Here is a 54,794-nt window from a genome sequence, read left to right as displayed (position 1 = left end):
CGTCGCGCTCGCCCCGCAGGGCGTAGTGCGCCCGGAAGGTGACGGTGCCCTCGGCGTGGAAGGCGCTGCCGTCGGTCGTGCCGAGGATCTCCAGGCGCTCCCAGCGCAGGTGCGGGTCGAGGTCGAGGTCGGCCGGGCGGGTGTCGGGGTGCCAGGTGCGCAGGACGTAGGCGGCGTCGCGGACCGCGTACGCGGTGAAGCGCGAGCGCATCAGGGCCTCGGCGGTGGGCGCGGCGGCGTGGCCCGCGTGGTAGCGGCCGCAGCAGTCCGCGTAGCCCGCGGGAAGGCCGCAGGGGCACGGGGCGCCGGGGGAGTGGAGGACCGGCCGGGTGTGCGGACGGGCCGCGGAACGGCGGCCGGGGCGCGACGTGGACATACCGCAATTGTGCCGTGCGGGAGGCCCCCGGCCGGCGCCGACCCGGCCCGGATAGCCTGCCGGGGTCACGGCAGCCGACCAGGAGGAGACCCCGTGCCGCGCAGCACAAGCCGTACGAGCCGTACGAGCGGCACGAGGATCGCGCTGGTGACGTCCGCACCGCGCCCGGACACCAGCACCGACCGCGACCTGCCGTTCCTGCGCGACGCCGTCGCGGCCACCGGCGCCGAGGCCGTCGTCGTCCACTGGGACGACCCCGCCGTGGACTGGGCCTCCCACGACCTGGCGGTCATACGCTCCACCTGGGACTACACCTGGCGGACCGAGGAGTTCCTGCCGTGGGTCGACCGCTGCGCCGCGGCGACCACGCTCGCCAACCCGCCGGCCGTCGTCCGCTGGAACTCCGACAAGCGCTACCTCGGCGAGCTGTCCGCGCGCGGTGTCCCCGCCGTGGCCACCCGCTATCTGCCGCCGGGCACCGAGCCGGACGGGCTTCCGGACGGCCACGAGTACGTGGTGAAGCCGGCCGCCGGAGCCGGCGCCCGCTACGCCGGCCGCTACCGCGCGGGCAGCCACGGGGCCGCGCGGGCGCACATCGCGCGCATGCACGCCGAGGGCCTGACCGCGATGGTCCAGCCGTACATGCCGGCCATCGACACCAGCGGGGAACGGGCCCTGGTCTTCGTCGGCGGCCGCTTCCTGCACGCCGTCGCCAAGAACGCCGTCCTGTCCCACGCGACGGCCTGGGACGAGCGCAAGGTCGCCCACCCGGGTGTGCGCCCGTGGACCCCGACCGCGGCCGAACTCGCCACCGCAGAAGCCGCGCTGGCCGCGGTTCCCGTCCGCTCCGAGCTGCTGTACGCGCGGGTCGACCTGGTCGACGACGAGGACGGCACGCCGTGCGTCATGGAGCTGGAGCTGATCGAGCCCAACCTCTTCCTCGCTCTGCACCCGGCCTCGCTGCCCGTCGTCGCCGACGTGATCGCCTCCGCGGCCCGGCGCTGACCCCCCGGGGGCCGGGGTTCACCGCCTCACGCCCGGCCCCGCAGCCCGGCGTACGCGGCGCCGCGCGCCAGGACTTCGCGGAGCATCGCCGGGGTGAGCCGTCCGGTGAAGGTGTTCTGCTGGCTGACGTGGTAGCAGCCCAGCAGGTGCAGCGGCGGCTCCGAGGTGTCGGCGCCCGGAAGTTCGACGTGTGCGCCGTGCCCGAAGCGGGGCAGCGGGCGCGGCAGGCGACGGCCGGAGTCGGCGAGCACCGGCAGCAGGGCCTGCCAGCCGAAGGCGCCGAGCACGACGACCGCGCGCAGGGTGGGCCGCAGCAGTTCCAGTTCGCGCACGAGCCAGGGGCGGCAGGTCAGCCGCTCCTCCGTGCTGGGCTTGTTCGCGGGCGGCGCGCAGTGCACGGGCGCGGTCACCCGTACCCCGTACAGCTCCAGGCCGTCGCCGCGGGCGGTGGAGGTCGGCTGCGAGGCGAGCCCCTCCGCGTGCATCGCGGCGAACAGCACGTCGCCGGAGCGGTCGCCGGTGAACATCCGGCCCGTCCGGTTGCCGCCGTGGGCCGCGGGGGCCAGCCCGACGACGGCCAGTCCGGCGTCGGAGGGGCCGAGGCCCGGCACCGGCCGGGCCCAGTACTCCTCGTCCGCGTACGCCCGGCGCCGCACCCGGGCGGTCTCCTCGCGCCAGGCCACCAGCCGCGGGCAGGCACGGCAGCCGGTGAGGGCCTCGTCCAGGGCCGCGAGATCGGTTGCCCGCGCGGCCGCGCGGTCAGGGAACCGCGGCGACTCCTCCCGTACTGCCATGGGTGGTCCCCTTCGTGGTCGTCCGGCTTCCGGCACCACCACGCTACTGACGCCCCCGCGCGGTCGCAGCGGGGGCGTCGGTCGGCCGGCGGCGACGGCGTCAGACGCGGACGGGCCGGAGCCGGTCGTCGTCGGGGTCCCGGTCGCGCTCCTCGTGGCGGGCGGCGTCCGCGGCCGGCACGCGCAGCCCCTGGCCCTCGACGTCCACGTCCGGCAGGACGCGGTCCAGCCACTTCGGCAGCCACCAGGCCCGCCGGCCGAGCAGGGCGAGCACCGCCGGGACGATGGCCATGCGCACGACGAAGGCGTCGAAGAAGACCGCGATCGCGAGCCCGAAGCCGATCGACTTGATCATCGACTCGCTCGACCCGATGAAGCCGGCGAACACGGCGATCATGATGACCGCGGCGGCGGTGACCACCCGGGCGCCGTGCCGGAAACCCGTCACGATCGCCTGGCCGGGCCGCTCCCCGTGCACGTACGCCTCACGGACCCGGGTCACCAGGAAGACCTCGTAGTCCATCGCGAGGCCGAAGACCACGCCCACCAGGAAGATCGGCATCATCGACATGATCGGGCCGGTCTGTTCCACTCCCAGCAGCGAGGCGAACCAGCCCCACTGGAAGACCGCGACCACGGCGCCGAGGGCGGCCATCACCGACAGCAGGAAGCCCAGGGCCGCCTTCAGGGGCACGAGCACCGAGCGGAAGACGACGATCAGCAGGAGGAAGGCCAGCCCCACGACGAGGCCGAGGTAGGGCAGCAGGGCGTCGGTGAGCTTCTGCGAGGTGTCGATGTTCAGCGCGGTGGTGCCGGTGACGGAGATCCGCGCCCCGGTGTCGGCGGTGATCTCGCCGCCGGTGGCACGGATCGCCGTGACCAGCCGCTCGGTCTCGGTGCTGCTCGGCTTGGAGTCCGGCACCACGTTCATGACCGCGGTGTCCCCGGCCTTGTTGAAGGTGGCCGGGGTGACGGCCGCGACGTCGTCGAGGCCCCTCAGGCTCTTCCCGACCTCCTTGACCGCGTCCTTCGGGTCGCCGGCGCCCCGGGCGTCGGTGACGACGACCAGCGGGCCGTTGAAACCGGGGCCGAAGCCGTCGGACAGGAGATCGTAGGCGCGGCGCTGCGTCGTCGAGACGGGCTGGGAGCCGTCGTCGCCGAGGCCGAGCTCGATCGACGCGGCGGGCACGGCGATCGCGCCGAGCGCCGCGGCGCCGAGCAGGAGGACGGCGACGGGCCGCCGGATGACGAAGCGCGCCCAGCGGGTGCCCATGTTCGGCCGGTCGGTGCCCCGCGCGGCCAGGGCCCGCGCCTTGCGGTGGGCGTGGTGCTCGGGTGTCCTCCGGCGGCGGAGCAGACCGCCGCGCGCGTCGGCGGGCCGGATGCGGCGCCGGGCGAAGCCGATGAGGGCCGGGATCAGGGTGAGCGCGATGAGCACGGCGATGACGACGGTGCCCGCGGCCGCGACGCCCATCTTGGTCAGCATGGGGATGTCGACCACGGACAGGCCGACGAGCGCGATCACCACGGTCAGTCCGGCGAAGACCACGGCGGAGCCCGCCGTTCCGACGGCCCGGCCCACGGCCTCCTCGCCCTCGCGGCCCTCGGCGAGTTCGGCGCGGTAGCGGGAGACGATGAACAGCGCGTAGTCGATCCCGACCGCGAGGCCGATCATCATCGCGAGCGTGGACGTGGTGGAGCCCAGGTCGAGCGCGTCGGCCAGGGCCGTGATCGAGCTGACGCCGATGCCGACCCCGACCAGGGCGGTGAGCAGCGGCAGCCCGGCGGAGACGAGGGAGCCGAAGGTGATCACGAGCACGACCGCGGCGATGGCGATGCCGATCACCTCGGTGGCCCCCGTCTCGGGCGCTGCCTGGAGCGCGTCACCGCCGATCTCGACGGTCAGCCCGTCCGCGCGGGCGTGCTCGGCCGCCTTCTCCAGCGCGTCGCGCGAGGAGTCCTTCAGCTGCATGCCGGGCACGTCGTAGGCGACCCGGGCGTAGGCGGTGGTGTGGTCCTTGCTGACCGCCTTGGCCGTGAACGGGTTGTCCACGGAGGCCACTTCGGAGCCGCGGCGCAGTTCCGCCACCGCCGCTCCGACGGCCTTCCTGTTGTCCGGGTCGGTCATCTTCCCGCCCGCGGGGGCCTTGAAGACCACGCGGGCGGTCGCCCCGTCGGAGCTGGAGCCGGGGAAGCGCTGGTCCAGCAGGTCGAACGCCTTCTGGGACTCCGTCCCGGGGACGGAGAACGACGAACTCCCCGCCGTGGGCGCGTTGGCGGCGCTGACACCCGCGAGCGCGAGCAGCGCCACCCAGATCAGGACGGCGAAGTGCCGTCGCCGGTAGGCGAGTCTGCCGATGCGGTAGAGGAATGTGGCCACGAGGACGTACTCCCGGTCGGGTCGTGGAAGGGCGGGGCGGGGCGGGACGGGGGGATGGGGGAGGAGCGGGGGCCGCGGCGGCACCGGGCTACGGGGCGGGTGGATCGTCCCCGACGGGGGCGATGCCGAGTACGGGAAGGATCACCGCGTCCAGGTAGGCGGTCAGATAGGCCACCGTGGGGGGCCGGTCCTCGATCACGGCGCGGGTGACGAAGGCGCCCACGAGCATGTGCATGAGGTAGTCGAGGGCGGGGTTGTCGGCGCGTACTTCCCCGCGGTCGACGGCCCGCCGCAGTACGAGGTCCAGGCCCCTGCGCTCGGGCTCGACCATCAGCTCGCGGAAGGCGCGCAGCAGGTCGGGGTTGGCGTGCATCGCCATCGCCAGCCCGCGCATGAGCGCGAAGTCGCGTGCCAGCCGGCTGTCGTCCTCCACGGTCAGCATGGCGTGGAAGTCGCCGCGCAGGCTCCCGGTGTCGATGTCGGCGGCGTGCACCGGCTTCTGGTGCCGCAGCGCCCGGGCCACCAGTTCGGCCTTGCCGCCCCACTGGCGGTAGAGGGTCGCCTTGCTGCAGTGCGAGCGCGCGGCGAGCGAGTCCATGGTGAGCGCCTCGTAGCCGACCTCGCGGAGCAGGTCGAGGGCGGTCGTGTACAGCTCCGCCTCCCGCTCGGGCGTGAGGCGGGAGCGGCGCTCCACGGCGGCTTCGGACATGGGGTTCCCACCGATCTAAACGAAACGGTTTCGTACTCGTCTGAGCCTAGGGGAGCGCTCAGCGAAACGAAACCGTTTCGTACGTGTCCTGTGTCACGCTCTCGACGGGAACCCGCGCCGGCTCACGGGCGGCGGAGCGGCCGGGTGACCGCGCCGAGGATCAGTCCGGCGAGGAGGCCGCACAGGTTGTCGGCGATGTCCTGGGCGTCGGCGGCGCGCAGCAGCCACACGACTTCGTACTGCACGGCCTCGATGGCGAACGGCAGGACGGCGGCCGCGGCCGCCAGGCCCAGGGCCCGCCGTGCCGGGCGGGTCCGGGCGACGGCCAGGCCCAAGGGCACGAAGAGCAGCACGTTGAGACCGCGCTGGCCGAACCCGGCGAGGTCGGCCGGGCCCGGCAGGGTCCAGTCGGTCGCGAAGGTGCCCGCTCCGAAGCGCCGCATGGCGTTCGGTTCCAGGGTGATGTCCGCCAGCAGTGTGGTCACGGCGATGCCGCCCAGTGCCAGCACCAGGCAGAAGGCGGTGACCGGTCCCGTCCCGAGTCGCCGGGCCGTCCGGCGGGCGCACACGCCCGCGGCCACCGACGACAGCAGCGCTCCCGGCCAGAACAGCGGCATCGCGCCCAGCACCCGGAACAGTTGCCCGGTCACGGAGCCGCGGGACCGTTGATCGGCTGCCCGTGGGCGTCGTACGGCCACGGGTTGGGCACGCAGCCGTGCAGCCCCTTGATCTGCTGCATCATCGCCGGCGCGGGCCGGCCGGGGCCCGGGCAGTCCTGGTGGCCGTGGCCGAGGCGGTGGCCGACCTCGTGGTTGATGATCAGGGCGCGGTAGTCGGCCGTCCGGTTCTTGTAGAAGGGGCTGAGCAGCACCCAGCGCTTGAGGTTCACCACGACGTCCTTGCCGCCGCTGCAGTTCACCTCCCCGCCGGTGTCCAGGCCGTACGAGCCGCACAGGCGGTCGGTGGTGTCGGGCGTGGCCAGCCGGACCACGAAGTCGTACGGCGGCCCGGCCACGCGGCGGAAGACGATGCCCTCCGCGGTCCAGCCGCGCCGGTCGCCGAGGATCCGGTCGACCTCGCGGGCCACGGACGCGGCGGTGTACCCCGTGCCGTCCTCGACCTCCACGGCGTAGCGCAGGGTCCAGGTTCCGTGCCCGATCGCCCCCGAGCCGGCGGGGGCGGCGGTGAACCTGCCGTCGCCGTGCTGCGGGACGTGTGGTGCCGCGGACCCGCCCAGGGACGAGGAGCCGCCGCGGCCCGAGGCCACGGCCACGACCCGCTCGCGGACGTCCGGCTGCGCCACCACCAGGCCCAGCACGGCGACGAAGAGCGCCGGCACGGCCAGCCGCCGCGCCATGACGCCCCGTGCGGGCCCCGGCGTCGGTCGATCATCTGTCGGACTGTGCTTCATGCACCGCACTCCACACTCCGGCGGGTGAATCGGCGGTGAGCGCCGGAGCTCACGCCCCCCTCACACCGCCGTGGCCATGCTGGGAGGGCAGCGCGACGGTCACGGTCAGGCCGCCGCCGGCCCGCGGCTCGGCGGTCACGTCACCGCCGTGCGCCTGTGCCACGGCCCGCACGATCGACAGGCCGAGGCCGCTGCCGCGCGCCGAGCCGACCCGGTCGGTGAGCCGGCGGAACGGCTCGAACAGCACCGGGATCTCGTGCGGGGAGATCACGGCCCCGGTGTTGCCGACGACGATGCGCGGGCCGGCCGGCAGGTCGGTGGAGGTGATCCGTACGAGGCCGCCGCGCGCGTTGTGACGGACGGCGTTGTCGACGAGATTGCGCACCAGCTGTTCCAGCAGGATGGGGTCGCCGACCACGGGCGCCGGGTCCAGGTCGGACTCCAGCCGCACACCGGCCCGTTCGGCCTCGGGCGCGGCCGCGGTCAGCACGGTGCGGCCGACGTCCGCGAGGTCCAGCGCCACCCGGTCGGTGAGTTCGTCCTCGGCGCGGGCCAGCGTGAGCAGGGCGTCGATCAGCCGCTCGTGGCGGGCGTTGACGGCCAGCAGATTCTCGCCGAGCCGCACCAGGTCCTCGGTGGCGCCGGGTCGGTTCATCGCCACCTCGACCAGGGTGCGGTTGATCACCAGCGGGGTCTTCAGCTCGTGCGCGGCATTGGCGATGAATCGTTCCTGCCCCGCGAAGGCACCGTCCAGGCGGTCCAGCATCCGGTCGAAGGAGTCGGCGAGCCGCTTCACCTCGCCCGAGGGCAGGTCCAGAGCGATCCTGCGGTGCAGGGTCCGCCCGGCGATGCGTTCGGCGGTGGACGTGATCCGGTTCAGCGGCCGCAGCAGCCGGCCCGCGGCCAGCCAGCCCGCGGTCGTCGCCAGCAGGCCCACCGCCAGCACCGTCAGCCCGCCCTTGGCCAGCAGATTCGACTGCATCGACTCCACGATCAGCGTCTTCGTCACCTCCGACCCCGGGAAGACCTTCGGGCTGAAGGCGAGGTCCAGACTGAAACGCATGCTGTTGCGGACCAGGATCAAGGACCCCGCCAGCACGGCACCGCCGGCGACGAAGAACAGCACACCGAAGACCAGGGTGAGCTGGACGCGCAGGCTGCCGCGCCAGGCGCGGCCGGACGGGCGGCGGGAGGTCGGGCGGGATGCGGCACTCATCGGATCCGGTACCCCACTCCCGTGACGGTCTCCACGACGCCCGGATCGCCGAGCTTGCGGCGCAGCCCGCGGATCGTGACCCGCACGATGGTCGTGAAGGGGTCGATGTTCTCGTCCCAGACCCGCTCCAGCAGCTCCTCGGCCGACACCGGGCCGCCCCGCGCCCGCAGCAGCTCCTCCAGCACCGCGAACTCCTTCCGCGACAGCGCCACGTACCGGCCGTCCCGGTAGGTCTCGCGCAGATGCGGGTCCAGCCGGATGCCCGCCCGCTCCAGGACGGGCGGCGTCGCCGTCCGCACCCGCCGGCCGAGCGCCCGGATCCGCGCGACGAGTTCGGCGAAGGCGAACGGCTTGGCCAGGTAGTCGTCCGCCCCGAGGCTCAGCCCCGCCACGCGTTCGGCCACCGTGGTCGACACCGTCAGCATCAGCATCCGTACGTCCGCACCGGAGGCGGCCGTGCGCCGGCAGACCTCGTCCCCGTGCACCCGCGGCAGGTCCCGGTCGAGCACCATCACGTCGTACTCGTTGACCCCCAGCCGTTCCAGCGCCGCCTCCCCGTCGTGGACGACGTCCACCGCGAACGCCTCCTGCCGCAGCCCCTCGGCTATCGCGTCGGCGAGCAGTTCCTCGTCCTCGACCACCAGCACGCGCACGCCACGACCCTCTTCCGTCGGCTTCCCGGACCCTCCAGTATGCGGAGACCAGGTGAACCGGCCGTGAGTACGCCGGCGGACCGGCTTTCGGGTGCGCCGGGCACACCGTGGTCCGACCGACGGATCTCGCGACCCGGCGCGTCGTCCGCTGCCGGCCTCCGGGCGCGGTTTCCCCGACCCGAGTCCCGCTCACGTCGCCGCGGCGGCTCGGGCCCGGGTCAGGCGGCCCTCGGCGCTGTCGAGGAGCATCTCCAGCGCGGTGGGGTAGGCGCTGCGGTTCATGCGGGCGACCAGCAGGCCGGCGGTGGCGGCGATGTTCGGGTGGGTGCGGGCGGGGAGCCGGGCGTAGGTCGCGCCCCACACGGCGTGGTCGGCCTCGCGGGCGGCCGCGGGGAGGGCGAGGGTGGCCGCGTCGAGCGCGGCGAAGGCGAGGGCCTGGTCGATGAAGGCCTGGTAGACGGCGACCGCGTCGGGGTCGGGGAACCCGGCCGTGCGGAGGATGCCGAGGATGGTCTCGTCCGCGGCGGTCTCATGGGGGCGGCCCGAGACGCGGCCGGCGGTCAGGACCGCCGCCTGGGGGTGGGCCTGGTAGGCGGAGTGGACGCGCAGGCCCAGGTCGCGCAGGTCGGCGCGCCAGGCGCCGGTGCCCTGCCAGCCGTCGACGGCGCGGCCCATGAGGTCGTCGGCGATGGCCAGGATCAGGTCGTCCATGCCCCGGAAGTAGCGGTAGAGGGCGCTGGGGTCCGCGCCGAGCGCGGCGCCGAGCCGCCGCGCGGACAGCCCCGCGCTGCCGTGCTCGCGCAGCATGCGCAGCGCGGTGTCCACGATGAGGCGGTGCGACAGGACGGCTCCGCCGCGGGTCGGGCGGCGGCGCCTGCGGGCCGCCTCGGGTACCACCTTCTTCGGCACGGCCGCCTCCTCGCACCCTCACGCACGCAGGCACGCGCGCTCCTCGAAGCTTATGCCAACACCATTGACCGTAGGTGCGGGCGGGGCGTTCGATCGGGCCATCGGGTCACCCCTGCCGGAGGGGGCACCGCCTCGGAAACGGAGACTGGTCAGCCATGCGAGTACTGCTAGTGGGAGCCGGCGGCGTGGGCACCGCGATCACCCGGATCGCGGCGCGGCGGGAGTTCTTCGAGGCGATGGTGGTCGCCGACCACGACCCGGCGCGCGCGGAGGCAGCGGTCGCCGCCGTGTCCGCCGCCGGCGACGCCCGGTTCACCGCCGCCCGGGTCGACGCGTCCGACGAGGCCGCCGTCACCGCGCTGCTCGCCGCCCACCGCTGCGACGTGCTGCTCAACGCCACCGACCCGCGGTTCGTGATGCCGCTGTTCGGCGCGGCGCTGGCGGCCGGCGCCGACTACCTCGACATGGCGATGTCGCTGTCCCGCCCGCATCCGGAGCGCCCGTACGAGGAGTGCGGTGTCAAGCTCGGCGACGCCCAGTTCGCGCGCGCCGCCGAGTGGCAGAAGGCCGGGCGGCTGGCGCTGGTCGGCATGGGTGTCGAGCCGGGGCTGTCGGACGTCTTCGCCCGCCACGCGGCCGACGAGCTCTTCGACACGATCGACGAACTCGGGGTGCGCGACGGCGCGAACCTCACCGTCGACGGCTACGACTTCGCGCCCTCGTTCAGCATCTGGACCACGATCGAGGAGTGCCTGAACCCTCCCGTTGTCTATGAGCAGGACCGCGGCTGGTTCACCACGGCCCCGTTCAGCGAGCCGGAGGTCTTCGACTTCCCCGAGGGCATCGGCCCCGTCAGTTGCGTGAACGTCGAGCACGAGGAGGTGCTGCTGATGCCACGCTGGGTCGACGCCCGGCGGGTGACGTTCAAGTACGGGCTGGGGGAGGAGTTCATCGGCACTCTCAGGACGCTGCACCAACTGGGTCTGGACCGCACCGGGCCGGTCACGGTCGCGGGCCAGGACGGCCCGGTCCGGGTCAGCCCCCGCGACGTGGTGGCCGCCTGTCTGCCCGATCCGGCCGCGCTGGGGGAGCGCATGCACGGCAAGACCTGCGCGGGGACGTGGGTGAAGGGGACGCGGGACGGCCGGCCGCGCGAGGTGTACCTCTACCACGTGGTCGACAACCAGTGGTCGATGCGCGAGTACGGCTCCCAGGCGGTCGTCTGGCAGACCGCCGTCAACCCTGTGGTGGCACTGGAGTTGATGGCTTCCGGTGCCTGGACCGGTGCCGGGGTGCTCGGGCCCGAGGCCTTCGCGGCGCGCCCCTTCCTGGACCTGCTGACCGCCTACGGCTCGCCCTGGGGCATCCGCGAGTCCTGACGACTGATGCCTGACGGCCTGTCGGGCGGGCGCCGCCGTCAGTCCGCCTCGGACGCCAGCCAGCCCGCTATCGCGTCCGTTATCGGCTGCCCGGTCGCCAGCTCGACGAAGCCGAACTGGCCGCCCTGGTTGCACTCCAGGAACCACCAGGTGCCGTCGTCGCCCTCGGCGAAGTCGAAGGCGCCGTACGCCAGTGCGGCGGCCTCCATGTACGCGCGTACCGCGCGGGCGATCCGGGCGGGTGCCTCGACGGGTTCCCACTGCGCGTCGTCCGGGCTGCCGAAGCGCCCGTCGACCTGGTCGGGGCCGGACTTCTTGCGGGCGGTGAACAGCCGGGTCCCCACGCAGGTCAGCCGGATGTCGGCGGTCTTGCGGACGTACTCCTGCAACAGCGTGGGGCCCGCCGCGACCGCGGAGAAGTCGGCGTCGGGGGCGACCAGGGTGGTCGGCAGGGCCATCGGCGGATTGCCCGGGTGGGTGCCGGACACGGACTTGACCACCAGTTGCGGATGCTGCTCGGCGAACTCCCGTGCCGCCTGCGGGAAAGTGGTGATCAGCGTGGCCGGCACCGCGAACCCCGCGTGGTGGGCGGTGAACAACTGCCAGGGCTTGTAACGGGCCTGCTCCGCGGCGGAGGGATGGTTCATCCATCGCGCCCGCACGCAGCGCAGGGCCCCGTACAGCGCCCGTCCGGCCTCCACGGACAGCCACTCGGACTGCTCGACGGCCCCGGAGCCGGGTGTGCCGGGTCGGCGGATCCAGATGGAGCGCACGCTGCCCATGCTGACCATGCGCTCCTGGACCGACAGATAGCCGTGCACGTCGCCGCGTACGTACTCGGCCGACATGGACACCTCGCCGGGCAGATCGGCGGGGTCCAGGCGCACGACAGGAGCCCCGCGGTCGTGCAGCGCGGCGACCACGAGGTCGGCTGTCACGTCCTCGGGGGAGGTGAGGATCAGGACGGTCATGGGCGGCGGGTGGCAGGCGCGGTCAGTCGTCGAAGTGCGTCTTGGACCCCGCGGTGGAGACGGTGGCGCCGGTCGCGAGCAGCAGCCCGTGGTCGCTGATGACGGGGCGTCCGTCGGGCAGGACGTTCAACTGGCGTGCGGAGTCGTAGGTGTAGTTGGGGGTGAACGTTTCCGGTGTAGCCGGCCGGGCATGAATCAGCGCGAACGGTCGCATGGCTTCTCCTCACTGTCACTCCGGGCCGGGCGGGTTCCGGGCCCTGCGCCCAACTGCGGCTCTACGTATGAGACTCGCTCGGGAGTCCGAACCGTTCCCTGTTACCGGTGTGACGCAGGTAACTATACGTGCCTGGAGTGCATTGAGTTCGCTACTCTCCGTGATATTTCAACTCTGGTGGGTAGGTGGCGCCATGGCGCAACACCCTTCGGATACCCGCTGCGCGGCGAAGATTGCGCACCGCCACACACCGGCCCGGCGTGGGATGCGTCACGGAGGCCCGTCGCCTCGCCCGGCCTCGTGCGCCAGCACGTCGGGGAGGTCGCCGAGCCGGTCCAGACCCTGAACTGCCCTGGTCATGCGGTGATTTGAGGCCAGCCGGGCGCGATGCCTGTGCAGGAAGGACCAGTAGCCGGTGGTGTACGGGCAGGCGCGCTCCCCGGTCCGCTCGGCGGGGCGGTAGACGCAGCCGTCGCACAGGTCGCTCATGCGGTGGATGTAGGCGCCGCCGGAGGTGTACGGCTTGGTCGTCATCAGGCCGCCGTCCGCGAACTGTGACATGCCGGTCACATTCGGAGCCATGACCCAGTCGTAGCCGTCGACGAAGCAGCGGTGGAACCAGTCGGTCAGCGCCTCCGGGTCCCAGCCGCGCTGCAACGCGTGGCTGCCCAGCACCATCAGCCGAGGGATGTGGTGCGTCCAGCCGGTGTCCCGGACCTGGGCCAGTACCGTCGCCAGGCAGCGGGCCCGCACGGCGTCCGCGTCGAGGTCGAGGAACCAGTCCGGCAGCGGGGTGCGGTGGTGCAGCGCGTTGCGGTGCCGGTAGTCCGGGCCGAAGTGCCAGTACAGGTGCCAGACGTACTCCCGCCAGCCCGCGATCTGCCGGACGAAGCCCTCCACGCTGTTCAGCGGCGCCTGCCCGGACCGCAGAGCCCGCTCGGCCCGCTCCAGGCACTCGGCGGGGTGGATCAGTCCCAGGTTGAGCGGCACCGAGAGCAGACTGTGGCTCATGACCGGATCACCGGCCAGCATCGCGTCCTCGTGGCGGCCGAACTCCGGCAGGCGGCGGGTGGTGAAGCGGCGCAGCGCGGCCAGGGCCTCCCGGCGGGTGGCGGCGAAACGCCGCGGCCCGTCGCGGCCGACGAAGCGGACCGCGCCGTCGCGCTCCCAGCGGTCCAGGTCGTGCCGCACCTCGTCATCGACGGCGTCCTCGCTGGGCTGCCACGGCTCCGGGACGCCGAGCGTGCCGCCGCGGCGGTCGCGCGGCGGGGGTTCCCGGTTGTCGTGGTCCAGGTTCCAGCGGCCGCCCACCGGCTGGTCGCCGTCCATGAGCAGGTCGTGGGAGCGGCGTACCCAGCGGTAGAAGTCCTCGAGCCGCAGCCGCCCGCCCTCCCGGCCATCCACCCAGGCGGTGAAGTCGGCGGCCGGCACCAGGAAGCCGCGGTCGGGCAGCACCTCGACCCCGTCCAGTGCCGTCACCAGGCCGAGCGCGGCGCGTGAGGTCGGACGGCAGACGGTCACCGGTCCCCTTCCGACCGCCTTGCGCAGTCCTTCGGCATAGGTCTCGGCCCGTACGTAGTGGACCCGGTCGCCGAGCTCCGCCGCGCGGTGGCGCATCGCCGAGAGCACCAGATGCGCCTTCGCCCGGTGGAAGCGGCGGCGCGCGAGAACCGAGCGGGCCTCGATCATCACCACGGGCGCGCCGGGATCGGGTCCGCCGTCGGCGGGGTCGAGGAAGTGCGGGCCCAACTGGTCGCCGAACAGCCAGTGCGGGCGGGGCGGGCGGGGCGTCATCGGCGGTGCGCTCCCGGAGGGTGGCCTGAATACCGGAACAAACCATGGTGTACCGGACGGCCCGCCGGCCGCGCGCCGCACCGCCCGAACGTGTGCCCGGGAGTACAACGGAGGGGAGGGACCGGGGGACCGACCCGAACGAGGAGGGTGCCGTGTCCGCGCCGAAGGAGTCCGTCTGGGAGTACCCGCGACCGCCGGCCGTCGAGCCCGTCGCGGAGCATGTGCGCGTCGAGTACGCGGGCCGCGTGGTGGCCGACACCCGGTCCGCGTTCCGCGTACTGGAGACCAGCCACCCTCCGGTCTACTACCTCCCGCCGGACGTGGTGCCCGCGGGGCTGCTGCGGCCCTCCGCCCGGCGCACGCTGTGCGAATGGAAGGGGCAGGCCGCCTACTGGGACCTCGTGGCGGGCGGCCGGATCTCCCGTGAAGCCGCCTGGAGCTATCCGCGCCCGCTCCCCGGCTACGAGGCGATCGCGGGTTTCGTCGCCTTCCACCCCTCCCGCGTGGACCGCTGCCTGGTGGACGGCGAGACGGTCGTGGCGCAGCCCGGCGGCTTCTACGGCGGCTGGATCACCTCGCGCGTCACCGGCCCCTTCAAGGGCGCCGCGGGAACGGCCGGCTGGTGACCCGGCACGGCGGTGCGCGGCATGCCGCGAGCGCGCGCCGCTCAGCGCTCCAGCCCGAACAGCCCGGCCGCGTTGTCGTGCAGCACGCCGCGTACCCAGGCGTCGCCGAGCCCCAGCCGGGTCACCGCCTCGACGGCCTCCAGGTAGGAGTACGGGATGTTGGGGAAGTCGCTGCCGAACAGCACACGGTCGCCGAGGTCCGCCAGCCGCCCGCGCAGGCCGGCCGGGAACGGGGCGTCGGCCTCGGCGAAGTCGGTGAAGGCCATCGTCGTGTCGAGGTGCACCCCGGGGTGACGGGCCGCCAGGCCGAGGAAGTCCCCGTACTCGGGCATACCCATGTGGGCGACGACCAGGCGCAGCCGGGGGTGCCGGGCCAGCAGCCGGCGGACCGGCTCCGGTCCGGTGTGCGGGCCGGGCACCGGGCCCGACCCGCAGTGCGTGACGACGGGGACGCCGGCCTCGGCGAGCAGCCCCCACACCTCGTCCAGCAGCGGGTCGTTGGGGTCGAACCCGCCCACCTGGACATGGCACTTGAAGACCCTGGCGCCGGACTCCACCGCCTGCCGCACATAGTCCGCGGCCTCCGGCTCCGGGAAGAAGGTGGCGGTGCGCAGGCAGTCCGGCGTGCGCGCGGCGAAGTCCGCGGCCCAGGCGTTGAGCCAGCCGGCCATGGCCGGCTTGTGCGGGTAGAGCATCGAGGTGAAGGCCCGGACGCCGAACGAGCGCAGCGCGGCGACGCGCTCCTGCTCGTCCTCCCGGTACGCGATGGGCCAGGGGCGGCCGGTCAGCGGGCCCACGCCGTCGAAGTACGCCCACACCTTGGCCAGCACGCGTTCGGGCATGAAGTGCGTGTGGACGTCCACGATCCCCGGCAGCCCCAGCTCCCGCCAGAGGTCCTTCACCCGTACGTCGTCATCCGGCCGTGCCACGTCGGTCACCCCTTGTCACCCGCTCCGGGTCTCCATAGCATCATCAGTGTTACACCATTACTGTCATGTCCCGCCGAAGAGGCCGGAGGAACGATGGCCGACGGCCCGCTCACAGGGGTGCGCGTCGTGGAGCTCGCCGGGATCGGACCGGCGCCCTTCGCCGCCATGCTCCTCGCGGACCTCGGCGCCGACGTCGTCCGCGTGGACCGGCCCGGCGGCCCTGCGCTGGGCGTGGACCCGGACCACGACGTCACCAACCGCAACAAGCGCTCGGTCGTCGTCGACCTCAAGGACGCGGGCGGTGCCGCGCTCGTCCTCGACCTCGCCGAGCGGGCCGACATCCTGCTGGAGGCCTACCGCCCCGGCGTCGCCGAACGCCTCGGCGTCGGCCCGGCCGACTGCCGTGCCCGCAACCCGCGCCTCGTCTACGGCCGGATGACCGGCTGGGGCCAGGACGGCCCGCTGGCCCCGAGCGCCGGCCACGACATCGGCTACATCGCCATCGCCGGCGCCCTTGGCATGATCGGGCCCGCCGACGGCCCGCCCGCGGTCCCCGCCAACCTGCTCGGCGACTACGCCGGCGGCTCCCTCTACCTGGTGACCGGCGTGCTGGCGGCGCTCCACCACGCCCGCGCCACCGGCGCGGGACAGGTCGTGGACGCCGCCATCGTGGACGGCGTCGCCCACCTCGGGGCGATGATCCGGGGCATGCTCGCCGCCGGCGCCTGGCAGGACCGCCGCGCCGCCAATCTGCTGGACGGCGGCTGCCCGTACTACGCGGTCTACGCGACCGCCGACGGCGGCTGGATGGCGGTCGGCGCCCTGGAACCCGCCTTCTACGAGGAGTTCGCCCGGCGACTGGGGCTGCCGGACGACGCGCCCGACCGCGGCGACCTCACCCGCTGGGACGAACTGCGGTCGCTGATCGCCGAACGCTTCGCCGCGCGGACCCGCAAGGAGTGGACCGAGGTGTTCGAGGGCAGCGACGCCTGCGTCGCGCCGGTACTGTCGTTGTACGAGGCGGCCGACCACGCCCACCTGGCCGCCCGCGCCACCTTCGTCACGACCGGCGGCATCACGCAGCCCGCGCCGGCCCCCCGTTTCTCCGCCACCCCCGCGAGCCTGCGCCGGCCCCCTGCCCGGCCCGGCGCCCACACCGCCGAGGTCGCCCGCGACTGGGACGTCCCGGCGCTCGCCCCCGAGGCGGGCCGGCGCACCCGGCCCTGACCGCGACGTCCCTCCCGGAAGGCGGGCCCCGACCCCGCCCGGCTCCCCACCTCCCTCACCGAAAGGCATCCGACGTTGAGCACCGACGCCTACGTCTACGAGGCCATCCGCACCCCGCGCGGGCGCGGGAAGGCCAACGGCTCCCTGCACGGCACCAAGCCCGTCGACCTGGTCACCGGGCTCATCGACGAGCTGCGGCGCCGCCTGCCCGGTCTCGACCCGGCCGCGATCGACGACGTCGTCCTCGGCGTCGTGACGCCGCTCGGCGACCAGGGCTCCGACATCGCCAAGACCGCGGCGATCCTCGCCGGTCTGCCCGAGACCGTGGCGGGCGTCCAGGAGAACCGCTTCTGCGCCTCCGGTCTGGAGGCCGTCAACATGGCCGCCGCCAAGATCCGCTCCGGCTGGGAGGACCTGGTGCTCGCCGGCGGCGTGGAGTCCATGTCCCGCGTCCCCATGGGCTCCGACGGCGGCGCCTGGGCGATGGACCCGATGACCAGCTACACCACCGGCTTCGTCCCCCAGGGCGTCGGCGCCGACCTGATCGCCACCATCGAGGGCCTCAGCCGCCACGACGTGGACAGCTACGCCGCCGAGTCCCAGGCGCGGGCCACCGAGGCGTGGAAGGAGGGCCGCTTCGACCGCTCGGTGGTCCCCGTCCTGGACCGCAACGGGCTGGTCGTCCTCGACCGCGACGAGCACATCCGCCCCGGAACCACCGCCGAGAGCCTGGCCGGCCTCAAGCCGTCCTTCGCCACGATCGGCGAGGCCGGCGGCTTTGACGCCGTCGCCCTGCAGAAGTACCACTGGGTCGAGAGGATCGACCACGTGCACCACGCGGGCAACTCCTCCGGCATCGTCGACGGCGCTGCCCTGGTCGCCATCGGCAACCGGGAGACCGGCGAGCGCTTCGGACTGACGCCACGTGCCCGTATCGTCTCCGCCGCCGTCTCCGGCGCCGACCCGACCATCATGCTCACCGGCCCGGCCCCCGCCAGCCGCAAGGCGCTCGCCAAGGCCGGGCTCACCATCGACGACATCGACCTCGTCGAGATCAACGAGGCCTTCGCCGCCGTCGTCCTGCGCTACATGCGGGAGATGGGGCTGAGCCACGACAAGGTCAACGTCAACGGCGGCGCCATCGCGCTCGGCCACCCGCTCGGCGCCACCGGCGCCATGATCCTGGGCACCCTGATCGACGAACTGGAGCGCCGCGACCAGCGGTACGGACTCGCCACGCTGTGCGTCGGTGGCGGTATGGGCATCGCCACCGTCGTCGAACGCCTCTGACCTCCTGTCCCGCACCCCGCAACGGAGCCGACCGAACATGACCGCTCTTCCGACGAACACCACCATCCGCTGGGAGCAGGACGAGACCGGCGTCGTCACCCTGGTCCTCGACGATCCGAACCAGTCCGCGAACACCATGAACCAGGCCTTCAGGGAGTCCCTGCGGGCCGTCGCCGACCGGCTGGAGGCCGAACGTGACAGCGTCCGCGGCGTCGTCGTCACCTCCGCCAAGAAGACCTTCTTCGCGGGCGGCGACCTCAAGGACATGATCAAGGCCGGCCCCGAGGACGCCCCCCGGATCTTCGCGGCCGGATTGGCGATCAAGCGCGACCTGCGCCGCATCGAGACCCTCGGCAAGCCCGTCGTCGCCGCCGTCAACGGCGCCGCGCTCGGCGGCGGTTACGAGATCGCGCTGGCCTGCCACCACCGGGTCGCGCTCGACGCGCCCGGCTCGAAGATCGGCCTGCCCGAGGCGACGCTCGGCCTGCTCCCCGGCGCCGGCGGCGTCGTCCGCACCGTCCGGCTGCTCGGCATCACCGACGCGCTGCTGAAGGTGCTTCTCCAGGGCACGCAGTACGACCCGAAGCGCGCCCTGGAGAGCGGACTGATCCACGAAGTGGCCGCCGACCGCGACGACATGCTCGCCAGGGCGCGGGCCTTCATCGACGCCCACCCCGAATCGGCGCAGCCCTGGGACACCAAGGGCTACCGCATCCCCGGCGGCACCCCCAGCACCCCCGCCTTCGCCGCCAACCTGCCCGCCTTCCCGGCCAACCTGCGCAAGCAGCTCGCCGGCGCGCCCTACCCGGCCCAGCGCAACATCCTCGCCGCCGCCGTGGAGAGCGCCCAGGTCGACATCGACACCGCCTTCACCATCGAGTCGCGCTACTTCACCGAGCTGGTCACCGGTCCCATCGCGAAGAACATGATCCAGGCGTTCTTCTTCGACATGCAGGCCGTCAACTCCGGTGCCAGCCGCCCCAAGGACGTCCCGGCCCGTACCGTCACCAAGGTGGCCGTCCTCGGCGCCGGCATGATGGGCGCGGGCATCGCCCACTCCTGCGCCAAGGCCGGCATCGAGGTCGTCCTCAAGGACGTCACCGCCGAGGCCGCCGAGCGCGGCAAGGCGTACTCCGCCGGACTCCTCGACAGGGCCCTGGCCAAGGGCCGTACGACCCCGGAGAAGCGCGACGCACTGCTCGCCCGGATCCACCCCACCGCCGACCCGCAGGACCTGGCGGGCTGCGACGCCGTCATCGAGGCGGTCTTCGAGGACCCGGCGCTGAAGCACAAGGTCTTCCAGGAGATCGAGGGCGTCGTCGCCCCCGACGCCCTGCTGTGCTCCAACACCTCCACGCTGCCCATCAGCCTGCTCGCCGAAGGGGTGCAGCGCCGCGAGGACTTCATCGGCCTGCACTTCTTCTCGCCGGTCGACAAGATGCCGCTGGTGGAGATCATCAAGGGCGCCCGCACCGGCGACGAGGCACTGGCCCGCGCCTTCGACCTGGTCCGTCAGATCCGCAAGACCCCCATCGTCGTCAACGACTCGCGCGGCTTCTTCACCTCGCGCGTCATCGGGCACTTCATCAACGAGGGCGTCGCCATGGTCGGCGAGGGCGTCGACCCCGCCACCGTCGAGCAGGCCGCCGCCCAGGCCGGCTACCCGGCCAAGGTCCTGTCGCTGATGGACGAGCTGACGCTGACCCTGCCCCGCAGGATCCGCAACGAGTCGCGGCGCGCGGTGGAGGAGGCCGGCGGCACCTGGCAGCCGCACCCCGCCGACGCCGTCATCGACCGCATGGTCGAGGAGTTCGACCGCCCCGGACGCAGCGGCGGCGCCGGCTTCTACGAGTACGCCGACGGCAAGCGGACCGGCCTGTGGCCCGGGCTGCGCGAGCACTTCACCCGGCCCGGGGCGGCGGACGTGCCCTTCGGGGACCTGAAGGAGCGCATGCTCTTCGTCGAGGCCCTGGACTCGGTGCGCTGTCTGGAGGAGGACGTCCTCGTCTCCGTCGCCGACGCCAACATCGGCTCCATCCTCGGCATCGGCTTCCCCGCCTGGACCGGCGGCGTCCTGCAGTACATCAACGGCTACCCCGGCGGTCCGGCCGGGTTCCTCGCCCGTGCCGAGGAGCTGCGGGCCGCCTACGGCGAGCGCTTCGCGGCCCCGGAGCTGCTGGTGCGCAAGGCCGAACGCGGCGAGACCTTCACCGACGGCTGACCGGCACGCCCCGGGGACCGCGTCCGCGGCCCCGGGGCTCACCCCTCGGCGGTGCCCAGCCCGGCCGCCGTGACCCGCAGTTCCTCCGCCAGTGACCGCTGGAAGGCGGTGACCAGGGCCTGCACCACCATCGGCTGCAGGTCCCCGGTGAGGCCGCGCATCCGCGCCCGCTCCTCCCGGTCGGGTTCCCCGGCCACATACGGTTGCCACACCTCGCGCTGGAAGAGCCGGTGCAGCTCGTGCGCGACCGCGCGGGCGTGCTTGAGCACGATCTCCCGGGTGGCGAGCACCGTCTCCAGCGGGATCGGCACGTCCAGCAGCCGCACCCCCAGGTGCAGCATCGCCGGGTTGACCAGCAGGACGTCCGGGTCGGCGGTCGGGTGCAGCACCCCCATCGCGGCCAGCCGGTCCAGGTCGTGGCCGCTCAGCTCGCGTCCGGCCCGCTGTTCCAGCCGGGCGCGCGGGACCTCCTCCGCGGTGTCCGGCATCCAGGTGGCCACCAGCGCCCGGTGCAGGGCGAGGTCCTGCGGGGTGATGTCGCCGGGCAGCTGGTCGAGATAGCGGCCGATGGCGGCGAGGGTGAGGCCCTGGTGCTGCAGTTCCTCGATCAGCGCCAGCCGCGCGAGATGGTCCGGGCCGTAGAGGCCGACACGGCGCGAGCCCAGTTCGGGCGGCGGCAGCAGACCCTTGGCGCTGTAGAAGCGGACCGTGCGGACGGTGGTCCCCGCGCGCGCCGCGAACTCGTCGACCGTCAGGCGCGGTTCGTCCACCGCGGGCGCCTCCTGGCGCGCGGCGCGGGACTGCGTCATGCGCGGGATCTCGCTCTCTCGCTCGCCGCCCTGGTCATGACACCAGTATGACCGGTCGGCCGGGTGGCCGTCGGCCGTTGCCGCAGCGTAGGGCCCGCCTCGCGGGAGGCGGCGCGGGCGCGGGCGCGTGTGCGGGGCCGGAAGGGCCGTCAGATCGCGGCCGCCGGGCCGCCGGGCCGCCGGGCCGCCGGGGCGCCGGGCCGCCGGGGCGCCGGGCCGCCGGGGCGCAGGGGCCGGCGACCCGGTGCCCGACGACCCGCACCGGCCGCGGCGGCGGCGCGGTGAGCGGGCGGCGGCCTGGTACGCGGTCACCTGCGGTGCCCCGGGGCGACCGGCGGGCGTGCGCCACGACGGCGGTCCCGGCCACGGAAAGGATCGGGCGCGCGCCCCGGGCCCCGTGGAGCGGCCGGGCCGGCTCACCCGTTCGGAGGCCGCCGCGCGAACTCCCGGCGCGGTCACTCCCAGTCCAGGCACAGGACGAGCGCGTCGTCCTCGGCGTCCGGCACCGCGCGGTAGCCGGGCAGCTCGCGCAGGACGGCCCGCGGCACATCACTCGGCGGTACCAGCCGGGTGGCCAGCATCGCCCGCGCCAGGGCCTGTTCGCCGTACGCCTCACCGGACGGGGAAGCGGTGGCGTACACCCCGTCGCTGACGATGACGAGCCGGTCGCCGGAGCGCACCTCGAACCGTTGGACGACGTACGGGGTGTCCTCGAACATGCCCAGGGGCGACTGCGGCTCGAAGGGGACGGTCTCCACCGCTCCCGCGCGCAGCCGGTACACACGCGGCGACCCGGCGTCGACCACGTCGACCGTGCCCGTGGCCCGCTCGAACCGCATCAGCAGCACCGACACGTAACTGTCGCCCCGGTAGCGGGCGTAGACCGCCTGGTCGGCCAGGGCCGCCTGGTCGGCGAGGGGCACACCGGCGCGCCGGGCGTTGCGCAGCGCGTTGATCGTGAGGCTGGTCAGCAGGGCGGCGTCGATGCCCTCGCCCATGCCGTTGGTGACGGTCAGCGTCAGGTCGTCCGCGGACGCCGACCAGTCGAAGTTGTCGCCGTGGATGTCGTACGCGGGCTCCAGCTGGGCGCCGAGCGCGTACCCGGGCCGGGCGAGTGAGTGCCCGGGCAGCAGCTGCCACTGGATCTCGGCGGCGAGGGTGAGGCGGTCGCGGCGGCGGGCCCGCAGGTACAGGTCGGTGTCGCGGTCGGCGACCAGGATGTGGTGGCCCAGCATCTCCGCGATCTCGCCGAGCTCCCCGACCGTCTCGGCGTCACCGGCGTCACCGGCGTCACCGGCGTCACCGGCGTCACCGGCGTCACCGGGGCCGGTCCCCGCCGCGAATCCGACGCCCAGCACACCGATGCGGTCGCCGCGCACGCTGATCGGCAGGTGCAGCAGCACACCGTCGGCGACGGCCTCGGTGACCGGCTCCTGCGCCCCGAACGCCCGGCCCGCCGGACTGCCGGCGATCCCAACGAGGTCGGCGGCGCCGGGACGGGCGCCCACCGGCTGGAGCACGGTCTGGCCGTAGTCGGCCAGCAGGACGTCCACCGATCGCGCCCCGTAGTGCTGCCGCAGCACCCCGCGGACGGCGTCGGGGAGGGCGTGGGGGGCGGAGGCGCGCAGCGCGCGCTCGGCGGAGAGGAGAGCGGAGGTGTTCACCGGTTCGCTGGGGTCCTTCTGGGAGGAGGGGAGGGTCGGTTACGGTGGCAGGGCCGAGGGGAGCCGTGATGTGTACCCCTATATCCGTTTCCTGCCCGCTCCGGGCCCGAGACATGACGCCCAGGAGATGACCTTGTCCGCGAGTCGCCCGACCCACCGGGACGTCGCTGCCGAGGCGTCGTCGATGGTCGAGGCGCTGGAGGTGCTCTGGGGCCGGGGCCGGGACGCGGGGGATCCGCCCGTCCCGCCCTCGCAGCTGCGCCTGCTGTTCGCGCTGGAGGGGAACGAGGGCGCCAATCTGCGCACCCTGTGCGAACTGCTCGGCGCCGCGCCGCCCGCGATGAGCCGGCTCTGCGACCGGCTGCAGGCTGTGGGATACCTCACCCGGGACATCAGCCCGACCTCGCGCCGTGAGGTGCGGCTGTGGCTTACCCCCCGCGGGGCCGCGCTCCTCACCGAGCTGCGCGAACGCCGCGAGCGGGAGCTCGCCACTGTCGTCGCCGCGATGCCCGAGCGGGCCCGGCGGGCCCTGCTGGAGGGGCTCGCGGCCTTCCGGACGGCAGCGGCGGCCACCGGGCCGGCCGGCGCCTCCGCCGCGACCGAGGGGCGGAGCCGGAGCGCATAGGTGCGCACGGGATTCTCACTTCTTGAACGGGTTGTTCCCGACCCGGGTGTGCTCCGTGTATCTGTTGCAGGGTATTACTGTTGCCGAACGGCAATGATCGAAGATGATCCGCAGTGTCGCAAAGGCCACCCGGCCAGGGTGTCCTTCGCGTACGATCCCATCGCCCCGCACGGGGCACCGCTGGGGTGGGGAGACGATGTGGAAGGCAACACCCTGACTCCGCCTGGGGGGTTGATCCCCAGACCGGGTGACAGCACGAGCCGGCGGCTCGCCGTGCTCCTGGTCGAGGACGACGCCGGCGACGCACTCCTGGTCGAGGAACTGGTCGCCGACAGCGGCGTGCCGGTCGACCTGCGCTGGGTACGCTCGCTCGCCGAGGCCGGCGACGCCCTCCGTGCCCTCCCCGCAGACTGCGTCCTGCTGGACCTGCACCTCCCGGACGGCCAGGGGCTGGCCGCCCTCGGCAGGGCCCTGGCCCTGACCCAGCGGGCGGCGGTCGTGGTGCTCACCGGCCTGGCCGAGGAGCGCACGGGGCTCGCGGCGGTGTCCGCCGGCGCCCAGGACTACCTGGTCAAGGGGCGTGTGGAGCCGGAGCTGCTCGGCCGCGCGCTGCGGTACGCCGTGGAGCGCAAGCAGTCCGAACGCGCCGCCGTCGCGCTGCGCGCCAGCCAGATGCGGGCCGAGGAGAACGCCCGGCTCGAACGTGGTCTGCTGCCGCTGCCGATGTTGCGCACCAAGGACGTCACCGTCACCGCGCGCTACCGTCCGGGCCGCGCCGACGCCCTGCTGGGCGGGGACTTCTTCGATGTGGTGGAGACCGCCGAGGGCGTCGTCCACGCGGTCATCGGAGACGTCTCCGGTCACGGCCCCGACGAGGCCGCGCTGGGCGTGGGCCTGCGCATCGCCTGGCGCACCCTGGTCCTCAGCGGCGTCCAGGGCGGTCGCCAGCTGTCCCTGCTGGAAGAGGTGCTGGTCGCCGAACGTGCGGCGCCCGAGATCTTCGCCACCGCCACGGTGGTCACCCTCAGCCAGGACCGCAGCAGCGCGTCGGTGTGGCGGGCCGGCCACCACGGCCTGCTCAGCAGCACGGCGGAGGGCGAGGTCGAGTACGCCGAGCCGGCCGGTGGCCCTGCCCTCGGCCTGATCCCCGGTGCCGGGAACTGGCCCGAGGGCCGACTCGCCCTGCGCCCCGGACAGGCCCTCACCCTCTTCACCGACGGCCTGTTCGAGGGCCGCACCGGCGACGGGCGGCTGGGCGAGGCCGGACTGCTCGCGCTGGCCAGGGAGCACGCCGCGCTGGCGGCTCCGGAGTTCGTCGACACCCTCATCGACCGGGCCGAGTCGCTGGCCGCCGGACACGGCGGCTTCGACGACGACGTCGCGGTCGTCCGCCTCGACTGGGACCTCACGTCATGACCACCACGCGGCTCACCCCGGCGGGCCGGATCGCCCTCGCCCCCGCCGCCCTCGTCGTGGTGGTGGGCGCGGTCGCCGGCTTCGCCCCCCACCAGCCCCCGCGCACCGCGGCCGCGGACCACCCGGCCGGGTACACGGTCGCCACCGGCGCCCCCGTCCCGGCGCCCGCCTTGATCCGCCGGGCCGTGGGCCATGAGGCCGCGCCCGGCCGCGCCGGCGGGTCCGCCCTCCCGCCGCGCACCACGGCCGCCGCCCAGGACGATCCCGCCGGGATCACCGTGCCGTACTGGGCCGTCGCGGCCGTGCTGGCCGTCCTCCTGCTCGCCGCGGCGGGCCTCGCCGTACTCGTGCACCGCAGGGCCCTGCGGCAGCTCACCCCGCTGCGCGAGGCCCTGCGCGCGCTGGAGGGGTCCCGCCGCAACGCCGACGCCGAACTGGCGCAGTCCCGGCAGCGCGAGGAGCGACTGCGCGGCGCCGGCAGCGAGTTGCAGCAGTTCGCCTACGTCGCCTCGCACGACCTGCGGGAGCCGCTGCGCAAGGTCATCTCCTTCTGCCAGTTGCTGGAGAAGCGCTACGGCGACCGCCTCGACGAGCGGGGTCTGCAGTACATCGCGTACGCGGTCGACGGTGCCAAGCGGATGCAGGTGCTCCTGGGCGACCTGCTCGACTTCGCGCGCTCCGGTCGGCCCGACGACGGCGATGTCGAGGTCGCGCTGGACGAGTCGCTGGACCAGGCACTGGCCAACCTCGCCGGGCCGATCGAGGAGTGCGGCGCCGCGGTGGAGCGGCCGCCCGCCCTGCCCCGCACGATCGGCGATCCGACGCTGCTGACGATGCTCTGGCAGAACCTCCTCGGCAACGCCGTCGCCTTCCGTTCGCCGGAGCGCGCACCGCGCATCGGCATCACCTCGGACGGCCCGGACGAGGACGGCCTGCTCGGCTTCGCCGTCACCGACAACGGCGTCGGCGTCCCGGCGGCCTACGCGGAGAAGGTCTTCGGCGTCGTGCCGCGCCCGCGCGAGGGGGAGCCCCGGGGCGACGGCAACGGCATCGGTCTGGCACTCTGCAAGAAGATCGTGGAGCACCACGGAGGCCGGATCTGGCTCGACCCCGCGCCGCGCGAGGGGACCCGCATCCGCTTCACCCTGCCCGCCGCCGCGCGGACCGCCCCATTGGAGGAGTGACGCCTTGACCGTGCCGCCCCAGCCAGAACCGATCGTCGTCCTCCTGGTCGAGGACGACGCGGGCGACGAGCTGATGACCCGTGAGGCCTTCGAGGAGCACAAGATCCGCAACGTGCTGCACGTCGTCCGCGACGGCGAGGAGGCGCTGGACTTCCTCCACCGCCGCGGACAGCACGCGGACGCGCCCAGGCCGGGCCTGATCCTGCTCGACCTCAATCTGCCGCGCTACGACGGCCGCGAGGTACTGGCCGACGTCAAGGCCGACGCCTCGCTGTGCGACATCCCGGTCGTCGTCCTGACCACCTCCGAGGCGGAGGAGGACATCGTGCGCAGTTACAAGCTGCACGCCAATGCCTATGTCACCAAGCCCGTCGACTTCGAGCGGTTCATCGAGGTCGTCCGGCAGATCGACGACTTCTTCGTCACCGTGGTGAAGCTCCCGGGGCGCTGACCCGCCGCCGGCGGGTGCCGGCCCGGACACCGCTCAGACGTCGCGCCAGCGCGCCATCGCGCCGGAGAAGAGGCCGAACAGGACCAGGCCCACCGCGACCGCCGCCAGCAGCCAGGGCCCGGCGGGGGTCTCGCGGAACGTCCGCAGGGTGTCGTCCAGTCCCTTGGCCCGGCCGGGGTCGAAGCGCACGGCGGCGATGACGGCGAAGCAGCCCGCTGCGGCGAACACCACCCCGCGGCTCGTGCCCCCGCCCACGCCCAGGGTCTCGACCACCTTCCGGGTGCGCGCCGACATGGCGCCGGTACGCAGGTGCTTGCGGAAGCGGCGCATGATCGCCCGCACGGCGATCCAGCCGCCCGCCCCGACCAGGACCAGACCCGCCGCGCCGACCAGCCAGCGGCCCATCGGCCAGCCCAGCACCTCGGCGGTGACGTCCTTGGAGGCCTGGTCGCTCGACCCGCCGGACCCGCCGCCGGATCCGCCGGATCCGCCGGATCCGCCGTTCACCGCGAAGGTCGCCACCGAGTAGGTGACGAAGCCGTAGAAGACCGCGCGGACCCCCGACTGCACCCGTTTGGACGCCTTGCCGCCGTCCGGCCCGGCCGCCCCGAAGGCGGCCTCCGACAGCCGCCACAGTGTCATCCCGGCCAGTCCCACGGTCAGGGCCCAGACCAGGAAGCCGCCGAGGGGCTGAGCCGCCAGCTCGGCCACCGCGCCACCGCGGTCGGCCTGCTGCGAGGAACCGCCGAAGGCGATCCGCAGAGCGAGGATGCCGGTCAGTACGTAGATGACCCCACGGGCCGTCAGTCCGGCACGTGCGCCCGCCCGGATGGCGCGCCGCCCCCCGCTGCCGGGCCGCACCGCGGTGGCTGTTCCCGTCGTGTCCATGGCCGGACCTCCCTGCGCTGGGCCTGTGTGGTCCCCGGCTGCCCCGTACCGGGCCGGTGAAACAGCGGGGCCCGGCGCCGGCGGCGGCCGGCCTGCGTGGAGTCGCCGGGCCGGGGTAGCCGGGTGGATGCAGACAGACATGCGAACAGGGCGCGAGGGTTGGGGTAGGGATGGAGATTTCGAGCATCATCAGCGCGATCGTGATCGGTCTGATCATCGGTCTGCTGGGACGCCTGCTGGCGCCCGGCCGGCAGCCGATCGGGCTGCTGTGGACGATCGTCGTGGGCATCGTCGCCGCGTTCATCGGCAGCGCCATCGCCGCGGGACTCGGGGTCGCGGACACCGAGGGCGTCGACTGGATCGAGTGGCTGATCCAGATAGCCCTGGCGGCCGTCGGTGTCACGGCACTGGCCAGGACCCGGCTGGGGCGCTGACGCACTGACGCGCCGACGGAACGACACGACGGTCCGGCCGCCCCACGAGGGGCGGCCGGACCGTCGTGTGCGGACCGAGCTCAGATCACGTCGAGCTGGTCCGGGTCGAACAGTGAACGGTTGCTGAGCCCCTGGCCGGCGGGCAGCTGACCGGCCGGACCCTGGCCGACCGCGGCCTGGGAGTCCTTGTCGGGGAACCCGCCGACGCCACCGACACCGCCGATGCCACCGATGCCGCCGCCGAAGTTGCCGCCTCCGCCGCCGTAGTTGCCTCCGCCGCCGAAGTGGCCGCCTCCGCCGTGGCCACCGCGACCGTGGTGGTGCCGGCCGCACTTGCAGTGGTGCCGGCCGTGGCCGTCCCGGCCGCCGCGGTCGTCGCGGCAACCGCGACCGTCACGCCCGTCCCCGCGCCCGCCGCGTCGGTCGTCCCCGCGCCCGCCGCGTCCGTCGCCGCGGTCGTCCCGGTCGCAGCGGTCGTCCCCGCGCCCGTCGCGCCCGTCCCGTCCGTCGCCACGGTCGTCGTCGCGACCGCCACGGTCGTCGTCGCGACCGCCGCGGTTGTCCCCGCGTCCGTCCCGTCCGTCGCCACGTCCGTCGCCCCGGTCGTCCCCGCGGTCGTCGCGGCCACCGTCGTCGTCGCGGCCGAAGTCGTCGCCGCGGCCGTCCTCGTCCCGTTCGTCACCTCGGCGTTCGTCGCCGAAGCGGTTGTCGTCGTCACCCCGATCCCGGTCGTCCTGTGCGACGGACGGGACCGCCGCCGGGCGGGCCGGGGTGGTGGCGGCCTGGGCCGAGGCCGGCCACGCGAGTGCCGCGGCCGCCAGGCAGGCGGCGGCGGTGCCGCGGAGAAGGTACTTCTTCGCCATCGGTCGTCCCAATCTGATGAGATGTTACATAGCTTAGCGAAACGCATATTAAGCACATATCGTCCGATGCCGCGCGCAGAGGAACCGGGAGGCAGCGATGTCCGACACCGCGGACGAGTACGGGGCGCGGGGCCGGGACGAGACGGAGGACGAACGCGCGGACCGGATGTGGGGTGAGCTGATCCAGGAGGTGCGGGTCGCCCAGACCGGCGTGCAGATCCTGTTCGGCTTCCTGCTCACCGTGGTCTTCACCCCGCTCTACCAGCGGCTGGGCCCGGTGGAGCACACCGTCTACATCGTCACCGTCGTGCTCGGCTCGGCGGCGACCGGGGCGCTGATCGGCCCCGTGTCCTTCCACCGGATCGTCGCCGGCCGGCGGATCAAGCCGCAGAGCGTGCGTTGGGCCTCGCGGCTGACACTCGCCGGACTCGTGCTCCTGCTGGCCACGATGACCTCGGCGCTGCTGCTCGTCCTGCGGGTGGCGAGCCACGACGACTCCGTCCCCTACCTCGTGGCGGGGGTGCTCGTCTGGTACCTGGCCTGCTGGTACGGGCTGCCGCTGTGGGCCCGGATCCGTCACGGCAAGGGCGACTGATGGCGCGCGAGGACGCGGGCACGAGGAAAGCCGCCGCGAATCGCGGCGGCTTTCCTCCGTACGGGTGACGCGGGGTCAGACGTGCAGGACCCGGTCCACCAGCTCGCGGTAGCCCTGCAGGGCCACCCGCAGCTTCTCGGTGTCGGCCTCGTCCCGGCCGCCGTCCCAGCCCGAGCGCAGTGCGTGGCGCCGGCCCTTGAGCTCCTGGACGAGTCGCTCGGTGGCCTCCTCCAGGACCTGGTCGGCCTCCTCCACCGCGTGCCGCGGCTCGTCGACGAAGCCGCCGACCGCCTGCTGGAGCCGGCGCTGCAGCTTGTCGGTGTCCTCCGCCGTCGCCTTGGGGGCACCCGGCTCCCGGGGGGTGTGCGGGGCCCGCGACGGACGCTCCGGCTCGGAGCCGGGAACGCGCCGCGCCTGCTCCGCGGGTTCCCGCGGGTCGGCGGACTCGTGCGGGTCGGCGGTCCGAGCGGGCGTCACGGAACCGCGCTCGGCGCCGGATTCGCTCACGCGTCCGGGCTGTGCGGTGCGTGCGGGCTGCGCGTGCTGTGCGGGGCGCTCGGCGGTGCGCTCGGTGCCCGGCGTGACGTCATTGCTCTTGACGTCGATCTTCTCGTCGGTCGTCTCGTCGGTCCTGGCCTTGTCGTCGTGGCCGGTCTGGTTCGTGGGGTTCATCGATTACTCCCGGACGGCAGATGCGGACGGCGGGTGCCTCGGTGGCCGGTGGCGGCGTCGCCATCGGTACCGGTCCCGCTCTCGGTCTCGGACGGGGCGTCACCGGACGGGACGTCGGCCCGCTCGGCGTTGTCGTGCCGGCCCCGCGCGGTGTGCCGGGGCTCCTTGCCCCCCGCGACGAGGTCGTCGAACAGGGCGCGGGCCTCCAGCAGCCGGGCGCGCAGGTCCTCGGTGTCCGTCGTGGGACGGTCACCGTTGTGCTGCCCGGTCAGGGCCGCACCGCGCAGGTCGCGGTACGCCTGGAGGTGGCGCGGGCGGTGCACGGACAGCGCGTCGATCTGCTCCCCGGAGTCGGCCGCCGGGAAGCCGCGCTCGCGCGCCAGCCGGTCCAGCAGGCCGGACGCCTCGCGCACCGACTCCGCGGGGGAGTCCACGAACCGCTCCTGCAGGGCGGCCCACTCGGCCCGGAACTCCTCGGTGCGGCGGGCCTCCAGCGGGCGCTGCTTCAGGTGCCCGTGGCGGTCCACGCGTTCCTGCAGCTCCTTGTCGGCGGCGGCCCTGTCGCCGTCGTGCCGGGCGAGCGTACGTTCGTACTCGGGGCCGAAACGCCGCCTCAGATGTCCGGACCCCGGCCCACGGCGCGTCATGTACAGCGCCGCGGCGGCGATCAGGACTACGAGGACGACCGCCCCGATGATGATGCCCGTGGTCATGGTGTGCCTCCTGGGGACCCCGGGGGTCCCGGAATGGGATCTGACATTGTTTCGGGTCCCTTGTCGTGTCTACGGTGCGTGTATCCGCGATCCGTCTCTCCACGCACATGTGCCGGGGGGAGGCGCCCCGGAAGGGAGCGGCGCGCGCGTTCAGCGCGGCAGTACGACCAGGATGACCTTGCCGCCCTGGGCGAGCAGGGACACCCGGATGTCCTGTGCCAGCCGGCGCACCAGGCGCCAGCCGTAGCCGCCGGGCATGAAGCCGCCCTCCGCGCGCGGGGTGACGGGCAGCCGGGAACTGTGGTCGCCGACCGAGACGCGGATGCCGTCCGGCCCCGGCAGCACCTCGAAGCGGGCGACCCCGTCGCCGTAGCGGAACGCGTTGGTGACGAGTTCGGAGACCACCAGCAGGCAGTCCTCGACCCGTTCCGGATCGATACCGGTCAGGCGGGCCCGGGCCATGTCACGGGCCTCGCCGATGGACGCGGGAAGGGCCGCACCGCCGCGTGCGGTGGTGGGCACCTGTCCTTCGTCATCCGTTTGAAGGCTGTACACGTACGATCACCCCGTAGGCCTCACTGGTCCCTGTGTGTCTGCCCGGCCGTGCCGGTCCTACGCGACCCGGTGGACAGATTTACGTCACCCCGAAATCGGGGGGCATGCCCGGTGCGGGACCGGGTACCCGAACGGCAGCACATACGGGAACACGTCGTACGACGGGTCGAGGAGGAGCTGTGATCGCGGACGTCAGCAGGACGAGCGCCGGGGCCGGGGTGGAAGAGGCCGTCATGGACGGACTGCCGCGGATCAGCGACCCGCGCAGCGTCGCGCCCTCGGACGCACGGGCCCTGTCGAAGCTCTTCCTCGAGCGGCTGACGGTTCTCGAGGAGGGCACGCCGGACTACCAGTACGCGCGGAACACCCTCATCGAGATGAACATGTCGCTGGTCCGGTTCGCGGCGCGGCGCTTCCGCGACCGCGGCGACGACATGGACGACATCGTGCAGGTCGGCACGATCGGCCTGATCAAGGCGATCGACCGCTTCGACATCTCGCGCGAGGTGGAGTTCACCACCTTCGCCGTCCCCTACATCGTCGGGGAGATCAAGCGCTTCTTCCGTGACACCACGTGGGCCGTGCACGTGCCGCGCCGGCTGCAGGAACGCCGGGTCGAACTGGCGCGCGCCCGGGACGAGCTGTCCTCCCGGCTCGGCCGGGCCCCGAAGGTCGCCGAGCTGGCGGCGCTGATGGACCTCAGCGAGCAGGAGGTCGTCGAGGCGCAGGTCGCGTCCAACGGCTACACCGCCTCGTCCCTCGACGCGGCGCTCACCACGGACGACGGCGACGAGGGCGAGACCGCGCTCGCCGACTTCATCGGCGCACCCGATCCGGGCATGGAACTGATAGAGGATCTGCGTTCGCTGGCCCCGCTGATGATCGAGCTCAGCGAGCGCGACCGGCGACTGCTCCACCTGAGGTACGTGGAGGAGCTGACGCAGGCCCAGATCGGCGAGATCATGGGCTGCACCCAGATGCACGTCTCCCGCCTGCTCTCGCGCACCATCGCGCGACTGCGCGCCGGAATGCTTCAGGACGGTTCCGTCCGCTGACGCTGTCCCCCGACGGTGCCCGCGCCCCCACCGGGGCGCGGGCACCGTCGTGCCCGGCCTAGGATGCGCGGATGACCGATCACGATCGCGTGTCGCCGGGCCGGCACTACCGCCCCCTGGTGCGGATGACGCCGCGGGACCCGCAGGAGGTGCACCGGGTCTCCACCCCGCTGGAGCTGCTGTTCGACCTGTGCTTCGTGGTCGCCGTGGCCCAGGCGGGGGTCCGGCTCGTGCACGCCGTCGCGGAGGGCCGCTTCGGGCACGGGGTCGCCGGGTACTGCTTCGTCTTCTTCGCCATCTGGCTCGCCTGGGTCAACTTCACCTGGTTCGCCTCGGCCTACGACACCGACGACGTCCCTTACCGCATCGCGACGTTCGTCCAGATCATCGGCGTCCTGGTGCTGGCGGCCGGAGTGCCCCGGGCCTTCGACCAGAACGACTTCACCGTCGCCGTCGCCGGCTACGTCATCATGCGGATCGCCCTGACCTTCCAGTGGCTGCGCGCGGCCCGCAACGTGACCGCGGCGGCGCGGACCGCGGCGCTGCGCTACGCGGTGGGGCTGGTGGTCGTTGAGGCGGGCTGGATCGCACTGCTGCTCGTGCCCGGAGGGGTGTTCACCTGGGGCTTCGTGGCCATGGCCGTCGCGGACCTGTCGGTGCCGGTCATCGCCGAGCACGCGCAGCGGACCACGTGGCACGCCCACCACATCGCCGAACGCTACGGGCTGTTCACCATCATCGTGCTCGGCGAGTCGGTGGCGGCCGCGACAGTGGCCGTGCAGTCCGCCGTCGACGAGTCCTCCGTGCTGGGTGATCTGCTGCCCATCGCCATCGGGGGACTGCTCATCGTCTTCTCCGCGTACTGGATCTACTTCGCCGTCCCCGTCCACCGGCATCTGACCGCCGGAGTGCCGGCGTTCCTGTGGGGGTACGGCCACTACTTCGTCTTCGGCTCGGCGGCGGCCATCGGCGCGGGGATCGAGGTGGTGGTCGAGCAGACGGTGCACAGGGCGCACATCTCGCAGACGGCCGCCGCGGCCGCCGTGACGGTGCCGACCGCGCTGTTCCTGCTGACGGTCTGGCTCATCCACTCCCGCCGGGCCAAGCGCGGCCTCGCCGAGCACGCGGTGCTGCCGGGCTGCGCCGTGCTGGTGCTGGCCGCCACGTTCTGCGGTGCCTGGGCGGTGCCGGTGGCCGGGGTGGCGATGGCGGCGGCGGTCGCCGCGGGGGAGGTTCTGAGCTCCCGGCACCGGCCGGCCGTCTGAGACGGCCGGGGTGCCCCGCCGGCGGGCGGGGCACCCCGTGGGTCTCAGGTGTCCTGGGGACGTGGGTCAGGCCCGCGTCCGGGACACATCAGGGGAACGAGACCACATTGGACGGAACGGTCGAGGTCCCCGAGGTCGCGGCACCGGTGCTGTTGATGACGTGGTCGTACTGGCCCATGCCGCCCAGCGAGACCACCAGGACGTCGTGCATCTTGACCCCGGCCTTCACCGGGACCTCGAAGCCGTGGTCCATGCGGATCGTCGGATCGGTGGTGAAGTTGCAGTAGCTGCCCACGCCCCACGCCTCGTGGGTCGTGACGGAGTCGTCCACCTTGTAGGCGGCCCAGCCCTTCGTGGCGCCGTTCTGGATCGAGGCCTGGTTGGGGGCGTCGTAGGCGATCTCGTTCTGGTAGAAGATCGTCCTGCCGTTCTGGCCGCTCCACTGGACGTCGTACTTCTTGAAGTGCTCGACGAACAGACCGGTGGCCAGGACGTCGTCGCCGTTCACCCGCAGCCCGTAGTCGGCCGCGTTGGTGTCCCAGCCCACCCCGGCGCCGTGGTCGGCGCGCCAGATCCAGGTGTGGTCGATGATGGTGTCGTCGCTGTTGACCTCCATGCTGGTGGTCGCCTTGCCCGGGCCGGCGCCGCCGATCCGGATGAAGACGTCCTGCACGGTGGTCGGGTTGGCGGCGTGGTCGGCGGCCGCGCCCTGCGGGCCGACCTGCAGCAGGACCGGGGAGTTGACCGGGCCCGCGTCGATGAGGAAGCCGGCCAGCTTCACCCCGTCGACGTCGGCGACCTTCATCGCGGTGACGCCGTTGTCGGGAATGATCGTCGCGAGGCCGAGTCCGAGCACGACGGTGTTGGCGCGGTTGACGTTGATCGTCTGGTCGACATGGTAAATGCCTGGGGTGAAGAGCAGGTTGAGGCCCTGGGCGAGTGCGGCGTTGATCGTCGTGGCGGTGGCGCCCGGCTTGACCACGTAGAACTGGCTCAGCGGGATCGAGGAACCCTGCGGCGCGCCGTTGCCCCAGGTGGTGCCGCGGGCGTTGGTGCGCTTGGCCGGGACGAAGACCTTGTACTCACTGCCGTCGAGGTAGAGGAAGGGCTTCTCGCGGGAGACGGGGGTGGTGTCGAGCGTGGTGTACGGCGGGTTGGGGAAGCTCTGGGCGGGAGCGCCCTGCACGCCGGAGAAGACCATGTTCCACACGCCGTTGGTCCAGCCGCCGACCGAGCTGTCGCGGGTGTACCACTGCTGCTGCGAGTACGGGCCCACCGTGCCGTCGATCTTGCTGTCGGCGATGTAGCCGCCGCTCGCCCAGCCGTAGCCGTTGGGCGCGAGGTTCAGGCCGCCCTTGACGTGCATGCGGCGGAAGGGCGCGGCCTGGGCGACCGCCCAGCGGTCGGTGCCGTTCACCGGGTTGAGGGCGAGGTTCTCGGCCGAGCGCCAGAAGTTCTGGGTGGCGTTGCCGTTGAACCAGCCGGCGTCCACGGTCACGTCGCCGTTGAACGTCGTGTCGTCGGGAGAGAGGCCGAGCCCGGCGATCGAGGTGTAGAAGCCGATGTTGGCGTTGATGTTGTTGTACGTGCCCGGCTTGAAGAGCAGCGCGTAGCGGCCGGTGCCGAACTGCGCCGACTCCTGCTGCTGGAAGATCTGGTCCAGCTTGGCCTGGATGTTCGGCGTCGAGGGGTCGAAGACCAGGACGTTCGAGCCGAGGTCGCCGCCGCCGGGGATCTGCGTGCCGGTGTCGGTGGTGTGCACGGCGAACTCCCAGAGCGAGTAGCCGTACTGGGTGTGCCGGGCCGTGCCGTTCATGCGCACGTAGCGGCCGGTGCCGCTGACGGCACGGGTCTCGGTGCCCCCGGCGCCGGTGGTGGTGGAGGCGACGGTCGTCCAGTCGGTGCCGTTGGCCGAGATCTGGATCTGGTACGCACTGGCGTACGCGGCCTCCCAGGTGAGCACGACGTCGCAGAGGGTCTGCGAACTGCCGAGATCGACCTGGAGCCACTGGGGATCGCTGAAGGCGCTGGACCAGCGGGTGCCGGCGTTTCCGTCGACCGCGTTGGACGCGGCCGTGCCGGCGTTCTCGGTGGAGGAGGCGGTGGCGGTCTTGCCCTGGGCGACGTTGGTGGTGCCGCAGGCCGCGGCGTGGGCCCTGGTCAGCGGACCGGCCGGTACGGCGATCAGGGCGAGCAGGACGGACAGCAGGGCTATCAGCCCTAAGTGTCTGCGGTGGGCGTCGTGGATGTGGGGTCTCATCGGAACTCCTGACTCGGCCGCGCGACTTAATTCAGGGCGTGAGTTAAGACGTGAGAGAAGTCGCGGTCAAGTGGTCCGGCAGGAACTGTTTCCGGCAGGTCAACGGAAGCTCACAGTTGTCAGGACCCCGAACGGTCAGTGACCTGCGAGGAGTCCGTTTCCTTCGCTTGTTGAACGCGAGGCGGGTCTTCCGCGTCGGCGGACCGCCCCGGGAGTGATCCTGTCGTGAACTCTTGACGGTTCGGGCCCCGGCGAGTTGACTCCCGGTCCAGTGACCGGGCCCCTTCCGGGACCGGTTGGCTCGTCACCGCCCCCCACTCCCACGCCGGAGGCGACTGGTCCGGCCTCTCGAACAAATGATCTTCACGGGTTACACTCCGCGGGTGTCCGAACTCCGCACACTCGCCCTCGGGCTCCGGCAGGCGATCCTCGACTGCCCCGATCCCGGCCTGGTCTCCCTGGAGCGTTTCCCCTACGGCTCCTGCGGTGACGCCTCGATCCTCCTCGGCGAGTACCTCCACGAGAACGGGCTCGGCGTGTGGACGTACGTCAGTGCCTGGGAGAACGGTGCCTCCCACGCGTGGATCGAGAAGAACGGCCTGCGCGTCGACATCACCGCCGACCAGTTCGACGGTGTCGACATCCCCGTGATCATCGCCTCGGGAGGCGGCTGGCACGACCGCTTCACGGTCGACCACTCCGCCGCCCACGGAGCCCTCATCGCCGTCCGGGAGGAGTACGCCCGCGCCGAACTGCTCGCCGCCTACGACCGGCTGACCGCCTTCATCCGGCAGGGGACGCCACGCGTCCGCGCATGACGCCGGAGTCCCGGCCGGCAGAGCGCCGCCCACATGAACGCGGCGGAGACGGCGGAGCCCCGGCGGCTGCCCGGAGCCGGTGCGGCATGATCACAAAGAGGCGTCCTTCCGCCTGGGGGTCCGGTACCGTTTCTGCGCACCCGTCAGGGGAAGACGCGATCGAAGGAGGGAGGCAGCCATGGGTGATTGGTCCACGACAGTGCTGGTCATTGCGGGGGTGGCGGTGGCGGCCATGCTCGCGGTCGCCGTGGTGCTGGTGGTGAAGATGGCGCGGGTCCGGAGCCTGTTGCGCAGTGCCGACGTCCCGCGCTCGGGCAAGCTGGCCTTCTGGGCCGCGGTGGTCTACCTGGTGTGCCCGGTGGACCTGCTGCCCGACCCGATCCTCATCGACGACATCGGCGTGCTGCTGCTGGCCCTGCGGTCCCTGAAGACCGCCGCCGACCAGCAGCTGCCCGCCCACTTCGGGAAGCCGCGGAAGACGCTCGGCTGACGGCCCGGGCCGCCGGCTCAGATCCGGACGGCGACGTCGCCCGGTCCGGAGCTCCCCAGAGCGACCGGCAGGCACACCGTGAAACGCGTGTCGCCCGGGGCGGACTCGACGCGGATGTCCCCGTGGTGCTTGTTGACCACGATGCGGTAGGAGATGTCGAGACCGAGCCCGGTGCCCTCGCCGACCGGTTTGGTGGTGAAGAACGGCTCGAAGATCCGCGGCCGGATCTCGTCGGGGATGCCGGGCCCCGTGTCGCCGATCTCGACGAGCAGCCGGTCCGTCCCGTCCCAGTGGGTGCGGATGCTGAGGGTTCCGGAACCGGCCATCGCGTCCAGGGAGTTGACGATGAGATTGGTCCACACCTGGTTGAGCTCGGCGCCGTAGGCCTGGATCTGCGGCAGCGTGCGGTCGTACTCCTTGACCACCCGCACCCCGCCGGGGATCTTCGCGTGGAGCATCGTCAGCGTGGCGTCCAGCAGCGCGTGCACGTCCACGGTCTGCTGCGGCGCGCGGTCCAGTTGCGAGTACTGCTTCGCGGCGCCGACCAGCCCGGAGATCCGGGTGACGGCGTCGTCGATCTCACCCATGAGCAGTTCGGTGTCCAGGGTGTAGGCCAGCCAGCGCACCGACGCCTCCAGACGCTCCTCGCCGACCGTCTCCGCCACGCTGCCCAGCCACTCGATGTCCACCCCGCCCGCGATCAGCGTCGGGGCGATCTCCCAGGAACCGTTGACGCCGTGGTCCTCCAGCCAGTCCGTCAGCTCGTCCTCCGCGTCCGACGCCTGGAGGGCCGACAGCTCCGGTGCCGACGCCAGGCGCTTGATCGCCGCGTCCTGGAGCTCGACCAGTTCGTGCAGCTGCCGGGTGTCGAGGCGGCCGTCCGCGATCAGGGCGAGCTTGTGCCGCATGCCGGCAACCCGGTCGCGGAGCGCGGAGGTCGCGCGGACCGCGGCCGCGGCCGGGTTGTTGAGCTCGTGCGTCAGGCCCGCGGACAGCGAGCCCAGTGCCAGCAGGCGCTCGCGCTCGCCCATGATCGTGTTCTGCTGGCGCACGCCGAAGAACAGCCCCTCCAGCAGATGCACCGCCATCGGGAACCACCTGTGCATCGCCCCGGCGAACTCGTCGGCCGGGACCACGAAGAACTCGCAGTCGGTGATCGCCCGCAGCGAGTTGGGGTAGACCTGTTCCACCCGGTCCCCGAGGTACGCCTGTGTCGCGCCCGCGTACACCCCGCGCTGGTCCGTGCGGTTGACCTCCACCTCGTCGCCGTGGAGCAGCCTGGTCATCGCCACGGTGCCGCTCAGCAGGATGTAGAAGCAGGTCGCCGGCTCGCCCTCGGAGTAGACGTTGGCGCCGGCCGCCGTCCGCTCCACACAGCCCTGCTCGGCCAGCCAGTCCAGTTGCTCGTCCCCGAGCGACTCGAACAGGAACAGGGTCTTCAGCTGCTCCGGCGCGAGCCGGTCCGACGTGGTCACTGCGCCTCCAGATAACGGTGCACGAGCGATACGGCCATCGCTCCCTCGCCCACGGCCGACGCCACCCGTTTGACCGACTCCGCGCGGACGTCGCCCGCCGCGAAGACACCGGGCACGCTGGCCTCCAGGTGGTACGGGTCGCGGGGGAGCGGCCAGCGCGCCGGCCGCCGCCCGCCGGACAGCAGATCCGGGCCGGTCAGCACGAAGCCGCGCGCGTCGCGTTCCACGACGCCCTCCAGCCAGTCGGTCCGCGGCTCCGCGCCGATGAAGACGAACAGCCACTCCGCGTCCACGGTCGCCACGGCGCCCGTCTTCGCGTCGCGCAGCATCAGCTGCTCCAGGTGGTCGCCGCCCTTGCCGCCGACCACCTCGGTGCAGGGATGCACGTCGATGGTGTCGATCGCGGCGATCTGGTCGATCAGGTAGCGCGACATCGACCGTCCCAGGTCGGCGCCGCGGATCAGCAGGTGCACCCGGCGCGCGTTGCGCGAGAAGTACACGGCCGCCTGCCCGGCCGAGTTGGCGCCGCCCACGATGTAGACGTCCTGGCCGGCGCAGTTCATGGCCTCGGTCATGGCCGAGCCGTAGAACACCCCCGCCCCGGTGAACTCGGCGAGGCCCGGTGCGTCCAGCCTGCGGTACGCCACGCCGGTGGCGAGCACCACGGTGTGCGCCGTGATCGCGGAGCCGTCCCCGAAGGACAGCACCCGTCCCGCGCCCGCCGCCTCCAGGCCCGTGACCTCGCGGGTGCTCAGGATCTCCGCGCCGAACTTCAGCGCCTGCCGACGGGCCCGGTCGGTCAGCTGCGCGCCGGAGACACCGTCCGGGAAGCCCAGGTAGTTCTCGATCCGGCTGCTCTGGCCTGCCTGGCCGCCCGTCGCCCTGCGCTCCACCAGCACCGTGCGCAGGCCCTCGGACGCGCCGTACACGGCCGCACCGAGGCCCGCAGGACCGCCGCCGACCACCACCAGGTCGTAGAAGTCCGAGGACGGCTTGGTGCTGAGGCCGACGTGCGCGGCGAGCTCCGCCTCGCTCGGCCGGACCAGCGTCGAGCCGTCGTCGGTGACCACCAGCGGCACGTCGTCAGGGGTGAGCCCCGCGGCGGTCAGCAGCTGGACGGCCTCCGGGTCCTCCGAGGGCAGCCAGCGGTAGGGCACCAGGTTGCGGGTGAGGAAGTCGCGCACCTTGAACGAGGGGGCTGACCAGCGGTGCCCGACGACCCGGGTCTCGCTGGCGGTCGGGTCGGGGGTGGACAGCCACGATTCGAGCAGGGTGTCGATCACCGGATAGAGGTTCTCCTCCGGCGGACTCCACGGCTTGAGCAAGTAGTGGTCCAGATCGATGATGTTGATCGCGTCGATGGCGGCCGCGGTGTCCGCGTAGGCGGTCAGCAGCACGCGCCGGGCCAGGGGGAACAGGTCCATCGCGGCCTCGAGGAACTCGACGCCGTTCATCTGCGGCATGCGGTAGTCCGCCAGCATCACGGCCAGCTGCTCGCCCCGCAGCTTGATCTCGCGCAGCGCGCTCAGGGCCTCGTCGCCGGAGGTCGCGCGCACCACCCGGTACCGGTCCCCGTACCGGCGGCGAATGTCGCGGGCCACCGCCCGGGAGACTGCCGGATCGTCGTCGACGGTGAGGATGGTCGGATTCGCCATGTGACCATCATTGCTCCCGACGGCCCGCGGCGCGCCCCAAAACGAACACTCGTGCCTGGTGGGGCGAGGCTTCACCGTACGTCACGGCGCCTGACGCACCGCGACGGCCGCGGGCTCACGGGGGGCGGCCGGTCAGGCGCCGTCCGTGACCTTGATCTCGGCGATCGTGTCGTAGAACGACAGGTGGTCCTTGATCTCGGGCACCGTGCCGATCGGCTCCGGGTAGGCCCAGGCCACGTCGGTGTGGTCGCCGTACGACCAGTACGAGGCCAGGCCCTTGAACGGGCAGGTGGTGTGGGTGTCGGTCGGCCGGAACAGCGTCAGGTCGACGTCCTCCGGCGGAATGTAGTAGCGGACCGGCAGGCCCGTCTCGTGGACGAGGAGCGGGCGCCGGGTGTCGGCCACCACCTGCCCGTCGATCTCGACCCGCACGTGCTGCGTACCGGGCACCGCCTTGACGGTGTGGCCCTGGGTGCTGTGGGTGGACGCCATGAGGCTCCCCTTTTCGTTCGGCTCTCGTCGTGCAACCTCGCGGAACGGGAGCGCATTCCCCGGGGCGGTGTCCCCCGCATGCACGTATCCGCGTGACCGAAACCGCGTTCGCCCGTTGGCCCTGCAAGATCGCAGCCAAGGAGGAGCGTGAGATGAGCACCCGACGTCACCAAAAGGGCCGCAAGCACCGCACGGTCAACCGGACCCCCCGCCCTGTCGCGGCCGCCGCCCCGGTCGCCGGACGGCCCGCCTCCCGCCCGGCCTCACCTGCCGCCCCCGCGGCGGCGGCACCCGCCGCCGTTCCGGCGCCGGCGGCGGCCCCCGCGCCCGCGGCCCCCGCGCCGCGGTCGGAGCAGAGCCCGGAGCGCCAGCCGGAACCCGCCCTGCCCCGTACCGCGCTCAAGACCCTGGAGCAGCTGCGTGCCGCGGGCGGTGACGGCACGACCATCGACGACCTGAGCGCCAGCGTCGGGTACCAGCCGGCCACCATCGTGCGCCACATCGACACCCTGGTCGCCGCGGAACTCGTGCACCAGCGCGAGGGCCGCTGGTACGCGGTGTCCGGGGGGTGAGGTGGCCGCCGCCGCTCAGCAGGTGCGGAAGACGTGCCCGCGCTCCCCGGCGGGCATGACGTCCCGGTCCCGCAGCACCACCGAGAGACGGCCGCCCCAGCGGCGGCACGTCCGGCCGAAGTCGGCCGCGGTGTAGGCGACGACCAGGACGCGGTCCGCGTAGGCGGCGGCGTAGTCGCCGCACTCGTCGAACTCCCCGCACTCCTCGGCCACGGCGAAGTCGAAGCCGATGGCCGTGTGCCGGGGGAGCAGCTCGGCGGTGTTCTTCTGCGCGACGGCCAGTCCCGCCGCGTGCGCCCGTGTCACCAGGAGCCGGGCGTACGCGGCGTTCTGAGCGGCGGTCAGCAGACCTCGGGAGCGCTCGAAGGAGTCGAGGTTGTCCGGTTCGACGGCCTGGAAACCGCGCTCGGCGCAGTCGTCGATCCAGCGGCCAACGACCGCGGCCAGCGCGGTGCGCCGGGCGGCCGTCGAGACGTCGAGCAGGACCTCGTGCCAGTCCTCGTCGACGACCGGGGCACCGTGCCGGTCGCGCAGGAGCAGGTCGGGGTGGTGCCGCTGCCACCACGGCGCCGCGTCGGGCTGGGCCTGGAAGGCGTTGACGTAGCAGACGGAGTAGACCCCCGGGGCGGGCCGGTCGGTGCGGTCGCGGGAGACCACGCGGACGCCCTTCGCGGGCGGGTAGCCGCCGCCGATCTGGTAGTCGAAACGCGCGCCGGCCGCCGGCGGGGTCACCGGGGCGCCCCGGGAGGGGCGTGGGACGGTGCCGCATCCGGCGGCCGCGGCGGCCAGCGCCAGCGCGGTCAGGAGGGCCGCCGCCCTGCGCGGTGGCGGAACGGCGGAGGCGGGCACGCGGGCTCCTGGGGGACCGGGGACGGGACGTCCATTCTCGTGCCCCCGCAACGGCGGTCGGGCACCGGTCAGAGGATGCCCCCGCCGCCGCTCCAGTGCGGGCCGGTCATCCAGAGCAGGGCGACGAGGGTGTCGATCGCTCCCAGGACCACGGCGATCAGCGGCAGCAGCGGCTTGGCGCCCCGCCAGGTGCGGCCCATGGCGAGCCAGCCGCAGACCACGGCGGCCGGGCCGAGCAGGATGCCGAGCACGAAGAAGCCGGCGACGGCGCATATCAGACCGATGATGCCGAGCGTGTCGCGGTCGGTGCCGGTGCTCGTCCGGGGGCTGTGGGGCATGGTTCGCTTCCTCCGTGTCCGGCGCTCGACGGCGCGAGCGCGCGCGGTGCTACGGAATCCGGTTACCCCGCTCGGCGGCCGCTTAGTGCCCGTCAGGTCACCGGCCCGGAGGTGGTGGTGAAGCCGCCGAGGCGAGGCCGACCGGCCGGGACGCGCACCCGGGTTCCGCGGAGCGCAGCCGGGGTCTGCGGCCGGACCGCGCCTCGGCCCCGGCCGTCCCATCGCGTCGGCCGGCCACCGCCGGGAGGCGCCCTCAAGTGCGGTGCGGCGCACGGCGGAAATTGGTCCTCTGGATCGGCGCGGTCGAGCTGCCCGGACGGTTCGGCAATTCCCCGGGCCGCGGGGTTGGAGGAGCCGCGGGCCGGAGGAGCGCCGCGGGGCGTGCGGGCGGCTGACGACAGGGCCAGGGCCCTTCGCCGCGTCGCCCGCGGGATCACGGTCCGTCCGCGGGCGTGGGCCGGCCCGGCCACAGCGTCAGGGCGGAACCGGCGGCGAAGGCCGGCATCGTGAACACCCCACGCGGCCAGAAGATGTGGCTGCCCTTGAAGGGCCGGCACGCGGCGAGCAGGACGGCCGTCGCGGGCACGGCCCGCAGTCCGTCCCGGACGCCTCCGCGCGGCAGCAGCGCCGCCCCCGTCGCGAGCACGGCCCCGGCGAGCGTCCGGACACCCGCCCGGCCGAGGGCGGCAGCGGTGGCGAACAGGCGCTTCGGCAGGGCCTCCTGGCCGGGCACGCTCCGCTCCCGCGCGGTTCCCCCGCGATGCCGGCGACCGCGTCCGGGCCGGTGGACGGGACCGCGTAGCCGTTCGCCCCCACCGGGGCCGGCGAGGCGGCCGGGCCCGCGGCGCCACGCCGATGGTGGCCCCGCCGCGGCACGACCGGGCCGGGCGGCAGGAGGGGAACAACGGCGGCAGCCGCACGTGCGGTAGGGCCCAGTCGTGCGCCGTCGCGGCGGTCGGTGTGTACGGGTGCACCAGGAGGCCGGCGGCCGCGAGGGCCGGCGGTACGGCCGTGACCAGCGCGGTCCCGGCGGTGCGGGAGGCGGGCATGCCCGCGAGCGGACGAGTGCGCCCGCGGGCCCGCCCGGCCCCGGCGGAAGGGGTGGGGATTCCGCACCGACCACGGCCGGCCGCTGCGGTTCAGCTGCCGAACAACTGCTTGAGCTTGAGGGCCAGTTCGTACACGCCGTAGGCGAAGGGGGCGCCCACCCACAGCCAGGCGAGCGCCATCAGGGGGCGGCGGTCCGGCGTCCCGCCGGTGATCGGTGCGGTCGCGGCCGGTGCGGGCGGCGTGGACGGTTCGGTCATCGGACGGCTCCTTCCGACTCGGGGCCGGGCGCCTCGACGGCGGATCCGGCCGAGGGGCCGTCGTGGTGACGGGAGTTGACGGGCCGTACCAGTTCGTTGGCGACGAAGCCGACGACCAGCAGTGCCATCATGATGACGAAGGACGTGGTGTAGAGGTCCGGGCCGGTGCGCCCGGCCGACTTCTCGTGGTCGGCGATCGCGTTCACGATCAGCGGCCCGAGCACGCCGGCGGTGGACCACGCGGTCAGCAGCCGCCCGTGGATGGCGCCGACCTGGTAGGTGCCGAACAGGTCCTTCAAGTACGCCGGGATGGTGGCGAATCCGCCGCCGTAGAAGGACAGGATGACGGCGGCGGCCAGGATGAACAGTGGCTTCGAGGAGTCGCCCACGAGCGCGATCAGCAGATAGAGCAGGGCGCCCACGCCGAGGTACACGCGGTAGATGTTCTTGCGCCCGACCAGGTCGGAGGTGGCCGACCAGGTGATCCGGCCGAGCATGTTGCCGAGCGACAGGACGCCGACGAAGCCCGCGGCGGCCGTGGCCGCGACCGGCGTCGAGGTGTCCGCGAAGAAGTCGGTGATCATCGGCGCGGCCTTCTCGAGGATGCCGATGCCCGCCGTCACGTTCATGCAGAGCACGACCCACAGGCACCAGAACTGCGGGGTGCGCAGCGCCGTGCGGGCCGACACCTGGGCGGTCGTGACCAGGGGGCGCACCGCGTCCGCGGCGGGCGTCCACCCGGCCGGCCTCCAGTCCTCGGCCGGTACCCGCACCAGCAGCACGCCGAAGGTCATGAAGACCGCGTAGACCAGGCCCATCACCAGGAAGGTCTGGGCGATCCCCGAGGTGTCGGCGCCGAAGGACGACAGCATCTGGGTCGACCAGGGCGAGGCGATGAGGGCGCCGCCGCCGAAGCCCATGATGGCGATGCCGGTGGCCAGCCCGGGGCGGTCGGGGAACCACTTGATGAGGGTGGAGACCGGGGATATGTAGCCGATGCCGAGTCCGATCCCGCCCACGAAGCCGTACCCGAGCACGATCAGCCAGTACTGGCCGGTCGCGGCGCCGAGCGCGGAGATGAGGAAGCCGGAGGAGAAGCAGAGCGCGGACACGCACATGGCCCAGCGCGGGCCGTTGCGCTCCACGAGGGTGCCGCCGAAGGCCGCGGAGAGCCCCAGCATGACGATCGCCAACTGGAAGGGCAGTGCCGACTGGGTGCCGCTGAGGTGGAGGGAGCCCTCCAGCGGCGGCTTGAACACGCTCCAGGCGTAGGCCTGACCGATCGCGAGGTGGATCGAGAGTGCCGCGGGCGGTACGAGCCACCGGCTCCAGCCGGGCGGTGCGACGGTGCGGGCGCGGCTGAGCACGGCGGGGACGGACGTTAATGCTGATGGGGCCATGACATTCCTTCCTGGCGACACGTAGCCCCGTGGACCGTACAACTTTCATCCATCCCTGGGTAGGGCCTTTTCCGAAGTGCCCTGCGCCGATGCGGAGGTGACGGAGGAGTCGGAGGAGTCCGGTGTGGCGTCGGACGGGACGAGATGGCGCAGCAATTGGAGGCTCTGCTCCGCCGCGCTGCCGGGCGCGGCGTGGTAGACGACCAGCAACTGCCCGTCGGCGCCGGTGACCGCCAGCTTCTCGTAGTCGAGTTCCAGCGGTCCCACCTGCGGATGCAGGAGCCGGCTGGTGCCACTGGTGCGCGGCTTCACGTCGTGCCGGGCCCACAGGCGGCGGAACTCCTCACTGCGCACCGACAGTTCGCCCACCAGCTCGGTCAGCCGGGCGTCGTTCGTCTCCGGACCGGCGAGCGCCCGGAGGGAGGCGACGGTCCCGGCGATCGTGCGTTCCCACTCGCCCTGCTGGTACATCGCCCGTACCGCCGGGTCGAGGAAGGCGGAACGCAGCAGGTTGGCGCCCTTGACGTAGTGCGGCGACAGGGCGGTGGCGAGCGGATTGGCCACCAGGACGTCCAGGTGGCGGCCCTGCACGAACGCGGGCGTGGACATCGCCAGCACCAGCCGGCGGGTGCCCTCGGCGACGCGTTCCGGCCGCCGCACCGGGGCGCGGCGGCGCCGGGGCCGCGCGAGCCCGTGCAGATAGCCCGTGGCGTCGGCGTCGAGCATCAGCACGCGCGCCAGCGCGTCCAGGACCTGCGGCGAGGGGTGCTGGTCGCGGCCCTGCTCCAGTCGCAGGTAGTACTCCGAGGAGATTCCGGCCAGCAGCGCGACCTCCTCGCGCCGCAGCCCCGGCACCCGCCGCCGCCCGGTCGGCGGCAGGCCCGCGTCCTGCGGGCTCACCAGGCCGCGGCGGGCGCGCAGGTAGGCGCCGAGGTCGTTCGAACCGCTCATGCGTTCCACCCTAGGCGGTCACACGTGGCGCAACCTGGCCCTGCCACTACCCGTCTCGGGCCCGGGCCGGTGTTCGTTCGCTCGCGCGTTTCATCCATTTGCCCCCTTCCGGATTTGGACCGCGGGGAGTCTTCCTACGATGTCCGAAGACGGCTTTTCCGGTGAATCGTCCACTGATCTCCGGTGTGCCCCACAGGATGCGCGGATGTGACCGTGCCGCACGCTCCCCGCTGCAGTGACCGACGGCAGCCCGAATGTCAGGACGAGCCATGACACACGCATCCACCCCCGGCGACGCGGCCGCCGCCGTCGCGGAGGGGAGAGCGGAGTTCCGGGTGGACCCGCACCCGGTCTACGCGGCGCTGCGGCAGGCGGCACCGGTGTGCCCGATGCGCCCCCCGCACGGTGTGGAGACGTACCTGATCACGCGGTACGACGACGCCCGCGCGGCGCTGGCGGACCCACGGCTGAGCAAGGACATGTACGGCGCGATGGACGCCTACCAGCGCATCTTCGGGGACTCCTCCGTCGCGCTCGACGACAACATGCTCTTCTCGGACCCTCCCAAGCACACCCGGCTGCGCCGGATCGTCAACAGCGCCTTCACCCCGCGCCGCGTGGAGGCACTGCGCCCCCGCATCCAGCGCGTGGCCGACGAACTGCTGGACCGGTGCCCGACGCGAGAGCCCGTCGACCTGCTGCCGCGGTTCGCCTTCCCGCTGCCGCTCAATGTGATCTGCGAACTCCTCGGGGTACCGGAGTCCGAGCGCGAGCAGGCCCGGCACTGGTCGGCGACCGTCGCGCAGACCGGCTTCGGCCCCGAGGCCCGGCGGGCGCTGGAGGCGGCCGAGGGGGCGCTGCGCGACTACCTGGTGGAGCTTGTCGCACGCAAGCGCGCGCACCCCGGCGACGACATGATGAGCGCGCTGGTCAGGGCCCAGGACGAGGGCGGGGCCATGACCGACCACGAACTGATCTCCACGGCCTGGGTGCTGCTCTTCGCCGGGCACAAGACGACGGCCTACCTGATCGGCAACGCCGTCCACCACCTGCTGGCCCACCCGGACCAGGCGGCCGCGGTCACGCGCGACCCGGAGCTCTGGCCGCGTGCCGTCGAGGAAGTGCTGCGCTTCGAGGGCTCGGTGGAGAACGCCACGTTCCGCTACGCCGCGGAGGACGTGCAGATCCGCGACACGCTCATCCCCAAGGGGGCGCTGGTGCAGATCGCCATCGCCTCGGCGAACCGTGACCCCGCGGCCTTCGAGGACCCCGACCGCTTCGCCGTCACGCGCGGGGACGCCGGCTCCCACGTGGCGTTCGGGCACGGCCCGCATTACTGCGTCGGGGCACCGCTGGCCCGGCTGGAGACGCGGATCGCCCTGGCCACGCTGTTCGGCCGCTTCCCGCACGTGGCGCCCGGCACGCCGCCCGGGCGGGCGCGCTGGCTCACGGTCCCCTTCCCCGCGTTCCGCGGCCTCGCGGAACTCCCCGTGACGCTCGACCCCCCACCGCTCCCGAACGACAGGAACCGACGTGATTGAGCTCGCCGACGTCGACGAGACGTCCCCGTATCCCAAGCAGCTGCTGGAGGAGACCGGCCCGGTGGTCCTGGTCAACACCATCGTGGCGCCGGACGGCAAGGTGGCGGAGGTGCTGGCCGCCTGGACGCAGGACTCCGTGTACTTCAAGCGCCAGCCCGGCTTCATCTCCGCCCAGATGCACAAGGGCGTCGGAAGCAGCCGGGCACTGATGAACATCGCCGTCTGGGAGTCCGCCGGGCACCTGCACGCGGCGCTCACCAGCCCCGAGTTCGCCGGCGCCGCCGAGCGCTACCCGGACGGCACGGTGGCCCACCCGCACCTGTACGAGCGGCTCGCGGTCCAGGGCGTCTGCGTCGGCTGACCGGCGAGTCCGCCGGCGCCGCCACGGGCGCCGGCGCGGACCGGGCCGGCCTCCTCGCACGGGGGGCCGGCCCGGTCCTGTGGTGCGGTCGGGTCACTGGTTGATGGTGTAGCTGTCCCCGTAGACCTTCCACTTCAGCGGAGGGGTGAGGTCGAAGTTGCCGTTGTTGAGGAAGACCCGCTGCTCGGTGTCGACCCGGGAGGTGTCGCTGTGCGCCTCCTCGGTCTTCATGGCCGCCTTGCGGGCGTCGAGGAAGGCGTTGATGTACGCCTTCTCGTCGCCGCCCTGTGCCGGGCTCTTGGCCTTGGACAGGGCCGTCTTGCGGATGCCGCCGAAGCTGACCTTGTCGTCGCCGGGGCCGTGCATGACTATCGCGTCGTAGTACGCGAACTGGCCGAGGGCGCGCAGCCCGTCGGCCTTGGCCTGCTGGACCGAGGGGTTGAAGTACACCCGGTCGCGCTCGTCGTTCTGGGCCTGCTGGAAGGCGGTGTCGGCGGCGGCCGTGCGCCAGGCGCTCACGAAGCCGGAGCCGAGGCCGCTGTGCGAGTCGGTGCCGTTGACGGCGCGCAGCGCCGGGAGGTAGCGGGCGAGGACGTTGTCCGGCTTGCGGTCGGTGTAGAGCTCGACGAGGTCGAGCATGTCACCGGTGCCGGAGCAGAAGCCGATGATGCCCGCGGTGTAGCCGCGGCCGTCGCCGATGTCCTCGATGTACTTGTACTGGGCCTTCCAGTCCAGCGAGGAGTTCTCGGCGCTGGACACCAGCTGCATCGCGATGTCCTTCTCGTGCGGGTCGTCGAGGCCGGTCGCCGTGGCCCTGGCCGCCGTGGCGGCGTGGGCGGTCGCGGCGGCGGCCGGGGCGGGAGCGGCGGACGCGAGCGAGCCGACGCCCACGGCGAGCACGCCGGCCGAGAGGACGGCGGTCGCGCCGAGCGCCACGCGCTTGCCGCTGAGGGTGCGTGCATGACGGTGTGGGGGGAGCTGCACGGGGGTCTCCGGGGGGTCAGAAGTTAGGAAACCTTCCTAACAGCGCCACATTGAAGCATCGCTCCGTTCGAACGCCAAGAGGATGGAACAAAAACGCGGTACTCCATCTGTGCGACACCGCAAGGGAGTTGGCACCGCGCCGGAGCGGCCGCAGGGCCGGGGACGCCGGGGTCCGCGCAGGTGGGACCGCCTCCCGCATGCGCGGAGCGCCGCCCGGATGCAGGCTGGACCGAAAGAGCCGGAGGAGGTGGTCCCCGTGCCCGACGGGACGCCTCCCGGCCTGCCGTACCCGGCCGACGGGGGGACGGCCGGGGGCGCGCTGCTCTCCCTCGCCCTGGCCTCGATGATGGACGACGTCCACGCCCACGCCGGCGCCGTCTACCTGCTCGCACCCGACGAACCGGTCCTGGAGATGGCCGTCACCGCGGGACTGCCGCGTGCCTTCGCCGCACCGTGGGAGCGCATCGGGCTCGCCTCGCGGCTGCCCGTGGCCGACGCGCTGCGCGAACGCCGCCTGGTCTGGATCGGCAGCGAGAACGAGATGGCGCGCGTCTACCCGCGGATCGCGCTGGTGCTGCCCTACCCGTACACCATGGCGGCCATGCCGGTCGCCACCGACGAGACACCCTACGGCGGGATCTTCGTCATCCTGGCCGCCGCGCATCCGCCGGAGCTCGGTGACCTCGAACGCGACCTGCTGTCCTCCGCCTGCCGGCGGCTGGCCCTGCGCCTGGAGCGCGAGGCCGGGGCCGGCCGCCCGGTGCGCCGCGAGCCCGGCACCCTGGACGCCGGCGAGGCCGCACCGCGGACCGCCGCGACGCCCCTCGTACAGGCCGAGCACATGGTCGGCCGGCTTCCGGAGGGGCTCTGCGCGCTCGACCTGCACGGCCGTGTCACCTTCGCCAACGCCGCCGCGGCCAGGCTCCTCGGGGCCCCCGTCAAGGCGCTGATCGGCGCCCAGCTGTGGACCGCGATGCCCTGGCTCAACGACCCGGCGTACGAGGACCGCTTCCGCGGGGCGCTGATCAGCCAGCGGCCCATGTCGTTCGTGGCGCTGCGCCCGCCGAACGACTGGCTCGGCTTCTCCCTCCACCCCGGCACCGACGGCGTGACCGCGCGGATCACGCCCGCCCCGACCACCTCGTCCGGCGGCCCCGGCGACCCCGGCGGCGAGGGGGGCCAGGAAGACCCCGGCGACCCCGGGGCGGGCGGCCCGGGACGGCTGGTGACCATCTCCCACCTGCTGAACCTGGCCGTCGCCATGACCGAGGCGGCCGGGGTGCAGGACGTCGTGGACCTGCTGGCCGGCGAGATCGTGCCCGCCATCGGCGGCCGCACGGTCGCCCTGCTGGCCTCGGAGGGCGGACGGATGCGCGTGCTGGGGCACCGCGGCTACCCGGACCCGCGGATGCTCGACCACTTCGAGGGGCTGCCGCTGACCGCGCCCACCGCGAGCGTGCAGGTGCTGGTGCGCGGGGCGCCGTCCTTCGTGGAGTCCCCGGAACGTCTCACGCAGCTCTACCCCGACCGGCCGGCCGTCAGCGACGGCATGGCCTCATGGGCGTTCCTGCCGCTGATCGCCTCGGGGCGGGCGGTGGGTACCTGCGTGCTGGGCTACCCCGAGCCGCACGCCTTCTCCGCCGACGAGCGCGCCGTACTGACCGCCCTCGGGGGCCTGATCGCGCAGGCGGCGGAGCGCGCGCGGCTGTACGACATCAAGCACCGCCTCGCGCACGGACTGCAGGCGGCCCTGCTGCCGCACACCCTCCCGTCGCCGCGCGGCCTGGAGGTCGCCGCCCGCTACCTGCCGGGCACCGAGGGCATGGACATCGGAGGCGACTTCTACGACATGGCCGGCGCCGGTGACCGGGTGGCCGCGGTCGTGGGCGACGTCGAGGGCCACAACGTCAGGGCGGCCGGCCTGATGGGCCAGGTGCGCACCGCGGTGCGCGCGTACAGCGCGGCCGGGCAGTCGCCCGGGCAGGTCATGGAGTCCACCAACCGGCTGCTGGTCGACCTGGACGCCGGGCTGTTCGCCAGCTGCGTCCACCTGCACCTGGACCTGCCGCGGCAGTGCGCCCTCGTCGCCCGCGCCGGGCATCCGCACCCGCTGCTGCGCGAACCGGACGGAGGTGTCAGGGTGCTCGATGTCGCCGGTGGCCCGCTGCTGGGAGTGGAGAGGGACGCGTGCTACCCCTCCACCGAGGTCCCCTTCCCGCCGGGCTCGGTGATCGCCCTGTACACCGACGGCCTGGTCGAGACACCGGGCACGGACATGGACGACGCGCTCGCCGACCTCGCCGAGCACCTCGCGCTCACCGGGCACCTGCCCCTGGAGGACGTGGCCGACGGCCTGCTCGCGCACACCGCCGGACGGCGCGGGGGCACCGACGACGTCGTCCTGCTCCTGCTGCGCGCGCGAACCCCCGTGACGTGACCCGCGGCAGCCTGCCCCGAACCGGCCCGGACGCGCGGACGGGCGCCGTGCCGCCCTGCGGCGGCCCACGGCGCCCGTTCCCGGAGCGGCGGCTCAGCCCTGGCGGGCCTTGAACCGCGGGTCCCTCTTGTTGATCACGAACACACGCCCGCGGCGGCGGACGATCTGCGAGCCCGGCGCCTTCTTCAGGGAGCGCAGTGAAGCACGTACCTTCACGGTGACTCCTTCCGTTCGTCGTGGTGGCGGCGGATCCACCGGATCCACCCGATCCGGCCATGTCAACGCACCGGGGGGCGCGCTTCTTCCCGGTTCCTCACCCGGTGACCTCCCGGCGACCGGCGCCGGGCAGGATGTGACCATGACGTCCCACCGCGACGGCGCACCGCCGCATGTGATCACCGCCCTGCCGCACGAGCAGGACCTCTTCGCCCGCGGTCGCGGTCTCCAGGACCGCGTGGCCGACGTGATCACCCGTTTCGCCGGGTCGATGGGCTTCGTCTACGTCCACGTGGTCTGGTTCACGGGCTGGATCCTGGCCAACGAGGGACTCCTCGGCCGGGCCGCGGTCTTCGACCCGTTCCCCTTCGGGCTGCTGACGATGGTCGTCAGCCTGGAGGCGATCTTCCTGTCGACGTTCGTCATGGTGAGCCAGAACCGGCAGGCGGCGCGCGACACCATCCGGGCGGACCTGGACTTCGAGACCAATGTGCGCTCGGAGGTCTGGTCGACGCACATAGGACGGGCGCTCGGGCTGGACCCCGTCGAGATCGAGCGGGACGCGCAGCGGCTCATCGCCGAGAGCCGGGCCAAGATGGCGGACCAGGCGTCAAAGCCCCCTGCCTGAGGGGCTGTCGTCCCCTTCGTTCGTGGTGTCGGCGGTGCCGTCGTGGTCCGCGTCCCGTCCCTCGTCGCCCATCGGGCCCGGACTGCTGAAGTCGGGGCTCGAGAAGCCGGGCGACTCGAAGCCCGGGGACTCGAACGCGGGCGACGTGTGCCCGGGGCCGTCCGCGTCCGGCAGTTCGGGCTCCGGGACCTCGTACTCCGGGACCGGCGGGGCCGGCGGCACACGGCCGCCGTCCTCCCCGCCGGTGGACGTGGAGAAGCCGGGGCTGGAGAAGCCCGGCCGGTGCGGGCCGTGCTCCTCCGGCGCGGACTCCTCGGGGCGCTCGGTCATCGCTGCCTCCCCTCCGGTCCTTCGCGGTCCCGCGGTCTCAGCGCCGCCGGCCGCGGTAGCCGGACCAGCGGGCACTGGTGCCCAGTCCGCCGAGGTGCGCGGCGACCAGCGCCAGCCCGACCAGGAGCAGGCTGGTCGGCGTGAACACCGCGTCGGTGTGCGTGCCGGTGGCGTTGATGATGAAGGCGATCACGAAGACGACCGTCGCGATGATGGCCAACATGGCTGACTCCCCAGGGGTTTGCGGGCGCCACGTCGCGCCCTGTCCTCCACCGGCTTCCCCCGAAGCACGTCTCCAGTCGACCGGGACCGGACAGCCGCCGCTCCGCACCTGACCGTGGCAGCGCGCGCACCCTAAGATCCCGCCTTGACCCGACGATGAGCCAGCGCCGTCTCATCCCCTCGCACCCACGTGCTCCCGGAGTCCCCGCATGGCCTCGCCGCACGGCCCGCTCGACCACCGCTACCGCGGTGAGCACCCGATCCGCACCCTCGCCTACCTCTTCCGCCACGACCGCGGGCGATTGACCGTGGCGGTGCTGGCCTTCATGGTCAAGCACACGCCCATCTGGCTGACCCCGCTGGTCACGGCCCAGGTCATCGACGTCATCGTGCAGCACCGACCGCTGTCCGGCATGATGCTCGGCACCGCGGTCCTGCTGCTGATGCTCCTGCTCAACTACCCCTTCCACCTGCTCTACGTGCGCTGCTGGTACGGCAGCGCGCGGCGCACCGGCATGCGGCTGCGCTCGGCGCTGTGCCAGCGGATGCAGCAGCTGTCCATCGGCTACCACTCCCGGGTCAACTCCGCGGTCCTGCAGACCAAGGTGATCCGGGACGTCGAGGCGATCGAGCAGGCCGTGCAGCAGACCGGCGACATGGGCCTGTCGGCCCTCGCCACCCTCAGCGGGGCGCTCGTGGTCATCGCCGTGCAGACCCCGTCCTTCCTGCCGGTCTTCCTGGTCGTGGTGCCCGCGACCTCCGCCCTGGTGATGTGGCTGCGCGGCCGGCTGCGCGAGTCCAACGAGTCGTTCCGCCAGGAGGTCGAGCAACTGTCGTCCCGGGTCACGGAGATGACGACACTGATCCCCATCACCCGCGCGCACGGGCTGGAGTCCACGGCGCTGCGCCGCGTCGACGGCACGCTCAGCCAGGTGCTCACGGCCGGACTGCGCCTGGACCGGCTCAACGGCCGCTTCGGCTCGCTCGCCTGGATCATCCTCAACGTCCTGGGCACCTGCTGCCTGCTCGGCTCCGCCCTGGCCGCGTACTACGGCTGGCTCGGGGTGACCCCCGGCGACGTCGTCATGCTCACCACGTACTTCTCGTCGCTCACGGCCGCCGTGACCACCCTGCTCAGCCTCACCCCGGTGGTCAGCAAGGGCCTGGAGTCGGTGCGTTCGGCCGGCGAGGTGCTGCAGGCGCCCGACCTGGAGCAGAACGCGGGCAAGACCGCGGTGGACGCGGTCCGCGGCCGGATCGACTTCCAGGGCGTCGGGCACGTCTACGAGGACGCTGGACGGCACTCCGTGCGGGACTTCACGCTCTCCGTCCGGCCGGGGGAGACCATCGCGCTGGTGGGCGCCTCGGGCGCGGGCAAGTCGACCGTGCTCAACCTGGTGATCGGCTTCCTGCGGCCCACCGAGGGCCGCATCCTGCTCGACGGGGCCGACATGGAGAGCCTGGACCTGCGCAGCTACCGCCGCTTCGTGTCCGTCGTCCCCCAGGAGTCGATCCTCTTCGAGGGCACCATCCGCGACAACGTCGCCTACGGCATGCCGGGCGTGGCCGAGGAGACCGTACGGGAGGCGCTGCGCGCCGCCAACGCCATGGAGTTCGTGGAACGCCTGCCGGCCGGCCTCGACACGGTCGTCGGCGAGCGCGGCGCCCGCCTCTCGGGCGGGCAGAAGCAACGGCTGGCGATCGCCCGCGCCCTGATCCGCGACCCGCGCGTCCTCGTGCTCGACGAGGCGACCTCGGCCCTCGACTCGCGCTCCGAGGCGCTGGTGCAGCAGGCCCTGGAGCGGCTGGTGCGCAACCGGACGGTCTTCGTCGTCGCGCACCGGCTGTCCACGATCAGGAACGCCGACCGGATCGTCGTCATGGAGGACGGCCGGATCACCGAGACCGGGACGCACGACCAGCTGCTGCGCTCCGGCGGCTCGTACGCGGCGTTGCGCAGCGCCCAGACGGCCTGAGGCGGGGGGGGGGGGGGGCGCCGGGGGGGGGCCCGCCCCCCCCGGGCCCCCCCCGGCGGGGGGGGGGGGGGGGGGGGGGGGGGGGGGGGGGGGGGGGGGGGGCCCGGGTCGCGGCTTGTCCGGGTCAGCCGCTGACGGCGGGGATCACCGTCGAGCCGTACACGTCGATGACCGACTCCTTGGTGTCCTGCATGTTGTA

The 54,794-nt window shown here is 73.1% G+C and carries 56 protein-coding genes (1 of these 56 running past the window's edge); 22 read left to right on the top strand and 34 right to left on the bottom strand.

Annotation, left to right across the window (positions count from 1 at the left end; translation table 11 throughout):
• Window positions 1–376, bottom strand: partial view of a YchJ family protein gene (locus ACIP98_RS06440; protein WP_401974038.1) — the 5' portion only. Its footprint begins 68 nt before the window's first position; 376 of the gene's 444 nt are visible here — the first part of the coding sequence; its start codon is at window positions 374–376; its stop codon lies beyond the left edge, outside the window.
• Between the two features lie 93 nt (window positions 377–469).
• On the opposite strand from ACIP98_RS06440, the gene ACIP98_RS06435 reads away from it, so the two are divergent.
• Complete coding sequence (locus ACIP98_RS06435; protein WP_401974036.1) at window positions 470–1,381, top strand: RimK family alpha-L-glutamate ligase; 912 nt, start codon at window positions 470–472, stop codon at window positions 1,379–1,381.
• A gap of 26 nt (window positions 1,382–1,407) precedes the next feature.
• Here the strand turns inward: ACIP98_RS06435 and ACIP98_RS06430 are convergent, their stop codons facing one another.
• From ACIP98_RS06430 to ACIP98_RS06395, 8 genes are all read right to left on the bottom strand, one after another.
• Window positions 1,408–2,175 (bottom strand): uracil-DNA glycosylase, encoded by a 768-nt coding sequence (locus ACIP98_RS06430; RefSeq protein ID WP_319658319.1) that lies wholly within the window; start codon window positions 2,173–2,175, stop codon window positions 1,408–1,410.
• Window positions 2,176–2,275: 100 nt separating this feature from the next.
• A complete protein-coding gene (locus tag ACIP98_RS06425) occupies window positions 2,276–4,555 on the bottom strand; it encodes an MMPL family transporter (RefSeq protein WP_319658320.1) in 2,280 nt (759 codons plus the stop codon).
• 88 nt (window positions 4,556–4,643) lie between these two features.
• The gene (locus ACIP98_RS06420) at window positions 4,644–5,264 is read right to left on the bottom strand and encodes a TetR/AcrR family transcriptional regulator (protein WP_319658321.1); all 621 of its coding nucleotides are present in this window, start codon (window positions 5,262–5,264) and stop codon (window positions 4,644–4,646) included.
• A 122-nt stretch (window positions 5,265–5,386) separates the two neighbouring features.
• Window positions 5,387–5,914: a VanZ family protein gene (locus ACIP98_RS06415; protein WP_319658322.1), complete on the bottom strand. Its 528-nt coding sequence runs from the start codon at window positions 5,912–5,914 to the stop codon at window positions 5,387–5,389.
• Entirely contained in the window at window positions 5,911–6,675 is a 765-nt protein-coding gene (locus ACIP98_RS06410; RefSeq protein WP_401974034.1) for a DUF3152 domain-containing protein, read from the bottom strand. Before ACIP98_RS06410 ends, ACIP98_RS06415 begins: the two co-directional genes overlap by 4 nt.
• Before the next feature lie 49 nt (window positions 6,676–6,724).
• The gene (locus tag ACIP98_RS06405; RefSeq protein ID WP_319658324.1) at window positions 6,725–7,891 is read right to left on the bottom strand and encodes an ATP-binding protein; all 1,167 of its coding nucleotides are present in this window, start codon (window positions 7,889–7,891) and stop codon (window positions 6,725–6,727) included.
• Window positions 7,888–8,544: a response regulator transcription factor gene (locus ACIP98_RS06400; RefSeq protein WP_319658325.1), complete on the bottom strand. Its 657-nt coding sequence runs from the start codon at window positions 8,542–8,544 to the stop codon at window positions 7,888–7,890. Before ACIP98_RS06400 ends, ACIP98_RS06405 begins: the two co-directional genes overlap by 4 nt.
• A gap of 189 nt (window positions 8,545–8,733) precedes the next feature.
• Entirely contained in the window at window positions 8,734–9,453 is a 720-nt protein-coding gene (locus ACIP98_RS06395) for a TetR/AcrR family transcriptional regulator (protein WP_319658326.1), read from the bottom strand.
• A 155-nt stretch (window positions 9,454–9,608) separates the two neighbouring features.
• Between ACIP98_RS06395 and ACIP98_RS06390 the strand changes: the two genes are divergently transcribed.
• Entirely contained in the window at window positions 9,609–10,832 is a 1,224-nt protein-coding gene (locus ACIP98_RS06390) for a saccharopine dehydrogenase C-terminal domain-containing protein (RefSeq protein WP_319658327.1), read from the top strand.
• Between the two features lie 38 nt (window positions 10,833–10,870).
• On the opposite strand, the gene tgmB is transcribed toward ACIP98_RS06390, so the two are convergent.
• The 3 genes from tgmB to ACIP98_RS06375 all read right to left on the bottom strand — a co-directional run bounded on the left by tgmB (window position 10,871) and on the right by ACIP98_RS06375 (window position 13,811).
• A complete protein-coding gene (gene tgmB / locus ACIP98_RS06385; protein WP_401974032.1) occupies window positions 10,871–11,803 on the bottom strand; it encodes an ATP-grasp ribosomal peptide maturase in 933 nt (310 codons plus the stop codon).
• A gap of 22 nt (window positions 11,804–11,825) precedes the next feature.
• Window positions 11,826–12,017, bottom strand: coding sequence for a putative ATP-grasp-modified RiPP (tgmA, locus tag ACIP98_RS06380; protein ID WP_319658329.1), 192 nt, complete (start codon window positions 12,015–12,017; stop codon window positions 11,826–11,828).
• Between the two features lie 270 nt (window positions 12,018–12,287).
• A complete protein-coding gene (locus ACIP98_RS06375; RefSeq protein ID WP_401974030.1) occupies window positions 12,288–13,811 on the bottom strand; it encodes a cryptochrome/photolyase family protein in 1,524 nt (507 codons plus the stop codon).
• A 152-nt stretch (window positions 13,812–13,963) separates the two neighbouring features.
• Here ACIP98_RS06375 and ACIP98_RS06370 point away from each other — a divergent pair, with 152 nt between their 5' ends.
• The gene (locus tag ACIP98_RS06370) at window positions 13,964–14,437 is read left to right on the top strand and encodes a DUF427 domain-containing protein (RefSeq protein ID WP_401974028.1); all 474 of its coding nucleotides are present in this window, start codon (window positions 13,964–13,966) and stop codon (window positions 14,435–14,437) included.
• 41 nt (window positions 14,438–14,478) lie between these two features.
• On the opposite strand, the gene ACIP98_RS06365 is transcribed toward ACIP98_RS06370, so the two are convergent.
• Window positions 14,479–15,366: an amidohydrolase family protein gene (locus ACIP98_RS06365; protein ID WP_319658334.1), complete on the bottom strand. Its 888-nt coding sequence runs from the start codon at window positions 15,364–15,366 to the stop codon at window positions 14,479–14,481.
• Window positions 15,367–15,459: 93 nt separating this feature from the next.
• Between ACIP98_RS06365 and ACIP98_RS06360 the strand changes: the two genes are divergently transcribed.
• The 3 genes from ACIP98_RS06360 to ACIP98_RS06350 all read left to right on the top strand — a co-directional run bounded on the left by ACIP98_RS06360 (window position 15,460) and on the right by ACIP98_RS06350 (window position 20,104).
• Window positions 15,460–16,593, top strand: coding sequence for a CaiB/BaiF CoA transferase family protein (locus tag ACIP98_RS06360; protein WP_401974027.1), 1,134 nt, complete (start codon window positions 15,460–15,462; stop codon window positions 16,591–16,593).
• Between the two features lie 75 nt (window positions 16,594–16,668).
• A complete protein-coding gene (locus ACIP98_RS06355; protein WP_319658336.1) occupies window positions 16,669–17,883 on the top strand; it encodes an acetyl-CoA C-acetyltransferase in 1,215 nt (404 codons plus the stop codon).
• Between the two features lie 37 nt (window positions 17,884–17,920).
• Window positions 17,921–20,104, top strand: coding sequence for a 3-hydroxyacyl-CoA dehydrogenase NAD-binding domain-containing protein (locus ACIP98_RS06350; protein WP_401974025.1), 2,184 nt, complete (start codon window positions 17,921–17,923; stop codon window positions 20,102–20,104).
• A gap of 38 nt (window positions 20,105–20,142) precedes the next feature.
• Here ACIP98_RS06350 and ACIP98_RS06345 read toward each other — a convergent pair whose 3' ends face one another.
• Window positions 20,143–20,913 carry a MerR family transcriptional regulator gene (locus tag ACIP98_RS06345; RefSeq protein WP_401974023.1) on the bottom strand — a complete coding sequence of 257 codons (771 nt, stop codon included), beginning with the start codon at window positions 20,911–20,913 and terminating at the stop codon, window positions 20,143–20,145.
• Window positions 20,914–21,368: 455 nt separating this feature from the next.
• A complete protein-coding gene (locus ACIP98_RS06340; protein WP_401974022.1) occupies window positions 21,369–22,577 on the bottom strand; it encodes a PP2C family protein-serine/threonine phosphatase in 1,209 nt (402 codons plus the stop codon).
• A 127-nt stretch (window positions 22,578–22,704) separates the two neighbouring features.
• Here ACIP98_RS06340 and ACIP98_RS06335 point away from each other — a divergent pair, with 127 nt between their 5' ends.
• The 4 genes from ACIP98_RS06335 (at window position 22,705) to ACIP98_RS06320 (ending at window position 26,253) form a co-directional block, all read left to right on the top strand.
• Window positions 22,705–23,202, top strand: a complete 498-nt coding sequence (locus ACIP98_RS06335) for a MarR family winged helix-turn-helix transcriptional regulator (protein WP_319665945.1) — start codon at window positions 22,705–22,707, stop codon at window positions 23,200–23,202.
• Window positions 23,203–23,433: 231 nt separating this feature from the next.
• Window positions 23,434–24,618 carry a PP2C family protein-serine/threonine phosphatase gene (locus tag ACIP98_RS06330; RefSeq protein WP_401974020.1) on the top strand — a complete coding sequence of 395 codons (1,185 nt, stop codon included), beginning with the start codon at window positions 23,434–23,436 and terminating at the stop codon, window positions 24,616–24,618.
• Window positions 24,615–25,802 carry an ATP-binding protein gene (locus tag ACIP98_RS06325; protein ID WP_401974018.1) on the top strand — a complete coding sequence of 396 codons (1,188 nt, stop codon included), beginning with the start codon at window positions 24,615–24,617 and terminating at the stop codon, window positions 25,800–25,802. The genes ACIP98_RS06330 and ACIP98_RS06325 overlap by 4 nt, the downstream gene beginning before the upstream one ends.
• Before the next feature lie 4 nt (window positions 25,803–25,806).
• On the top strand, window positions 25,807–26,253 hold the full coding sequence (locus ACIP98_RS06320; RefSeq protein WP_319665948.1) for a response regulator: 447 nt from the start codon (window positions 25,807–25,809) through the stop codon (window positions 26,251–26,253).
• A 33-nt stretch (window positions 26,254–26,286) separates the two neighbouring features.
• Here ACIP98_RS06320 and ACIP98_RS06315 read toward each other — a convergent pair whose 3' ends face one another.
• Window positions 26,287–27,141 carry a DUF1206 domain-containing protein gene (locus ACIP98_RS06315; RefSeq protein ID WP_401974016.1) on the bottom strand — a complete coding sequence of 285 codons (855 nt, stop codon included), beginning with the start codon at window positions 27,139–27,141 and terminating at the stop codon, window positions 26,287–26,289.
• 170 nt (window positions 27,142–27,311) lie between these two features.
• Here ACIP98_RS06315 and ACIP98_RS06310 point away from each other — a divergent pair, with 170 nt between their 5' ends.
• Window positions 27,312–27,575 (top strand): GlsB/YeaQ/YmgE family stress response membrane protein, encoded by a 264-nt coding sequence (locus ACIP98_RS06310; protein ID WP_319665950.1) that lies wholly within the window; start codon window positions 27,312–27,314, stop codon window positions 27,573–27,575.
• Window positions 27,576–27,655: 80 nt separating this feature from the next.
• On the opposite strand, the gene ACIP98_RS06305 is transcribed toward ACIP98_RS06310, so the two are convergent.
• Window positions 27,656–28,438 carry a hypothetical protein gene (locus ACIP98_RS06305; RefSeq protein WP_401974014.1) on the bottom strand — a complete coding sequence of 261 codons (783 nt, stop codon included), beginning with the start codon at window positions 28,436–28,438 and terminating at the stop codon, window positions 27,656–27,658.
• A 97-nt stretch (window positions 28,439–28,535) separates the two neighbouring features.
• On the opposite strand from ACIP98_RS06305, the gene ACIP98_RS06300 reads away from it, so the two are divergent.
• On the top strand, window positions 28,536–29,033 hold the full coding sequence (locus ACIP98_RS06300; RefSeq protein ID WP_319665952.1) for a DUF6328 family protein: 498 nt from the start codon (window positions 28,536–28,538) through the stop codon (window positions 29,031–29,033).
• Between the two features lie 75 nt (window positions 29,034–29,108).
• Here ACIP98_RS06300 and ACIP98_RS06295 read toward each other — a convergent pair whose 3' ends face one another.
• From ACIP98_RS06295 to ACIP98_RS06285, 3 genes are all read right to left on the bottom strand, one after another.
• The gene (locus ACIP98_RS06295) at window positions 29,109–29,705 is read right to left on the bottom strand and encodes a hypothetical protein (RefSeq protein WP_401974012.1); all 597 of its coding nucleotides are present in this window, start codon (window positions 29,703–29,705) and stop codon (window positions 29,109–29,111) included.
• Window positions 29,702–30,418, bottom strand: a complete 717-nt coding sequence (locus ACIP98_RS06290) for a hypothetical protein (RefSeq protein WP_401974011.1) — start codon at window positions 30,416–30,418, stop codon at window positions 29,702–29,704. The genes ACIP98_RS06295 and ACIP98_RS06290 overlap by 4 nt, the downstream gene beginning before the upstream one ends.
• A gap of 150 nt (window positions 30,419–30,568) precedes the next feature.
• On the bottom strand, window positions 30,569–30,940 hold the full coding sequence (locus ACIP98_RS06285; RefSeq protein WP_319665955.1) for an ATP-binding protein: 372 nt from the start codon (window positions 30,938–30,940) through the stop codon (window positions 30,569–30,571).
• A gap of 266 nt (window positions 30,941–31,206) precedes the next feature.
• Between ACIP98_RS06285 and ACIP98_RS06280 the strand changes: the two genes are divergently transcribed.
• Window positions 31,207–32,028 carry a SigB/SigF/SigG family RNA polymerase sigma factor gene (locus ACIP98_RS06280; protein ID WP_319665962.1) on the top strand — a complete coding sequence of 274 codons (822 nt, stop codon included), beginning with the start codon at window positions 31,207–31,209 and terminating at the stop codon, window positions 32,026–32,028.
• A 71-nt stretch (window positions 32,029–32,099) separates the two neighbouring features.
• Window positions 32,100–33,293, top strand: coding sequence for a low temperature requirement protein A (locus tag ACIP98_RS06275; protein WP_401974009.1), 1,194 nt, complete (start codon window positions 32,100–32,102; stop codon window positions 33,291–33,293).
• An 88-nt stretch (window positions 33,294–33,381) separates the two neighbouring features.
• On the opposite strand, the gene ACIP98_RS06270 is transcribed toward ACIP98_RS06275, so the two are convergent.
• Window positions 33,382–35,553, bottom strand: a complete 2,172-nt coding sequence (locus ACIP98_RS06270; protein ID WP_401974007.1) for a discoidin domain-containing protein — start codon at window positions 35,551–35,553, stop codon at window positions 33,382–33,384.
• A 383-nt stretch (window positions 35,554–35,936) separates the two neighbouring features.
• Here ACIP98_RS06270 and ACIP98_RS06265 point away from each other — a divergent pair, with 383 nt between their 5' ends.
• Together ACIP98_RS06265 and ACIP98_RS06260 are read left to right on the top strand one after the other, a co-directional pair.
• On the top strand, window positions 35,937–36,371 hold the full coding sequence (locus tag ACIP98_RS06265; protein WP_319665957.1) for a hypothetical protein: 435 nt from the start codon (window positions 35,937–35,939) through the stop codon (window positions 36,369–36,371).
• A 178-nt stretch (window positions 36,372–36,549) separates the two neighbouring features.
• Window positions 36,550–36,861: a YkvA family protein gene (locus ACIP98_RS06260; RefSeq protein ID WP_319665958.1), complete on the top strand. Its 312-nt coding sequence runs from the start codon at window positions 36,550–36,552 to the stop codon at window positions 36,859–36,861.
• 17 nt (window positions 36,862–36,878) lie between these two features.
• Here ACIP98_RS06260 and ACIP98_RS06255 read toward each other — a convergent pair whose 3' ends face one another.
• From ACIP98_RS06255 to ACIP98_RS06245, 3 genes are all read right to left on the bottom strand, one after another.
• Entirely contained in the window at window positions 36,879–38,336 is a 1,458-nt protein-coding gene (locus ACIP98_RS06255; RefSeq protein ID WP_319665959.1) for an ATP-binding protein, read from the bottom strand.
• Complete coding sequence (locus ACIP98_RS06250; protein ID WP_319665960.1) at window positions 38,333–39,991, bottom strand: FAD-dependent oxidoreductase; 1,659 nt, start codon at window positions 39,989–39,991, stop codon at window positions 38,333–38,335. Before ACIP98_RS06250 ends, ACIP98_RS06255 begins: the two co-directional genes overlap by 4 nt.
• A 132-nt stretch (window positions 39,992–40,123) precedes the next feature.
• Window positions 40,124–40,483, bottom strand: a complete 360-nt coding sequence (locus ACIP98_RS06245) for a DUF427 domain-containing protein (RefSeq protein ID WP_319665961.1) — start codon at window positions 40,481–40,483, stop codon at window positions 40,124–40,126.
• Window positions 40,484–40,635: 152 nt separating this feature from the next.
• Here ACIP98_RS06245 and ACIP98_RS06240 point away from each other — a divergent pair, with 152 nt between their 5' ends.
• On the top strand, window positions 40,636–41,055 hold the full coding sequence (locus tag ACIP98_RS06240; RefSeq protein WP_401974005.1) for a hypothetical protein: 420 nt from the start codon (window positions 40,636–40,638) through the stop codon (window positions 41,053–41,055).
• Window positions 41,056–41,070: 15 nt separating this feature from the next.
• Here the strand turns inward: ACIP98_RS06240 and ACIP98_RS06235 are convergent, their stop codons facing one another.
• The 6 genes from ACIP98_RS06235 to ACIP98_RS06210 all read right to left on the bottom strand — a co-directional run bounded on the left by ACIP98_RS06235 (window position 41,071) and on the right by ACIP98_RS06210 (window position 45,900).
• On the bottom strand, window positions 41,071–41,904 hold the full coding sequence (locus ACIP98_RS06235; protein ID WP_401974003.1) for an endo alpha-1,4 polygalactosaminidase: 834 nt from the start codon (window positions 41,902–41,904) through the stop codon (window positions 41,071–41,073).
• 68 nt (window positions 41,905–41,972) lie between these two features.
• Window positions 41,973–42,242, bottom strand: coding sequence for a hypothetical protein (locus ACIP98_RS06230; protein WP_319665966.1), 270 nt, complete (start codon window positions 42,240–42,242; stop codon window positions 41,973–41,975).
• A gap of 433 nt (window positions 42,243–42,675) precedes the next feature.
• The gene (locus ACIP98_RS06225) at window positions 42,676–42,975 is read right to left on the bottom strand and encodes a hypothetical protein (protein ID WP_401974001.1); all 300 of its coding nucleotides are present in this window, start codon (window positions 42,973–42,975) and stop codon (window positions 42,676–42,678) included.
• A gap of 406 nt (window positions 42,976–43,381) precedes the next feature.
• Window positions 43,382–43,549, bottom strand: a complete 168-nt coding sequence (locus tag ACIP98_RS06220; RefSeq protein WP_319665968.1) for a hypothetical protein — start codon at window positions 43,547–43,549, stop codon at window positions 43,382–43,384.
• Window positions 43,546–44,949: an OFA family MFS transporter gene (locus ACIP98_RS06215; RefSeq protein WP_319665969.1), complete on the bottom strand. Its 1,404-nt coding sequence runs from the start codon at window positions 44,947–44,949 to the stop codon at window positions 43,546–43,548. Before ACIP98_RS06215 ends, ACIP98_RS06220 begins: the two co-directional genes overlap by 4 nt.
• 45 nt (window positions 44,950–44,994) lie before the next feature.
• Window positions 44,995–45,900 (bottom strand): helix-turn-helix transcriptional regulator, encoded by a 906-nt coding sequence (locus ACIP98_RS06210; RefSeq protein ID WP_319665970.1) that lies wholly within the window; start codon window positions 45,898–45,900, stop codon window positions 44,995–44,997.
• A 269-nt stretch (window positions 45,901–46,169) separates the two neighbouring features.
• Here ACIP98_RS06210 and ACIP98_RS06205 point away from each other — a divergent pair, with 269 nt between their 5' ends.
• Together ACIP98_RS06205 and ACIP98_RS06200 are read left to right on the top strand one after the other, a co-directional pair.
• Complete coding sequence (locus ACIP98_RS06205) at window positions 46,170–47,441, top strand: cytochrome P450 (protein ID WP_319665971.1); 1,272 nt, start codon at window positions 46,170–46,172, stop codon at window positions 47,439–47,441.
• Window positions 47,434–47,802: an antibiotic biosynthesis monooxygenase family protein gene (locus ACIP98_RS06200; protein WP_319665972.1), complete on the top strand. Its 369-nt coding sequence runs from the start codon at window positions 47,434–47,436 to the stop codon at window positions 47,800–47,802. The genes ACIP98_RS06205 and ACIP98_RS06200 overlap by 8 nt, the downstream gene beginning before the upstream one ends.
• Window positions 47,803–47,895: 93 nt before the next feature.
• Here the strand turns inward: ACIP98_RS06200 and ACIP98_RS06195 are convergent, their stop codons facing one another.
• Complete coding sequence (locus ACIP98_RS06195; protein WP_319665973.1) at window positions 47,896–48,786, bottom strand: chitosanase; 891 nt, start codon at window positions 48,784–48,786, stop codon at window positions 47,896–47,898.
• Window positions 48,787–49,033: 247 nt separating this feature from the next.
• On the opposite strand from ACIP98_RS06195, the gene ACIP98_RS06190 reads away from it, so the two are divergent.
• Entirely contained in the window at window positions 49,034–51,223 is a 2,190-nt protein-coding gene (locus tag ACIP98_RS06190) for a SpoIIE family protein phosphatase (RefSeq protein ID WP_401974413.1), read from the top strand.
• Between the two features lie 93 nt (window positions 51,224–51,316).
• On the opposite strand, the gene ykgO is transcribed toward ACIP98_RS06190, so the two are convergent.
• Window positions 51,317–51,439, bottom strand: a complete 123-nt coding sequence (ykgO, locus tag ACIP98_RS06185) for a type B 50S ribosomal protein L36 (RefSeq protein ID WP_319665974.1) — start codon at window positions 51,437–51,439, stop codon at window positions 51,317–51,319.
• Window positions 51,440–51,581: 142 nt separating this feature from the next.
• Between ykgO and ACIP98_RS06180 the strand changes: the two genes are divergently transcribed.
• Window positions 51,582–52,067 carry a DUF1003 domain-containing protein gene (locus ACIP98_RS06180; protein ID WP_319665975.1) on the top strand — a complete coding sequence of 162 codons (486 nt, stop codon included), beginning with the start codon at window positions 51,582–51,584 and terminating at the stop codon, window positions 52,065–52,067.
• Here ACIP98_RS06180 and ACIP98_RS06175 read toward each other — a convergent pair.
• On the bottom strand, window positions 52,050–52,397 hold the full coding sequence (locus ACIP98_RS06175) for a hypothetical protein (protein WP_401973997.1): 348 nt from the start codon (window positions 52,395–52,397) through the stop codon (window positions 52,050–52,052). The two genes, ACIP98_RS06180 and ACIP98_RS06175, sit on opposite strands and share 18 nt — an antisense overlap.
• Before the next feature lie 37 nt (window positions 52,398–52,434).
• Complete coding sequence (locus ACIP98_RS06170; protein ID WP_319665977.1) at window positions 52,435–52,620, bottom strand: hypothetical protein; 186 nt, start codon at window positions 52,618–52,620, stop codon at window positions 52,435–52,437.
• Between the two features lie 208 nt (window positions 52,621–52,828).
• Here ACIP98_RS06170 and ACIP98_RS06165 point away from each other — a divergent pair, with 208 nt between their 5' ends.
• Window positions 52,829–54,595: an ABC transporter ATP-binding protein gene (locus tag ACIP98_RS06165; RefSeq protein WP_319665978.1), complete on the top strand. Its 1,767-nt coding sequence runs from the start codon at window positions 52,829–52,831 to the stop codon at window positions 54,593–54,595.
• Window positions 54,596–54,794 lie beyond the last annotated feature (199 nt).

The sequence above is a fragment of the Streptomyces sp. NPDC088354 genome (assembly GCF_044753585.1).
GTDB lineage: Bacteria > Actinomycetota > Actinomycetes > Streptomycetales > Streptomycetaceae > Actinacidiphila.
The sequence above is the reverse complement of the archived record's forward strand: the minus strand, read 5'-3'. Positions and strand labels throughout refer to the sequence as shown.

Excerpts from the sequence above, each read along its gene's own strand:
- tgmB (WP_401974032.1), bottom strand. The coding sequence starts at position 11,803 with ATGACCGTCCTGATCCTCACCTCCCCCGAGGACGTGACAGCCGACCTC.
- ACIP98_RS06420 (WP_319658321.1), bottom strand. The coding sequence starts at position 5,264 with ATGTCCGAAGCCGCCGTGGAGCGCCGCTCCCGCCTCACGCCCGAGCGG.
- ACIP98_RS06215 (WP_319665969.1), bottom strand. The coding sequence starts at position 44,949 with ATGGCCCCATCAGCATTAACGTCCGTCCCCGCCGTGCTCAGCCGCGCC.
- ACIP98_RS06205 (WP_319665971.1), top strand. The coding sequence starts at position 46,170 with ATGACACACGCATCCACCCCCGGCGACGCGGCCGCCGCCGTCGCGGAG.
- ACIP98_RS06170 (WP_319665977.1), bottom strand. The coding sequence starts at position 52,620 with ATGTTGGCCATCATCGCGACGGTCGTCTTCGTGATCGCCTTCATCATC.
- ACIP98_RS06290 (WP_401974011.1), bottom strand. The coding sequence starts at position 30,418 with ATGACCACGGGCATCATCATCGGGGCGGTCGTCCTCGTAGTCCTGATC.
- ACIP98_RS06270 (WP_401974007.1), bottom strand. The coding sequence starts at position 35,553 with ATGAGACCCCACATCCACGACGCCCACCGCAGACACTTAGGGCTGATA.
- ACIP98_RS06430 (WP_319658319.1), bottom strand. The coding sequence starts at position 2,175 with ATGGCAGTACGGGAGGAGTCGCCGCGGTTCCCTGACCGCGCGGCCGCG.
- ACIP98_RS06280 (WP_319665962.1), top strand. The coding sequence starts at position 31,207 with ATGGACGGACTGCCGCGGATCAGCGACCCGCGCAGCGTCGCGCCCTCG.
- ACIP98_RS06335 (WP_319665945.1), top strand. The coding sequence starts at position 22,705 with ATGACCTTGTCCGCGAGTCGCCCGACCCACCGGGACGTCGCTGCCGAG.
- ACIP98_RS06310 (WP_319665950.1), top strand. The coding sequence starts at position 27,312 with ATGGAGATTTCGAGCATCATCAGCGCGATCGTGATCGGTCTGATCATC.
- ACIP98_RS06210 (WP_319665970.1), bottom strand. The coding sequence starts at position 45,900 with ATGAGCGGTTCGAACGACCTCGGCGCCTACCTGCGCGCCCGCCGCGGC.
- ACIP98_RS06375 (WP_401974030.1), bottom strand. The coding sequence starts at position 13,811 with ATGACGCCCCGCCCGCCCCGCCCGCACTGGCTGTTCGGCGACCAGTTG.
- ACIP98_RS06240 (WP_401974005.1), top strand. The coding sequence starts at position 40,636 with ATGAGCACCCGACGTCACCAAAAGGGCCGCAAGCACCGCACGGTCAAC.
- ACIP98_RS06350 (WP_401974025.1), top strand. The coding sequence starts at position 17,921 with ATGACCGCTCTTCCGACGAACACCACCATCCGCTGGGAGCAGGACGAG.
- ACIP98_RS06405 (WP_319658324.1), bottom strand. The coding sequence starts at position 7,891 with ATGAGTGCCGCATCCCGCCCGACCTCCCGCCGCCCGTCCGGCCGCGCC.
- ACIP98_RS06165 (WP_319665978.1), top strand. The coding sequence starts at position 52,829 with ATGGCCTCGCCGCACGGCCCGCTCGACCACCGCTACCGCGGTGAGCAC.
- ACIP98_RS06325 (WP_401974018.1), top strand. The coding sequence starts at position 24,615 with ATGACCACCACGCGGCTCACCCCGGCGGGCCGGATCGCCCTCGCCCCC.
- ACIP98_RS06180 (WP_319665975.1), top strand. The coding sequence starts at position 51,582 with ATGACGTCCCACCGCGACGGCGCACCGCCGCATGTGATCACCGCCCTG.
- ACIP98_RS06390 (WP_319658327.1), top strand. The coding sequence starts at position 9,609 with ATGCGAGTACTGCTAGTGGGAGCCGGCGGCGTGGGCACCGCGATCACC.
- ACIP98_RS06295 (WP_401974012.1), bottom strand. The coding sequence starts at position 29,705 with ATGAACCCCACGAACCAGACCGGCCACGACGACAAGGCCAGGACCGAC.
- ACIP98_RS06275 (WP_401974009.1), top strand. The coding sequence starts at position 32,100 with ATGACCGATCACGATCGCGTGTCGCCGGGCCGGCACTACCGCCCCCTG.
- tgmA (WP_319658329.1), bottom strand. The coding sequence starts at position 12,017 with ATGCGACCGTTCGCGCTGATTCATGCCCGGCCGGCTACACCGGAAACG.
- ACIP98_RS06260 (WP_319665958.1), top strand. The coding sequence starts at position 36,550 with ATGGGTGATTGGTCCACGACAGTGCTGGTCATTGCGGGGGTGGCGGTG.
- ACIP98_RS06315 (WP_401974016.1), bottom strand. The coding sequence starts at position 27,141 with ATGGACACGACGGGAACAGCCACCGCGGTGCGGCCCGGCAGCGGGGGG.
- ACIP98_RS06305 (WP_401974014.1), bottom strand. The coding sequence starts at position 28,438 with ATGGCGAAGAAGTACCTTCTCCGCGGCACCGCCGCCGCCTGCCTGGCG.
- ACIP98_RS06300 (WP_319665952.1), top strand. The coding sequence starts at position 28,536 with ATGTCCGACACCGCGGACGAGTACGGGGCGCGGGGCCGGGACGAGACG.
- ACIP98_RS06345 (WP_401974023.1), bottom strand. The coding sequence starts at position 20,913 with ATGACGCAGTCCCGCGCCGCGCGCCAGGAGGCGCCCGCGGTGGACGAA.
- ACIP98_RS06175 (WP_401973997.1), bottom strand. The coding sequence starts at position 52,397 with ATGACCGAGCGCCCCGAGGAGTCCGCGCCGGAGGAGCACGGCCCGCAC.
- ACIP98_RS06360 (WP_401974027.1), top strand. The coding sequence starts at position 15,460 with ATGGCCGACGGCCCGCTCACAGGGGTGCGCGTCGTGGAGCTCGCCGGG.
- ACIP98_RS06245 (WP_319665961.1), bottom strand. The coding sequence starts at position 40,483 with ATGGCGTCCACCCACAGCACCCAGGGCCACACCGTCAAGGCGGTGCCC.
- ACIP98_RS06230 (WP_319665966.1), bottom strand. The coding sequence starts at position 42,242 with ATGCCCCACAGCCCCCGGACGAGCACCGGCACCGACCGCGACACGCTC.
- ACIP98_RS06250 (WP_319665960.1), bottom strand. The coding sequence starts at position 39,991 with ATGGCGAATCCGACCATCCTCACCGTCGACGACGATCCGGCAGTCTCC.
- ACIP98_RS06410 (WP_401974034.1), bottom strand. The coding sequence starts at position 6,675 with ATGAAGCACAGTCCGACAGATGATCGACCGACGCCGGGGCCCGCACGG.
- ACIP98_RS06220 (WP_319665968.1), bottom strand. The coding sequence starts at position 43,549 with ATGACCGAACCGTCCACGCCGCCCGCACCGGCCGCGACCGCACCGATC.